Origin of the sequence: [Mycoplasma] falconis, from assembly GCF_006385795.1 — a bacterium.
In the GTDB taxonomy this organism is placed as follows: domain Bacteria; phylum Bacillota_I; class Bacilli_A; order Mycoplasmatales; family Metamycoplasmataceae; genus Metamycoplasma; species Metamycoplasma falconis.
The window spans coordinates 1-49,906 of the sequence record NZ_VFSS01000004.1 but is presented as its reverse complement, the minus strand read 5'-3'; the positions used below and the strand labels follow the sequence as shown (position 1 = coordinate 49,906).

Annotated in this window: 40 protein-coding genes and 1 other RNA gene; 28 read left to right on the top strand and 13 right to left on the bottom strand. The window is 26.4% G+C overall.

The annotated features are described in order from the left end of the window. Positions 1-224 precede the first annotated feature (224 nt). The 3 genes from FJO69_RS07095 to FJO69_RS07090 all read left to right on the top strand — a co-directional run bounded on the left by FJO69_RS07095 (position 225) and on the right by FJO69_RS07090 (position 9,947). On the top strand, positions 225-8,540 hold the full coding sequence (locus tag FJO69_RS07095; RefSeq protein ID WP_140781281.1) for an ABC transporter permease: 8,316 nt from the start codon (positions 225-227) through the stop codon (positions 8,538-8,540). Continuing rightward, positions 8,540-9,487, top strand: coding sequence for an ABC transporter ATP-binding protein (locus FJO69_RS01700; protein WP_140781280.1), 948 nt, complete (start codon positions 8,540-8,542; stop codon positions 9,485-9,487). The genes FJO69_RS07095 and FJO69_RS01700 overlap by 1 nt, the downstream gene beginning before the upstream one ends. 97 nt (positions 9,488-9,584) lie before the next feature. Beyond that, positions 9,585-9,947 carry a hypothetical protein gene (locus FJO69_RS07090; protein WP_140781279.1) on the top strand — a complete coding sequence of 121 codons (363 nt, stop codon included), beginning with the start codon at positions 9,585-9,587 and terminating at the stop codon, positions 9,945-9,947. A 26-nt stretch (positions 9,948-9,973) separates the two neighbouring features. Here FJO69_RS07090 and FJO69_RS07085 read toward each other — a convergent pair whose 3' ends face one another. After that, complete coding sequence (locus tag FJO69_RS07085; RefSeq protein ID WP_140781278.1) at positions 9,974-10,783, bottom strand: LicD family protein; 810 nt, start codon at positions 10,781-10,783, stop codon at positions 9,974-9,976. A 231-nt stretch (positions 10,784-11,014) separates the two neighbouring features. Between FJO69_RS07085 and FJO69_RS07080 the strand changes: the two genes are divergently transcribed. From FJO69_RS07080 to FJO69_RS07070, 8 genes are all read left to right on the top strand, one after another. Then, a complete protein-coding gene (locus FJO69_RS07080) occupies positions 11,015-13,219 on the top strand; it encodes a HinT-interacting membrane complex protein P80 (protein ID WP_140781277.1) in 2,205 nt (734 codons plus the stop codon). Between the two features lie 13 nt (positions 13,220-13,232). Beyond that, positions 13,233-15,017 (top strand): HinT-interacting membrane complex lipoprotein P60, encoded by a 1,785-nt coding sequence (locus FJO69_RS07075; protein WP_140781276.1) that lies wholly within the window; start codon positions 13,233-13,235, stop codon positions 15,015-15,017. 1 nt (position 15,018) lies between these two features. After that, positions 15,019-15,345, top strand: coding sequence for a histidine triad protein HinT (gene hinT / locus FJO69_RS01675; protein ID WP_140781275.1), 327 nt, complete (start codon positions 15,019-15,021; stop codon positions 15,343-15,345). Positions 15,346-15,388: 43 nt separating this feature from the next. Next, the gene (gene recO / locus FJO69_RS01670; protein ID WP_140781274.1) at positions 15,389-16,051 is read left to right on the top strand and encodes a DNA repair protein RecO; all 663 of its coding nucleotides are present in this window, start codon (positions 15,389-15,391) and stop codon (positions 16,049-16,051) included. Positions 16,052-16,225: 174 nt separating this feature from the next. After that, entirely contained in the window at positions 16,226-16,642 is a 417-nt protein-coding gene (gene rpsL / locus FJO69_RS01665) for a 30S ribosomal protein S12 (protein WP_140781273.1), read from the top strand. A 24-nt stretch (positions 16,643-16,666) separates the two neighbouring features. After that, positions 16,667-17,137, top strand: a complete 471-nt coding sequence (gene rpsG, locus FJO69_RS01660) for a 30S ribosomal protein S7 (RefSeq protein WP_140781272.1) — start codon at positions 16,667-16,669, stop codon at positions 17,135-17,137. A gap of 12 nt (positions 17,138-17,149) precedes the next feature. Beyond that, positions 17,150-19,243 carry an elongation factor G gene (fusA, locus tag FJO69_RS01655; protein ID WP_140781271.1) on the top strand — a complete coding sequence of 698 codons (2,094 nt, stop codon included), beginning with the start codon at positions 17,150-17,152 and terminating at the stop codon, positions 19,241-19,243. A gap of 63 nt (positions 19,244-19,306) precedes the next feature. Beyond that, a complete protein-coding gene (locus FJO69_RS07070; RefSeq protein ID WP_140781270.1) occupies positions 19,307-20,236 on the top strand; it encodes an MAGa3780 family membrane protein in 930 nt (309 codons plus the stop codon). Positions 20,237-20,275: 39 nt separating this feature from the next. Here FJO69_RS07070 and rnr read toward each other — a convergent pair whose 3' ends face one another. From rnr to ruvA, 7 genes are read right to left on the bottom strand one after another with little or no spacing between them, the layout of a single operon-like run. Further along, the gene (gene rnr / locus FJO69_RS07065) at positions 20,276-22,417 is read right to left on the bottom strand and encodes a ribonuclease R (protein ID WP_140781269.1); all 2,142 of its coding nucleotides are present in this window, start codon (positions 22,415-22,417) and stop codon (positions 20,276-20,278) included. After that, positions 22,410-22,661: a preprotein translocase subunit SecG gene (gene secG / locus FJO69_RS01640; protein WP_140781268.1), complete on the bottom strand. Its 252-nt coding sequence runs from the start codon at positions 22,659-22,661 to the stop codon at positions 22,410-22,412. The genes rnr and secG overlap by 8 nt, the downstream gene beginning before the upstream one ends. 15 nt (positions 22,662-22,676) lie before the next feature. Further along, on the bottom strand, positions 22,677-24,350 hold the full coding sequence (aspS, locus tag FJO69_RS07060; RefSeq protein ID WP_140781267.1) for an aspartate--tRNA ligase: 1,674 nt from the start codon (positions 24,348-24,350) through the stop codon (positions 22,677-22,679). Between the two features lie 2 nt (positions 24,351-24,352). Next, positions 24,353-25,606 carry a histidine--tRNA ligase gene (gene hisS, locus FJO69_RS01630; RefSeq protein ID WP_140781266.1) on the bottom strand — a complete coding sequence of 418 codons (1,254 nt, stop codon included), beginning with the start codon at positions 25,604-25,606 and terminating at the stop codon, positions 24,353-24,355. 8 nt (positions 25,607-25,614) lie between these two features. Then, positions 25,615-28,290 carry a protein translocase subunit SecDF gene (secDF, locus tag FJO69_RS07055; RefSeq protein ID WP_368853735.1) on the bottom strand — a complete coding sequence of 892 codons (2,676 nt, stop codon included), beginning with the start codon at positions 28,288-28,290 and terminating at the stop codon, positions 25,615-25,617. Between the two features lie 36 nt (positions 28,291-28,326). Then, positions 28,327-29,277, bottom strand: coding sequence for a Holliday junction branch migration DNA helicase RuvB (gene ruvB, locus FJO69_RS01620; protein ID WP_140781264.1), 951 nt, complete (start codon positions 29,275-29,277; stop codon positions 28,327-28,329). After that, positions 29,255-29,875, bottom strand: coding sequence for a Holliday junction branch migration protein RuvA (gene ruvA / locus FJO69_RS07050; protein ID WP_140781263.1), 621 nt, complete (start codon positions 29,873-29,875; stop codon positions 29,255-29,257). The genes ruvB and ruvA overlap by 23 nt, the downstream gene beginning before the upstream one ends. Before the next feature lie 105 nt (positions 29,876-29,980). On the opposite strand from ruvA, the gene FJO69_RS07045 reads away from it, so the two are divergent. The 3 genes from FJO69_RS07045 to FJO69_RS07035 all read left to right on the top strand — a co-directional run bounded on the left by FJO69_RS07045 (position 29,981) and on the right by FJO69_RS07035 (position 32,415). Further along, a complete protein-coding gene (locus FJO69_RS07045) occupies positions 29,981-30,529 on the top strand; it encodes an inorganic diphosphatase (RefSeq protein WP_140781262.1) in 549 nt (182 codons plus the stop codon). Between the two features lie 158 nt (positions 30,530-30,687). Then, a complete protein-coding gene (locus tag FJO69_RS07040) occupies positions 30,688-31,020 on the top strand; it encodes a hypothetical protein (RefSeq protein WP_140781261.1) in 333 nt (110 codons plus the stop codon). Positions 31,021-31,266: 246 nt separating this feature from the next. After that, positions 31,267-32,415, top strand: coding sequence for an MHO_1580 family protein (locus tag FJO69_RS07035; protein WP_140781260.1), 1,149 nt, complete (start codon positions 31,267-31,269; stop codon positions 32,413-32,415). A gap of 68 nt (positions 32,416-32,483) precedes the next feature. Here the strand turns inward: FJO69_RS07035 and nadE are convergent, their stop codons facing one another. Then, positions 32,484-33,251, bottom strand: coding sequence for an NAD(+) synthase (gene nadE / locus FJO69_RS01595; protein ID WP_140781259.1), 768 nt, complete (start codon positions 33,249-33,251; stop codon positions 32,484-32,486). A gap of 109 nt (positions 33,252-33,360) precedes the next feature. On the opposite strand from nadE, the gene efp reads away from it, so the two are divergent. From efp to ligA, 14 genes are all read left to right on the top strand, one after another. Then, the gene (gene efp / locus FJO69_RS07030; protein ID WP_140781258.1) at positions 33,361-33,918 is read left to right on the top strand and encodes an elongation factor P; all 558 of its coding nucleotides are present in this window, start codon (positions 33,361-33,363) and stop codon (positions 33,916-33,918) included. Between the two features lies 1 nt (position 33,919). Continuing rightward, positions 33,920-34,234 (top strand): MMB_0454 family protein, encoded by a 315-nt coding sequence (locus FJO69_RS01585; RefSeq protein WP_140781257.1) that lies wholly within the window; start codon positions 33,920-33,922, stop codon positions 34,232-34,234. Beyond that, entirely contained in the window at positions 34,221-36,101 is a 1,881-nt protein-coding gene (locus FJO69_RS07025) for a thiamine pyrophosphate-binding protein (RefSeq protein WP_140781256.1), read from the top strand. Before FJO69_RS01585 ends, FJO69_RS07025 begins: the two co-directional genes overlap by 14 nt. 83 nt (positions 36,102-36,184) lie before the next feature. Further along, positions 36,185-36,622 (top strand): SsrA-binding protein SmpB, encoded by a 438-nt coding sequence (gene smpB, locus FJO69_RS07020; RefSeq protein WP_140781255.1) that lies wholly within the window; start codon positions 36,185-36,187, stop codon positions 36,620-36,622. Between the two features lies 1 nt (position 36,623). Continuing rightward, positions 36,624-37,008, top strand: a transfer-messenger RNA (tmRNA) gene (gene ssrA / locus FJO69_RS01570). A gap of 77 nt (positions 37,009-37,085) precedes the next feature. Next, entirely contained in the window at positions 37,086-37,262 is a 177-nt protein-coding gene (locus FJO69_RS07015) for a DUF2188 domain-containing protein (RefSeq protein ID WP_140781254.1), read from the top strand. 3 nt (positions 37,263-37,265) lie between these two features. After that, positions 37,266-38,156 carry a bifunctional 5,10-methylenetetrahydrofolate dehydrogenase/5,10-methenyltetrahydrofolate cyclohydrolase gene (locus tag FJO69_RS01560; RefSeq protein WP_140781253.1) on the top strand — a complete coding sequence of 297 codons (891 nt, stop codon included), beginning with the start codon at positions 37,266-37,268 and terminating at the stop codon, positions 38,154-38,156. A gap of 49 nt (positions 38,157-38,205) precedes the next feature. After that, positions 38,206-38,685, top strand: coding sequence for a hypothetical protein (locus FJO69_RS01555; RefSeq protein WP_140781252.1), 480 nt, complete (start codon positions 38,206-38,208; stop codon positions 38,683-38,685). A gap of 196 nt (positions 38,686-38,881) precedes the next feature. Next, positions 38,882-39,541, top strand: coding sequence for a deoxynucleoside kinase (locus FJO69_RS01550; protein WP_140781251.1), 660 nt, complete (start codon positions 38,882-38,884; stop codon positions 39,539-39,541). After that, positions 39,528-40,070 carry a hypoxanthine phosphoribosyltransferase gene (hpt, locus tag FJO69_RS01545; protein WP_140781250.1) on the top strand — a complete coding sequence of 181 codons (543 nt, stop codon included), beginning with the start codon at positions 39,528-39,530 and terminating at the stop codon, positions 40,068-40,070. Before FJO69_RS01550 ends, hpt begins: the two co-directional genes overlap by 14 nt. Before the next feature lie 50 nt (positions 40,071-40,120). Next, on the top strand, positions 40,121-40,918 hold the full coding sequence (locus FJO69_RS01540) for an energy-coupling factor transporter ATPase (RefSeq protein WP_140781249.1): 798 nt from the start codon (positions 40,121-40,123) through the stop codon (positions 40,916-40,918). Further along, on the top strand, positions 40,909-41,925 hold the full coding sequence (locus FJO69_RS07010) for an ATP-binding cassette domain-containing protein (protein WP_140781248.1): 1,017 nt from the start codon (positions 40,909-40,911) through the stop codon (positions 41,923-41,925). The genes FJO69_RS01540 and FJO69_RS07010 overlap by 10 nt, the downstream gene beginning before the upstream one ends. An 11-nt stretch (positions 41,926-41,936) precedes the next feature. After that, positions 41,937-42,884 carry an energy-coupling factor transporter transmembrane component T family protein gene (locus tag FJO69_RS01530; RefSeq protein WP_140781247.1) on the top strand — a complete coding sequence of 316 codons (948 nt, stop codon included), beginning with the start codon at positions 41,937-41,939 and terminating at the stop codon, positions 42,882-42,884. Position 42,885: 1 nt separating this feature from the next. After that, a complete protein-coding gene (gene ligA, locus FJO69_RS01525; protein WP_140781246.1) occupies positions 42,886-44,886 on the top strand; it encodes an NAD-dependent DNA ligase LigA in 2,001 nt (666 codons plus the stop codon). Between the two features lie 38 nt (positions 44,887-44,924). On the opposite strand, the gene FJO69_RS07005 is transcribed toward ligA, so the two are convergent. From FJO69_RS07005 to FJO69_RS07000, 4 genes are all read right to left on the bottom strand, one after another. Beyond that, positions 44,925-47,897 carry a DUF885 family protein gene (locus FJO69_RS07005; RefSeq protein WP_140781245.1) on the bottom strand — a complete coding sequence of 991 codons (2,973 nt, stop codon included), beginning with the start codon at positions 47,895-47,897 and terminating at the stop codon, positions 44,925-44,927. Between the two features lie 129 nt (positions 47,898-48,026). Next, positions 48,027-48,602 carry a Vmc-like lipoprotein signal peptide domain-containing protein gene (locus FJO69_RS01515; RefSeq protein WP_140781244.1) on the bottom strand — a complete coding sequence of 192 codons (576 nt, stop codon included), beginning with the start codon at positions 48,600-48,602 and terminating at the stop codon, positions 48,027-48,029. Between the two features lie 22 nt (positions 48,603-48,624). Beyond that, positions 48,625-49,203: a protein-tyrosine phosphatase family protein gene (locus tag FJO69_RS01510; protein ID WP_140781243.1), complete on the bottom strand. Its 579-nt coding sequence runs from the start codon at positions 49,201-49,203 to the stop codon at positions 48,625-48,627. A gap of 61 nt (positions 49,204-49,264) precedes the next feature. Continuing rightward, a partial coding sequence (locus FJO69_RS07000) for a ComEC/Rec2 family competence protein (RefSeq protein ID WP_211333782.1) occupies positions 49,265-49,906 on the bottom strand: 642 nt, incomplete at its 5' end.

Genomic DNA, 49,906 nt, shown 5'->3' with positions numbered 1-49,906 from the left:
GGCTTATATTTTTTATTTAATTTCAGTTCAATAGGTTTAAAAAATATTTTTTTCCCTTTATTTATTAATAAATTTAAGTTAAATTAAATTTGACTTAATCTTAATTTAGTATAACAGTCGCGGTTATTATTTTGTCTAATCTAAAAACTTAAAATTGTATAATTTATAAATTATTATAAATAATTTAAAAATATTTAAAGGTATCGCCCTAGAAAAGAGAGAATATGAAAAGACTTTTTAAAGAAGTATTTAAATCTCTGGCTAGAAATAAAGTTACAATAGTTTGTTTAACTATTTTGATTTTTTTAACCACTTTTTTATTTACTTTATTAAATGATGTTAAAACAAGTTATTCATCAACTATTAATGCTTATGATAAAGTGTCTAAATTACATGATATTACCGTTGATTTAGATGTTAACTCATACGGTGTTATTCCTAAATCTGGTTATAATCAAATTGGAGAGGATAACGAAAAAATAACTGCTGAACCCGCTACTTTTGAAGATAGTCATAATGGTAGCAATCTTTCATATTCTTTATCTTTACCTAATAAATATCAAGCTTATATACCTTTAAAAGATACTTTTACAAATTATAATGTTGCTGATAAATCTTTAAGAATTAGTACTGAAGATTTTATGAATCTATACTATAAGTCTAATATTCCTAACAGTGGTGTTAGTTTTGAATTGGCTAAGCAAGATGATTGAAATTCAAATAATATTAAAAAGTTTAAATTAACCAAACCTTATGAATTTAAACTATATCAAGAAGTAAACGGTAAGGTAATCCCTGTTAAAAAAGAAATTTTAGTTAAAAAAGGTCAAACTTTAAATCTTTTACATAACCCAACAATTAATAATGTTTTTTCTATTAGTTATGCACCAAGAGGATTAAACGGTCAACAAACTAAGGCTGATGAAATTTATATAATTAATCCACTTTATGTAAATGTTGAAACATTACAAGCTTCATTTTTAACAGCTGATTATAATCAATGAGAAGCAGAACAAAAATTGGCTGTTATTTCTCCTGAAGAAGTGGCTAAACTTTTTGGTTTAGATAAAAATTCAAACGGAAATTGAACTTTTGATGAAGATAATCAAAAATTAGAAGCATCTATTAAATTACAAGATGATTTTAAATCAACTAATAAAACTATAAATGCAAGCGATAAACTTAAATTAGAAATTAATATTGATAAATATTTAGAAGATCATTTATTAAAAGCTTCAACTTTTGTTTATGACAACATTCCAAATGGAGAATATGAAATTCCTTATGAATTCGTTAGAGAAACTTCGGTTGATATAGTTTATAACTGATATCGTTATATTTTAAACTGAAATGAACAATTAGATGAAAACGAATCTAACTGAAAAGGTTCATATTTTAAATTTATTAGTGAATATCAAAAAAATAATCCAGAAGCTTATGATAAATTACTATATTTTACTTACTGAGATAAAACAGTTAAGACTAACTATAAAATTGGTGGTAAATTAGAATATAAAACCGAATCAACTAAACCAATTGAAAAAGAAGATTTAAATAAAGTTTTTAAATCTCCTTGAAACGGTGGAAAAGAAAACAAAAAAATTCCAGTTGAAAAACAAAATTTAGATCATAAAAATTTACATACTATTAAACAAGTCGAATTTAATAAGTATGGAGAAGAAATTGTTTCATCTGAGGAATTTAAAACCATTTCTGATATTAACAGTCTTAAAGAATATCAAAATTTAATTCATCAAAAAACCCAAAATTATGCTCATGAATCTATTTTAAATTCAATTAAAAACGAAGTTGGTGAAGATAATATAGGAGTTAAACAATCTTTAACTGTTGAAACCATTGATGAAGATACATCAAGAAAAAATGTTTTCCATTTTGTTAATACCGGAGATAAGGATCGTCAAATTTACGGTATTACTCAAAACGTTGATAAACTGTATAATGAAACTTTAAATCCAGGAATTTTAAATAGTTCTATTACTCAGGATAATGTTGATAGATTTATTTTAAAACCAGACCCTAATAATAAAAAGATTTTAAAAATACCTTCAGTTTATACTAAAGAACTAATTCAAAATATTTTTAGAGCTTATACTCCAAGTGTTGAATATTTCGATGCCGATATTAGATTTGAAGATTACTATGACTTTTTACCAAATACTAAAATACCTTATTTAAAAAATGGTAAATTGCTATTAATTACAACTGATATTACCGAACCTTGAAGTCCACAAGGCGGAACAATAATTGGAGCTATAACCAGACCGGAAGATGGTAAATATATTCTTTTAAAATACTCTCCTATTGATGGTTTTATTAATAAACCAGTTTGAAATCGAATTGATATTAATAACAACCAGTATTTAAACTTAAATGAGTTATATAACTACATGGTAACTAATGGTTATACAATTAAGGGTAATATTGGTGAAAACGGTTGAGCTTATGTTGATCCTTATTTTAAAAACTCAATTAACTTACCAGTTCAATTTGGATCAATTAGCCCAGATTTAACTTCTGAAATTTACCAAAAAAACTCAATTAAAGGTTTAATTGATCGTGTTGCTGAGGTTATCTCTACAACTGATTTACAAAAAATCTTTAGAAAAGATGATTTAAAAAGATTATTTAACGCAATTAGAACCAGTATTGAAAAAAATAACTTACACATGCTATTAGCAACTTCTAAAATTAATAACAGTGTTTTAGAAAAAACTTTATTAGAAATTATTAAATATTTAATTCATGATGAAGATAAAACTAGTGGAGTTGTTTATTCAAAAACTGATGTAAACAGCTTTTTAAAATCAATGTTAAATAATGTTATTGATTACTTTAAACAAAAATATTTAACTTCTGGTGATACACAAGCTAAAAGAGATGAATATTTAGTTTCAGAACTTTCAAAATTAAATCATTTAATTAACATTAATTCAATTTTAGTGCCGAGTTTAAATTTAGGTTTAATTGATATTCTTTCTTACTTAGAAGATAAAAGTGTTATTTTAGATGTTTTAAAACAAATTATTGATTCAATAGATTTTGTTAAATTTTCAAACATAATTGAAAATTGATTTGAAAAACATCCTTATAAACAATTTACTGCTGTCGATAAAGAATATTGAGCAATGTCTCATGACCGGATTTTAATTAGCTTTTTACAATCTGTTGATAGCTATAAATTAAAAACAGCTTTAGTAAATTTAATTAATACTATTGATTTTGAAAAAGTTTTAAGTCCAGAATCAACTAACAGTATTTATCAAAAATGATTACAAGTTAATAAAACTAATTTATCAGAAAGCCAAAAACAAGAAGTTAAAGATTTATTTAATAAGTTAAATGGTAATGATAACGCCGATAAATATAAAAATATCGGAGCAGGTCTTTACACCATAATTCAAAACTTTGACTTAAATAAATTTATTGAAAATTTAGAATATTTAATTAAACACGAAACATATCCGATAACTGCTAACGGTAGAATTTATAATAACTTTAATACTGAAAGTTTACAAAAATCTGATTATATAGCTTCTGCTTTATCGGCTACTGTTTCTATTATGGGATATGACGATAATTTTGGTAAAGTAAGTCAAATTCAAGATGCAATTATTACTTTATTTAATCTTTCTTCTAAAACTGAAAAAATTAATAAAGATTGAACTTTAGCTTACCCAGCAAAAGATAATCAAAAAATTTCTATTTGAGATTTAACTAGCTTGTCTAATTTAACTGCTTCTTCAAATGATAATAAATACAAATATTCATTTGATAAATACAACATTGAAGATATTGATAAGTTATCATTAAAAATCAAAAACGTTTTAAAGAATAATGATCAACCAAAATTAACCTTAGATGAATACAACTTTTTAACTAATGATTTAATAATTGATGCTCACGAATTAGATGATTTAGCTAATGTTTTAGTTAAAATAGCTAAATACAGAGAAATTATTACCTTGCTAAAACCAAATGGTTTTTATAACAAACAAGACAAATATGATTTCAATGAAACTTTAAATATAAAAGATATCAATTCATATTGAGATTTAGCTTATTATTCTGCTTCTTTTGATGCTAATTCATCTAAACATAAAGACGATATAGAGGTTTTAAAATCTATTCATAATGTTTTAGCTCCTAATGTAGCACAACTATTAGGTGTTAATGGTTCTAATTTAACTCAAAATGTTTTATCTTTATACGCTATTTGAATTAAATTGGCTTATAAATTAAATGAATTAGCAGATGTTGAATCAAAAATTGAAACCGATTTAGTAACTGGCGAAAAGAAAATAGTTTATATAACTCATAAGAAATTAGACTATAAACAAATTAGTGCTATTTTAACTGGTTTCTTAGAAGCTTCTTTAAACCCAGAAATTTTAAATGAAATCGCTAACTTTAAAAAGGTTAGAAATCCAATTCCTAGTTTTGGTGTTTTAGGAGCTGACAAAGATTATCAATCTACTTCATTAAGAATTGCATATGCTAATGCTCAAAGTTACGAAGGAAATAAATTATTTGAAAACTTATTAGCTAAAAAAGAAATTTATAACAATTTCTTTAATTCTTTAACTAATTTAGGTATTAAAGATCAAGAAGTATTGAAACAAATTAAAAATATTTTTGATGATAATAGTTATGAATTAAGTCAAAACTTAGGTTTACTAGCTTCAAGTTCAGAAATGCCAACTAATTACCTAAATGCTACAAAATTATTTGTTAACAATTTTATTGCTAATGGTAAAAATGAAATCACTCCTTTAATAAGTGATGATTATAGCTTTGATTTACTATACAAAAATACATTATCAGCCGGATATCTACAAAGCTCATTACAAATTTTTAATATCCCAGGTATGTTAATTAATCCATTTGTATTAATCAGTTTTCCTCAAATTGTTTTATATTACGCAGTTTCTCCAAATCCTAACGAAGGTAATTTAGTTTATATTGTTAAACAAGTTTTAAATAACTTACGTTTTGCTACTATCGACGACATTAGAAAACAATATTTAGCAGTTTCACAAACATTTATCCCTAAATCTAAAAAGGTAGCTTCAAAAACCGATGAATCAATCGATTTAGACGTAGCGGTAATTAATAATATTTTTAAAAATTTAATTGTTGCTGAGGATGGTTCGGACTTAATAATATTTGATATTAATGTTACTGAATCAGTTAAAAAAGCAGTTTTGAAAACAATCGAACCTATTACTATACCTAATGCAATTTCTTACACCGATGCCGGTTCTTATTTAGCTAAGGTAAATTACGGATATTTTGCTAATAACAATAAAAAAGTTTACGAAGGAGATATTAGTAAGTATCTAAGTGATCCATATTCAATGCAACTATTTATTGAAGAATTACCTAGTGAATATAAAATTGTAATTAATAATCAACAATATTTAATTATTGGTGTTGATTCAAGTGCTGATTACTTATATCCAGTTGTTAACGAAGAGAATTTGCAAGTAGATCCTAAAACCCAAGCAATTATTTTTGTTAACCAAAAAGGTTTCGACAGAATGTACTCAGCTTATCCAACTTTTGCTATTAAAAGTTATGCAGTAGTTAAGGCTCCAGTAGATGCAAAGGGAAAAGAAATTAAAGGTAAAACAAAAGAAGAATTAGTTGCTAAATTTAATAAGATTATTGACGCTGTTGCCCCTTCATCAGCTAAAAAAGTATTTTATGCTAATGAGCAAGATCCTTTAAACCCAGAAAGATACATTAGAGTTGTAACTATTAGACAAATTGTTTCAACTATTAAAAATGCAACGATTTATTTAATAACTGTTTTAACCTTTTTAGTTTCATTTATTGTTTACTTCATTATTAGAAGATATATTGAAGCTAGAAATAAAGTTATTGGTATTTTAAGAGCACAAGGTTATAAATCAAAAGAAATTGCTTTATCATTTTGTGTTTTTGGCTGAATTCCGGCAATCGTAGGTGCTATTGTAGGTTATATTATTGGTTTTGCCTTACAAGGACCAGCAATGAGCATCTTAGCTTCTTATTGAACGCTGGAACGGAATATCATACCATTTAATCCGCTAGCATTAATAATGACAATATTAGTACCTTTAATCTTTGTTTCATTATTAATCTTTATTATCACTTTAATTTCTGTAAGAAGAAAACCAACCGAATTAATGAGTGGTTTAACCGAAGTTAGTGTTGGAAACGTAGCAAGAAGATTTTCATTAATGTTTAGAAGATTACCAGTTAAAGCAAGATTTATTGCTTCTATGGCTTTAAACAATTTCTGAAAAATGTTTTCATTATTTTTAGCCTTTTCAACCACTTCTTTAATTTCAATGTTCTTCTTATCTTCAAATAACGTCTTTAATAAAGCGATAACCAAAACTTATAAAGATCGTTTATATAACTTTAAATTAGATTTAGAAACACCGACAACCGAAGGTGGACCGTACATTACTTATAATAAAAATGATTTAAATAATTATTTATATGTGCCTAACGATTTAGCAGGTAATGCTTCTTCTAACGGAAGCCAATTAGATTATAATAATCCAAACTTTATGCGTCCGGGTAGTTCATTTAATACTGACGTTATTCAAAAACCATTTGATCCAACTGTTATTACTAAATCTTCATTAGATTTATTGATGGACTTATCGGTAGAATTATCTCCATGAGATATTACTTATGCTAATATGCCCGAAACCCAAAAAGCAAGGGTAACTCAAATCTTTAAAAGAGTTTCAAAAGCGATGGAAGGATCTCAACAATTAATTGATATTAAAAAATTAAAGGAAGGCAAAGAGTTTTTAAATCCTGAAATTAATTCATATTACGAATATCAAAGAATTATTGCCGTTCGTGATTTAGATAAATATATTAACGATCATTTAAACGGTTTACCAGAAGATTACAGTAATAGAACAAGTTACTTTATCTTTTCAGGTAAAAACCACGCTGGTTATGAAGATACATTTATGTATGTCGAATGAAATCCAGAAATGAACGATTACATGTATCCAATTAGAGTTACAACCGCTAAGGCAAGAAATGAATATCGTCAATTTTTAATTAATGCTTATCAAAGAATTAGTTTAAACGATTATTACGTTTCATTCGGTGGAGTATTTTGAAATGATGCAACTAATGAAAAATATACTTATGCTCAAGGTCTTTTAAATAATAAAGATATTAGAATTTATGGATATTACAGTGATAGTCAATTAGTAAGATTACACGATAATAAAAATCAAGATCTTTCAAAATTACTAGATAATTATGATTATAAATTTGATAGTGAAGAAGCTATTCCTATCGTTGTTAACGATGTAGCAGCACGTAAATATCATTGAAAAGTTGGCTCAACTTTTAGTGTTGATATTACAAATCATGTTGATCGTTTCGCTTATCAAGCTTTAATGCAAAAAGCACCAAAATTAAAATATGAATTTAAAGTAATTGGTATTTCTGAAACTTATATTAATACTGAATTAGTAACAAGGAAAGACATTTTAGATCATATTTTAGGCTTTGATACGTTAGCTAATCGTTTAAGAAAATCAAGAAAATATGAACTTAAAAATGCTATTTATGCTAATCCTGATAAAGTTGAATTATTAACTAAACAATTTAACCGTAAATACGACGCATTTAATGGTGTTCTATCTATTGATAAAACTCCAGTTCAAACTATTGATACTTTAACCACTTATTCTTCAACCGGTTTTTGAGGAGCTGCTTCTTCATTTGATGTGGCTTCTGCTAGTGAAGAAAGTTTATGAGCTTTCTTTAAACGTATATTTATTTCTGATCCGACTGTAAACTTCATTTCAGTTTACGAACATAATATTGATGCTTATAATGAAGCTCACCCTGAGGCAAAATTAGATTACAAAGAAACACTTAAAAAATTACTAAATGTCAACGACTTACAATTAGAAGAAATAAGAAGTTTAGCTTCATCTAATGAAAAATACAAAAATATTACAAGAGAAGTTTTAACTAAATTCTACGGAACTCAAAGCGGTTCAATATACGGTAAAAATATTATGTATGGAGCTTCATTTGATGTTAATAGTAAAGACATCGAAGTAGGATTTATTGAAGGTATTTCAAAAACTGTTAATACTATTCTTGTAGCCTTTATCTTAATTTCGCTTCTAATCTGTATTATTATCTTAGTTGTAATTACTAATATAATGATTGCTTCAAATCAAAGATCAATAGCAACATTCTCTGTTTTAGGTTATACTAACAAAGAAAAAATCTTTTTATTCTTCTTTAACTTTGTACCAGCAATCATCATGGCTTGTTTATTAATGATTCCAGTAACGATTTCCATTATCGCAATATTTAATGCCTTTATGATGGCGACAAGTCAAATATCATTACCTTTAATTCTTTACATTTCAAATGTTTTATTATCAATGGTTATTTGTTTAACTGTATTTACATTAACATCAATTGCTACTTGAAATAGTTTAAATAAAGTTAAAGCTGTTGATGCTCTGAAAGGAAAATAATGGCTAGACCAAGAAAAAATCAAAAAGCTAATAAAAATTTAGCTGATGAAAAAACAATTGAAGATATTAATTTAATAGAAATTAATAAATTAAAAGCTCCAATTGAAGTTAAAGATGAAGATATCGCAACAAAAGTTTTAGATAACGCCACTTTAAAGAAAATTAAATTAGCTAATAATAAACCAAGAAAAAAAGATGCTAAGATCAACGAAAAAAATAGCGATGGCAATATCGTTGAAGTTCGCGATCTTAAAAAATCTTATTTATCAGGTAATGTGGTTACTGAAGTTTTAAAAGGCATTAACTTTAGTATTAAAAAAGGTGAAATTGCCATTTTATATGGTAAATCGGGTTCAGGTAAATCTACTTTACTAAATATTATTAGTGGTTTAGACCGTCCGACTGAAGGTGATGTTATTGTTAACGATATTTCTTTACCTTATTTAACTGACAATAAACAAACTTGATTTAGAAGAGAAAATATTTCATTTATTTTTCAAAACTATAACTTATTGCAAAATTTAAACAGTTATGATAATGTGGAAACGGGAGCTTATTTACAAACTGACAAATCTAAACATTTAAATATCAAACAATTATTTAAAGATTTTGATTTAGAAGAATGTATGTATAAATATCCTTCACAAATGTCAGGGGGTCAACAACAACGGGTTTCTATTTTAAGAGCAATTGCTAAAAACTCAGAAATCATTGTTGCCGATGAACCAACTGGAGCTCTTGATGAAAAAACCGGTTATATTGTTTTAAAAATTTTACAAACTATTAACCGTGATTATGGAACTACTGTTATCATTGTTTCTCACGATCCAGATGTTGCCGAAGTTGCAGATAAAGTTATTTATTTAGAACTAGGTCATATAAAAGAAATTAAAGAACAAAAACGTAAATGATTAATTGATCCAGTTAAAACAAAAGAACAAAATTAGAAGATAAAATTGCAGAGAAATCTGCAATTTTTATCAATTTAAATTAGGGTTGTAATTTTTAGTATAATTTACATATTAAATATAAAAGGAGCAATAAATGAACTCAGTATTAGGCTTAATTATTTCATTTTTTGTACTAGGTTTCCTAGCGATGATTTACAACTGATTTGTAGCTATTACTTTATTTAAAAAGAACTTAAATAAACACTTTATTTTACCAGCTTTAATTTTATTTGGTTTTCTAGCAGGCATAACCATTTTTATGATTTGATTAGCAAGTATAAACACCGGAGCAGATACTGCTTCTGGAATTGCTTTATTAGCATGTTCAATTATTTTCTTAATTTTAGTATTTGCTTTAACTGCTGTATTTACTGTTATCTATGTTCTAAGATTAAAAGGTTATACTATTAAAAAAGTTAACAAATCAAAAACTGCTACATCTCAAAAATCTAAATAATAAAATGTGGATTCAATTCCACATTTTTATTTTGAACAAAATACATCATTATCATTATTTGCTTGTTCTAATACTTCTTCAATGTCTTTTGATTCGTGATTAATAATATCTACCGGAGAAATATAAATTTGATTAGATAATTCAAATTCTTTATTTTGATAATTATTTCCATATAAATTATTTAAATATTTATCAGCCTCAACAATACATTGAATTTCAATATTATCTTCAATTTTTAAAGTTTCAGTTTCAAAATTGAAATTGCTTAATCATTTATCGGCGACGTTACTTTTTATATATTTGGAAGTAATAATATAACCTTCATATTTTTGCGTATTTAATAAATTAAAAACATCTTTATAGTTTAAATTTGAAACAAATTTTTTAAAAAGTTTAGCAAATCTAATTTTTGTTTTATAAGGACTTAAAGTTGATAAATTCATTTGGGCAAAGTAATTTATTTTACTTTTGTTTCTAGTTTTTAATTTAGTGTATTGTTTAAGATTTTTTAAATTAGTTGAAATTACAAAATTAATGTTTACAAAAGGCTGTGAATTATGAACTTCTAAATAATTGTCCACAAATTTAGCTTGAATACCATAATATTCAGAATTAGAAATTCCGTCTATTAAACGGTTTGGAACTATTTTTTTTAATTGTTTATAGCTGTCATAAGTCATCATAATATCGTGATGGTCAAAAATTTCTTCGTTATTTTTATTGCTATAAGCTTGTAAAAGAGTTTGATTATCAGCACTATATCACAAATTATTTTCTTTACAAATGTTGATTAGTTCTTTTAAAATACGGTTTTTATTATCAAAAATAATATTCATAATGAATATTATAACCTTAAACTGAAATTTAATAGTTATATGTAAATTTAATGTTTGCTTTAATTAGGTCAAAATTTGGTTTTCTTTTTAAATTAAGTTATTTTTTAATATTTTTTTGTTTTTAAATTGTTATATTTTCGCTTTTAATTCTTATGCTTAATATATTTAATATATTAACTTAATTTAAAAATGATAAAATTAATATAATTTATTCGATAGAAAGGTTGAAAAATGTCAGATAAAAAAATCAGAACTACTGAACAAAAAGCTAAAAGAAAAAGAATCTTATGAGGTGCCTTTTGAGGTACAGCTATTACTGCTGCTGTTTCCGCAGGTATTGCAATTCCGATTGTTCAAGCTCAAAAAAAACTACCACAACCTACACCGGTTTTAACTAATGATGATGCAATTATTAGTATTGTTACGCCTAATGGTAAAAATTACAATTTAAATTACGGTGACTTAGACAAAAACCATAATGAATTAAATGGACCTAAATATATTGCTTCTCAAGTAGAGAAATTTTTAACAAAATACTTATACGAGCAAGAATACAAAGGTTCTTTATGATATGAAGCTGTTTATAATGCTGATAAAGCTGAAAACAAACGTAGATCATTTGCCTTAGATAGCATTGACAAAATTAAGTCTGAAAATACAAAAAAAATTAATGATTTAGAAAAGAAAATTCAGGAAGACTACGGCTTAGAAAAAAAATGAGATGAAAAATTTAAAGAAGAATTAGCTTCTAGTCAATATGGTAATGCTAAATCAAAAGAAGAAGCCATTGAATATTTAACTACTAAGCAAATGGAATCTAATGCTTATAGAAGATATCAAACTGAGGTTAATAAAGACTGAACTTACAGCGAACTTAAAAATGGAATTATAGCTAACAGAGATATTTACTACACTTATAATGGCGAAAAAATAGAAGTGGCTAAACAAGGTGAAACTATTACTTTATCTTTTGCCAAAGAAAATGTTAATTACGTTTTACCACTAGAAAATAGTGAAGAATTATTAACTGAAAATAAAGACCAATTAGCTATTCCGATGTTTGTTACTAAATCATTTGTAGCCGACCAAAAAGAAGCTTCAAGATTTATAACTCCATGAATCGAAAGAAAACAAGCAATTATTTCTGACTTTAAATTAGCTTCTAAACCTAATAAAGATGATGTTGTTACGCCATGATCTGTAAGTAAAGATGAAGTTATTAAACTTTTATCATATAACGCTTTTGTATTAGAAGATAAAAACAAAGTCGAAGTAGCACAAGGTATAGATAAAATTGCGACATTTAGTGGTATCAGCCCATTAATTATTGTTGACGAAACAAAACAAGAAGAATGAAATAAAGCTTTAATTAAAGCAAACAATGATGCAAAATTATTGGAATTTGTTTCTTCTGATAAATCTGCAGCTGATCAATATGGTTCAATCGGTTTTCAAAATATATTTAGCCAATTACAAGGTAAGGAAGCCAAAGAATATATTCCATTAATTTCTATTTTATTAGGTGATGCAACTGAAACTACTGGAATTTATAAATATAACGAACAAAACGAATTATTTACAAATTTAAAAGAAGAATTGAATAAATCATTACTAGAAATAATCAAAAATTCAGCCGGCGAAAATTCACAAACTTACAAAGATTTAAAAAATGCATTAGATAGCACTAATTCAAAAGAGCTTAATAAAACTGATTTAAATAGCAATAATATAGCTACTTTAAATGACACAATTAAAAATACAATTAACAGTATGATTGATTCAGATTTTAATAAAGCAATTAGCAAAGTTTATCAAACAGTATTTTCAACCAATAATCCTGACAATAAAATTTCTTCAATTATTAAAGTTAAAGATAACTATTTAAGAGTAACTTCTGATGGTATTTTATTGCAAAACGTTTACTACCTATCAGATGTAAACAAGGTTAATTCATTAATCATTCATGATTTAACAATTCAATCAAAATCAAATTACAACGGAGCATTTAAAAAAGAAGTTTTAAATCTAAATAATATTTTTAATGAAATTTTAACTAAGGATTTCCAAGTAGCTGATTTATTAAGCCAAGACGAATTTATTAACTATATTAAAGAACAATCATTTATTCAACAAGAAACTAATGAAGAACGTAAATTTACTCAAGAGGACATTGAAAAAGCTATTGAGTATGAAAAATTAGTTAAACAAGCCGACAATAGTTCCTTAATTAATAACAAGGCGAAACAAATTGAATCATTTGTTAAAAACGAATTTAATTCTGGTATTTATGCAGACTGAAAAGCAACTTTAGAAGCTGACAATCAATATAAATGAGAATTAGCTCCTCATACAAATCAAAAACCTATTGATTACTTATTCAAAACTATTAACGATTTTATTAACAGTAATTTATCTAAAAAATTAAAATCAAACTAAGAAAGGGGTAAACATGAAAAAGATTAATAAATTTTTATTAACAGCAACTCCAATTTTAGTAGCTACACCAGCCATTACTGTTTCTTGTTATAAACCACAAGACGGAGAAAACCCTGGTTATCAAGCCAAAGTTATTGCTGAACAACTTTCGAAAAATAAAATTGTTACTTTTATTGCCAATACTTATTTAGAATCTTTTTATAAAGATGATTTAGAAGCTAATGCGATAAAAGCTGATAGTAAAGACCCTATTTTAGATTTATTAAATGTTAATAGTGATTTAGCAAAAGATGCTAGTGAAATCTTTCAATATTATGCAGCTAATAAAATTAAAGATAATCCACAATATTTCTCAAACTTAAAATCAGATTTTATTAAAGCAAATGTAAATACAGCTGATTATAATCCAACACCTTTTGCAATTCCAACTGAAGAAGAATTTAAATTTTTACTAAATAATTCTTCTAAGATAACTTCTGATGTTAGATTAGATATTGAAAAATTAATTCTTTCAAGATTATATTTATTAAAAAACCGTGACGAATATTACAACCTAAGCGTTAATGAAAACGGTGAAGATAAATATTTATTATCTCAAGCAGATAAAATGAAAGAAAAAGATACTCCTGCGGCACAAAAAGATTTCTATGAAGCTTTAAACTTAAAAGATAAATTAGTTTATTTAACTAAGTATTTAGTTGAAAAACCTCAAGTTGTTTCTTGAAGCTTTAACGATAGTAGAGATATGAATATAAGATGAGCTCAGGCTTCAATTTCAAGTTTTAAGGAATTTAATGATTTAGCTCAATATAATCCATCATCAAAACCACAATATGATTTAAATTCACCTGCTAAATACCCAAATCAAGTTATACCAACAGGGTTAAGTGAAGGGACAGTTTCTTTAACTTTACCTAATCAATCTTCTGCTTCTGAATTTAGTATTGTTGCTAACCTTAGTGCATACCAAGGCTTATCAGACAATTCAGCAACCTCAGGACAACTACTAGGAAGTATTTACGGAATTAAAAGTAATAAAAATAATGTTTTCGGTTTTGTAGATCCAAATACTAAAATGGTTTATTCACAAGACGCTTTTAAATTCGCTAATTTATTAGCCAAAGAAATTAACTTGCCTTTAATTAAAGCAACCGCTTCATTAAAACAAAAAGTAGCAAATGAATCAACCGAAGAAAAAGTTACTTTTGATGCAAATGACGTAGATTTTGAAGGTTTAATAAGAGATGGAGAAAATTCAACTCAATTTGTAAAAAATAATGTTAATTTAGATAGTCAAAATTATGATTTAGTCTTTAAACAAGAAGGCTTAATTACTTTTAATAACAATATTTTAACTGTTCCGATGGTTTTAACTGTTGCTCAGTTTGAAAATAAAAATATTAAATACGAATTTGAAGCTAAATTAACTTATAATCCTGAAACTAAAGAATTTTCAGCTACTCAAAATAAATATAATTTATCAAAATATCCAACTAGTGTTGATATGGTTAAAAACAATCAAATCGAAGCTAAATACGTTATTAAATTAGCTCCTTTATATCAAACTGTTGATTTTGAAGCGGCCGATAAAACTAAAACTTCAAAAGATGTATTATCGATGAAAAACACCCCTTGAGAAGAAGAAAAAGCATTGCTAGTTTTAGCTAATAATTTAATTATTAAAGATAAAGATAGTTTATTTAGAACGGCACAAAATTACTTTAAAGAATTAGGTTTTAAATTTGAAAATGTCAACTCTTCTGTTGAAGATTATCTAAAAACAATAGGATTAATATAATATGGAAAAAGATATATTTCAAAGAATTATTGATCGTGAAATACCCTCAACTATTATTTATGAAGACGATAAAGCCATCGCTATTGTCGATATTCATCCAGTTAATAAAGGGCACTTTTTAGTAATTCCTAAAAATTACAGCGAAAACTTATTTGATATTGAAGATGAAGATTTAACTTATTTAATTGTTCTAGCTAAAAATTTAGCAATCGAACAAGTAGAAAAATTAAATGCTAAAGGTTTTAAATTAACTATTAATAATGGTGAAACAGCTGGACAAGTTATTTTTAGAACCCACATTCACATTATTCCTTATTATGAAGACTAAACAAAAGTTCTCCTTGGTGAGAACTTTTTATATAATTTAACTTATGTGGCAAGAAATAGATAAAAAAGCAATTATTCTTAAAAAAACACCTTATTACGATTATGATGAGCTTATTACCTGCTTAACTAATGAGGGCATTAAATATTATTTTTGCAAAGGGGTTAGAAAAAGTTCATCTAAAAATCGTTTTGCTTTAAATTTATTAAATCTTGTTAACTTAACCCTGCTTTATAAAGAAGATATAAATAGTAATTTAGTTTTAAAAACTGCTACTTTAATTAAAGAGTTTAATTATCAAAGTTATCTTTCTAATACTTATGAAACTTTAATTAGATTATTTAACAGTTTAAGGTTAAATAATTTAGATGTTATTTTAAGTAGCTATGAAAAAGTTTTACCGTATTTTGAAAAACGTAATTTTGTAGCAATGTCTTATTTATGTTTTCAGGTTTTAAAAGTAATGGGGTTATTACCTCAGCTTGAACATTGTGTGGAATGTAATAATCGCGATAATATTGTTGATTTTAACTTATATAAAGGTGGTTTTTTATGCAGAGAACATTCTAATAAGCAGCCTAATTTATCTTTTTTAAAATCAATTTATTATCTGTCTAAAAGTTTTGACGATTATGATTTAGCGGTTTCTAATGAAGAAGCTAAAACAATTTTAGATTTAATTTTAAATTTTATTTGACAATATATTTAAAAGTTAAAATTAGCTTAATTTAAGTAAGATTTGCGTTTTGCAAATCTTTTTAATTTTCTTAAATAAAAAAATCTAAAAAAACGTGAAACACCGGCACAGTTGTTGTATAATTTAACAGTATTTTAGTTAAGAGCTAAATACCAAACATATTTAATTTATAGAAAGGAAAACGAAATGCCTACAGTTGCACAATTAGTTAAACAAGGCCGTAAAGATAAAACTACAAAATCTAAAGCTCCTGCTTTAGGTAAAATGTATAACTCTTTACACAAAAAAGAAACTCTAATTCCTGCTCCATTTAAACGTGGTGTATGTACTAGGGTTGCAACCATGACCCCTAAAAAACCTAACTCAGCTATTCGTAAATATGCCCGTGTTAGATTATCAAATGGTCAAGAAGTTACTGCTTATATTCCAGGTGAAGGACACAACTTACAAGAACACTCAGTTGTTTTAATTCGTGGAGGTAAAGTTAAAGATTTACCCGGAGTTAGATATACAATCGTTAGAGGTACACAAGATGCTGCTGGTGTTGATGGAAGAAAACAAGGCCGTTCAATCTACGGTACTAAAAAACCAAAAAGTAATTAATTAAAAAGTTAGAAAGGAAATTATATGTCAAGAAAACATAAAGCACCTGTTAGAGATGTCTTAGCAGATCCAGTTTTTAACTCAAAAATTATTACTAAATTAGTTAACACCATCATGTTAGACGGTAAAAAATCTATCGCTGAAAACATCTTATACAATGCCTTTGATATTATTAAAGAAAAAACCGGAAAAGAAGCAATCGAAGTATTTAATACTGCTTTAGAAAACATTAGCCCTCAATTAGAAGTTAGATCAAGAAGAGTTGGTGGATCAAACTACCAAGTTCCTTGTGAAGTTAGTGCTAAAAGAAAACAAACCTTAGCATTAAGATGATTAATTCAATATGCAAGATTAAGAAACGAAAAAACTATGGAAGAAAAGTTAGCACATGAAATTATTGATGCTTCAAACAAAATGGGTGGAGCAATCAAAAAACGTGAAGATACCCACAAAATGGCTGAATCTAACAAAGCATTTGCTCACTTTAGATGATAATAGGAATTATTTATGGCTAGAGAATATGATTTAAATGATTACCGTAATATCGGTATTATGGCGCATATTGATGCTGGTAAAACTACTACAACTGAAAGAGTTTTATACCACACAGGAAAAATTCATAAAATTGGTGAAACCCACGAAGGTGCTTCACAAATGGACTGAATGGTTCAAGAACAAGAAAGAGGTATTACTATTACCTCAGCTGCTACTACAGCTTACTGAAAAGGTAAAAGATTAAACATTATCGATACCCCAGGTCACGTTGACTTTACTATTGAAGTAGAACGTTCATTACGTGTACTTGACGGTGCTGTTGCAGTTTTAGATGCTCAAAGTGGAGTTGAACCTCAAACCGAAACTGTTTGAAGACAAGCAACTAACTACAGAGTCCCAAGAATTGTTTATGTTAACAAAATGGATAAAATGGGAGCAAACTTTAAAGCTTCTGTTGAATCATTAGGAAAATTATTAGCAGCTAACGCTCATGCTATTCAATTAAATATTGGGGAAGAATCACAATTCAACGGAATTATTGACCTTGTTGAAATGAAAGCCTACCAATATGACGGTGGTGTTGAAGAAAATGCTACTGAAATTGAAATTCCTGCTCACTTAAAAGATGAAGCAGTTCTAATGAGAAATTCATTAGCTGAAGCTGTTGCTGATTTTGATGAAACCGTTATGGAAATGATGTTAGCTGAAGAAGAAATTCCAGCTGACGTGTTAAAAAGAGCAATTAGAAAAGCTACATTAACCGCTGACTTCTTCCCAGTAGTTTGTGGTACATCTTTCAAAAACAAAGGTGTTAAATTAATGTTGGATGCTGTTGTTGATTATTTACCATCACCATTAGACATCCCAGCTATGAAAGCTTACAAAGGTGAACAAGAAATTGCTATCCCTGCTTCAGATGATGAATTTTTCTCATCATTAGCATTTAAAGTTATGAACGACCCATTCGTTGGAAACTTAACTTTCTTTAGAGTTTATTCAGGTGTTATCACCAAAGGTTCATATGTATTTAACTCAACTAAGGGTGAAAAAGAAAGATTTAGCCGTATTTTATTAATGCACGCTAACTCAAGAACCGATATTGACGAAGTTAGAGCCGGAGATATTGCAGCTGCTGTTGGTTTAAAAACCACAACAACTGGTGATACTCTAATCGACGAAAAACACAAAGACATCGTTCTAGAAAACATGAATTTCCCTGAACCAGTTATTTCACAAGCTATTGAACCAAAAACTAAAGACGCTTCTGAAAAACTTTCATTAGCTCTTCAAAGATTAGCTGCCGAAGACCCTACATTTAGATACTACACCGATGAAGAAACCGGACAAACTATTATTGCTGGTATGGGTGAATTACACCTAGACATCATCGTAGACCGTCTAAAAAGAGAATTTAAAGTTGAAGTTACAGTTGGAGCACCACAAGTTTCATACCGTGAAACCATTACCAAATCAGCCGAAGTTGAAGGTATCCACAAGAAACAATCAGGTGGTAAAGGTCAATATGGTCACGTATGAATTAAATACGAACCTAACCCAGATGGTGGATTTGAATTCATCGACAAAATTGTTGGTGGAAAAATTCCTAAAGAATACATTAAATCAATAGAAAAAGGATTGAAAGAAAAAATGGCTATTGGTATTTTAGCTGGATATCCTATGATCGATGTTAAAGCAACTTTATTTGATGGTTCATACCATGAAGTCGATTCATCTGAATTAGCATATAAAATTGCTGCTTCTAAATCATTGACAAAAGGTCGTGAAGCATTAGGAACAGTTCTATTAGAACCTATTATGGACGTTGCGGTTGTTGTTCCTGAAGATTTCTTCGGAGACGTTATGGGAGATATTTCAAGACGTCGTGGACAAGTTAGAGACAACGAAACCAGAAATGATGGAGCACACGTTATTAAAGCATATATCCCATTATCAGAAATGTTTGGTTATGCTACTCAACTAAGATCTATGACCACAGGTCGTGGAACATATCAAATGTGATTCGATCACTATGAAAAATTACCACGTAATTTAGCTGATGAAATCATCAAAAAACGTGGTGGTAAAGTTTCAGTAGACGAAGATTAATATTAAATAGCAACTTTGGTTGCTATTTTTTATTATCTTATTTTTTATATATAATATTTAATTATGCAAAATGAAACAGTTAAACCAAAATCTCTTTTTCCTTTTAAAAGTAATGATAAAAAACGCTTAGCGACCTTTTGAGTTGGCGTTACAATTTTAATTATTTTATTTTCTACGTTTGTTGCTTCTTGACCTTCAACTGCCAGTGATATGTATAATAACATTAACAACCTTAAACCTGAAACGATTAAAGATCTAATTAATAAAGGTGTTTTTCCTTCTATTTCAGGTGGTTTGCTTCAAGTTAGATTTACTTTTACTTATATTACAAATATTTTAGCCGGAGTATCGCTTATTACTTATGCTGCAATGCCAAAACATTTATGAACTAAAAGAATGTTATTTTTATCTAATGTTTATATTTCAATAACTTTTATTGTTTTTTGAAGTGTTATTATTCCTTTTGTTTTTACTACTCCTCATTTTTGAAGTTTTTTAAAAGCTAATGCCGCTTGAATAGCTTTAACAATACCGGTTCATTTTTTAAATCCCTTAATTGCGATTATTATGTTTATAATTAACCGTAAAAATTTAGTTGTTTCTCATAGAACAATGTTATATTCATTTTTAATGATGATATCTTATTGATTATTTGCTTTATTACTATTTGTTTCTGGTATTAGAGTAGCTGAATTATTTTTAAATCAAGCTACACCAGAACAACAAAGTAATATTACTGGTATTGATAGTATTTATTTACAAACCCAAGTTATTATTTATCCCTTTTTAAATTTTTCTCATCCAATGGGATATGCCGGCGATAATGTTGCAATTAAAACTATCATTAATATTTTAATTCCAATCTCAGGTAGTTTATTATGTATTGGTTTAGCTTATTTTTGAAAAGGTGTTTGCCATATTAAAATTTATAATAAAAAAGATTTATTAAAACCTGAATTTAAATCTAATAATAAACCTTTATTTGATAAATAAAAATCAGAGCAGAATTAATATAAATTCTAACTCTGATTTTTATGCTAACTTAGCGTTTATATTACCTTTTTCTTTTTCCACTGAGGTAATAATAATTAAATATTTTTTTCCAACTTTTAAGGTTTTAGTCATACCTTTGGCTTCAAAGTTTGATACTTTTTGCATATTATCTTCAATATCATCGTATCTAATTAATACGCTTGTTTGAAATTCTTCGATGTTAAAAAATACTCCAAATTTTTCAACACTAACTAAAGTTGCATTAAAAGTTTTACCAATAAATTTTTCAAAAAATTCTGATTTTCTAACGTCAACAATATCTCTTTCAACAGTAACTGCCGTTTTTTCAGATTCTGAATTTTTAATAGCTATCTCTTCAATTTTATGTTTAATTTCTTCTTTATTATCTTCATCAATTTTTTGTTTTTCAAAAATATATTTTCTAATTAAACGGTGTAATAGTAAGTCTGGATATCTTCTAATTGGACTTGTAAAGTGAGAATAAGCTTTTGAAGCTAATCCAAAATGACCAATATTGTCAGAAGAATAAACAGCTTTTTGCATGGTTCTTAACATTGCCATTTTCATATAGTCATCAAAGCCATTATTTTTAATTTTAGCTATCATTTCGCCAAAAGATTTAGGTTGACCATCAAAAGGTACATTAATATTTTTATAACCGCTAAAATTGATTAAATCTTGTAAATTTAATAATTTTTCGTTTTCCGGTTTATCATGAATTCTATAAATAGAAGGTATTTCTTTTTGGGTCATCATTTCAGCAACAGTTTCATTGGCTCTGACCATGAAATCTTCTATTAGTTTTTCACTTTCTCCCTCTTCGCGAATTTTAATATCAATGACTTGATCACCATCCATTATAATTTTAGGTTCTTTGATTTCAAAATCAACATAACCTTCTTCTAGTTTTTTTTGTCTAATAATTTTAGATAAATCTCTAGACGCATCTAATATTTTAGAAACTTCTTGAGGAACATTATTTTTATTATTAAAGTAATCATTTACCTCATTATAAGTCAAACGGTAATTAGAATTAATTACACTAGCATATATATCACTAGAAACATTATTTCCATCTTTATCAATTTCTAATTCTAAAGTTAAACAAGCTCTATCTACATTGGGATTTAAAGAACAAATACCGTTAGATAATTCAAAAGGAAGCATTGGTATAACTTTATCTGGTAAATATATGCTTGTTCCTCTTTTTAAAGCCTCTTTGTCAATTTCAGAATCCTCTTTAACATAATAAGAAACGTCTGCAATATGAATAAATAATTTTCAATTGCCGTTTTCTAATTGATAACAAGAAATAGCGTCGTCAAAATCCTTAGTGTCTAAACCGTCAATAGTAACCGTCATTAAATCTCGTAGATCTTTTCTTTCTTTTATTTCTCTTGGTGTTACTTCTTGACTAATATTTTTTACTTCTTTTAAAACTTCTTGATTAAAAGAAGTGTTTACTTCATTGGTTGCTATTATCTTTTTAATAACAAATTCTTTATCTTCGACATTGCCGATAATTTTTTTAAAACCAATAGCAATGTTTTTATTATTTGGTTTTAAAATTACACAGCTTATAACATCTTTTTCGGTTAGTTTTTCTAAGGATTTTGCATCAGCTATAAATTCAAAATTACCTTTGTCTTTTTCGTCCATTGGCGTAAAATAAACTTTATTATTAGCCTTTTTAATGGTGCCAACAATGATGTTTCTACTGTGTTGTAAAACTTTTTTAATATTAGCTTTATATAAAATTTCTTTTTTATCGTTATAGTAATAAAAAATATCTGCTAATACCAAATCATTACTTAAACAATTTTTAATTTGAAACGGAGCTACAAAAGCACTTTTTGGTTCGCCTTGATCTTCAAAGTCAATAAAACCCAGTCTTTTGTTAGTTATTGCAATATTCGTTTCTATTTCTTTAACAAAATAAATCGCAATATATTTGTTATCACGATTTATTTCTATCTTATTATCTTTAATTAATTCATTTAATAAAACGGTTAATTCTTTGTTAAAAATAGAAGGAACTTTTAGTTTTTTAGCTAAGTCTAAAAAAGCAACAGGTTCATTGTTTTGAATAAATTCTAATAGTTGTTGTTGATTTACTTTAAATTTAGGTGTTTTAAATTTATTTTTTAAATTACTATCCATTTTGAATTACAACCCTTAAAACAATGGCAAATATAAATAATAAGGCACCTAAAGTAATCATTGATCATTTTAAAACTTTTTTAATGCCTCTTTCTTTTGAAACCTTAAATAAGTCTAGGTCATTACTTCCAACCAAAGCACCACTAAAACTATTAGAATCTGGTGCCATCATAAATGAAATTCCAATTATAGCTAATGAAATTATCATTAAAACAACTATTAAAACTATTGCTCCAACGCTCATAGTTCCTCCTTATTTTTATTTTTTTAACTCTAAACCGTATTCATCTAATTGTTCTTTTGTAACGTCAGAAGGAGCTTTGGTTAATAAATCAACTCCTTTTGCATTTTTAGGAAATGCGATAACATCCCTAATTGATAATGAGTTAGTTAAAATCATTAAAATTCTTTCAATACCAAATGCAACACCATTGTGTGGTGGTAAACCATATTCAAATGATTTTAAAAAGAAACCAAATCTTTCTTGTTGTTGTTTTTCAGATATTTTAAGAATATCAAACATCATTTTTTGAGTTTTTAGATCGTGAATTCTAATTGATCCTGAACCCAATTCAAAACCATTTAAAACTAAGTCGTATGATTTTGCTCTTACTTTATCTAGTTCATTGTTTTCTAAATATTGTAAAGTACTTTCATCAAATTGTGTAAAAGCGTGATGAGCAGGAGCATATGTTTGAGTTTCTCTATCGTATTCAAACATTGGTCAATTTACAATTCATAAAAAGTTTAATTTGTTTGGATCGGCTAAATTATAAAGTTCATTTAATAAGGTTCTAATTGCTCCTAATGATTTTAAAGCATCTTCTTCATAATCGCTAGCTGATACTATTGCTCATGCTTTTTTAATTCCTTGTTTATTAGCTAATTCAGCCAAGGTTTTTCTTATCTTACCTTCTGGACTTTCTAATGCTAAAATATCTAATTTTTGACCATTGTTTTTCTTAAAGGTTTCTTCTACTATCTTGATATTTTCATTTATATCACGATCAAAAATAATGGCTTTAACTGATTTTAAATTATATTCATCAGCCAATTCTTTACTTAAATCATTAATTAAATATTCATACCTTGTATCGGGTTTATCGTTTCCGTATTTTGCCATTGAATCAAAATAATTCATTCTAGCAAAAGGAGTTTGAATTTTAAAGCCTAATTGTTCTAGAACTTCCTTTCAAAGATTTTCACATAAAGCAAAAATTTCTTCTTGAGAACCAAAAGACATTTCAATATCTAATTGAGTAAATTCTGGTTGTCTATCTTTTCTTAAATCTTCATCCCTAAATACTCTTGCTACTTGGAAGTATTTTTCGAAACCTGCCGCCATTAAAAGTTGCTTAAATAATTGTGGAGATTGAGGAAGTGCAAAAAAACGACCTTTTCTTCTAGTTGGAACTAAATAATCACGAGCTCCTTCTGGGGTTGATTTACCTAAAATTGGTGTTTCAACTTCTATATAGCCGTGTTTGTCAAAAAATTGTCTTACTAATAAAAGCAATTTATGTCTTAATTTAAGGTTTTCTAGCATTTTAGGTTGTCTTAAATCTAAAAAACGATATTCTAATCTTAAATCTTCATTAGCATTGTTTTCGGCTTTGGTATTTATATCGAAAGGTAATTGTTTTGAAGAGTTTAATATTTCATAATTATCAACTAAAAGTTCTATTTCCCCAGTTTTCATTTCTGGGTTAGCTTCTAATCTTTTTTGAATAATACCTTCGACTTTAATGCAGCTTTCTTTTGTTAATAAAGGATCACTTACATTTTCTAAAATAATTTGAATAAGACCACTTGAATCTCTTAAATCAATAAAAGTTTGTTTTTTAAATTTTCTTTTATTGGCAATTCAACCATATAGAGCGACTTTTTCGCCTACATTTTCAATATTTAAATTTCCACAGTAATACTTTTTCATAATTATTCCTTTATAGCTTTTTTAAAATCTTCAATGTCGTTATATTCAAATATAAATTCTTTTTCTGATGTTTTAACTTTTAATTCTTTTTCTTTTGTATTTAATTCTTTAAAAATTAAATATTTAGGTTTAAATTTAAATTGATTTTTAAATAAATTTTTAATTGAAATTTGCTTGTTAATTAATTTAACATTAAATTCTTTTCTAATTTCATAAGCAACTTTTAAAATAAAATCCTTATCTTCTTCGTTTTGTCATCCAATTAAAATTGAATTATCTTCCAACAACTCTTCATAATTATCGATGTTAAAAGTAATAATTTCGGATAACCGGTCCACACCGAAAGCAAATCCGATTGATCCGATATCAGGACCGCCAAATTCCTTAATCATACCGTCATATCTTCCACCGGCTAAAATGGTTGATTGAGAACCTAATGCTTCTGAATTTGATACAAATTCAAACACAATATCGTTGTAATAATCTAACCCTCTTACTAAATATGGGTTTATTTGATAATTGATATTAAATTTTTCTAAAAGATTTAAAAGGTCTTGGAAATCTTGTTTTTCTTCACTTGATAAAAAATCTAATAATTTAGGAGCATTTTTAACAAACTCTTTTTGAATTTCTTCTTTATCATCCAAAATTCTTAAAACATTTTTTTCTAATCTTATTTTTGAAATTTCGTTTAATTGATCTTTATAGTTTTCAAAATATTTTTTTAGTTCACTAATGTATTTGTTTCTAGTTTCAAAAGAACCCAAATTATTAATTTGTAAAATATAATCTTTAACTTTAATTGCTTCTAAAAAATCAACAGCTAATTTAATAATTTCCAAATTAGTATATGAGCTTTTATTTTCTATTAATTCTATTCCACCTTGAAGAAATTGTCTATAACGTCCTTTTTGTGGTCTTTCATAACGGAACATAGGCCCAAAATAAGAAAACCTACCTCATTCCATATTGTTAATTCTGTTTTCGCAAAAAGCTCTAATAGCAGATGCTGTTCCCTCTGGTCTTAATGCGATTTTTCTACCGCCCAAATCTTCAAAGGCATACATTTCTTTGCTTACAATATCACTCGTTTCACCGACTGACCTGATAAATAAATTAATATCTTCAATAATCGGTGTTTGAATTTCTTCGCAATTATATTTTTTTGAAACATTAAAAAACATCTCTTTAATATAATTAACTACTTTTAATTCAAGACCATATATATCTTTTGTGCCCTTTAAACGGTTAAACATATAACCTCCTATATAGAAAAATCGTTAATACCAATAAATGTTTGTTCTTCAATTTTTTCTGTTTTTCAGTATTTGTTTTTAATTCTTTTTTCTTTTATTTGATATTTTCTATTTAAAAGTTTCATTCAAATATAAGTTATTAAGAATTGGTTTATAAACGCTGTTGAAATTAAACCAAAACTAAATCCTAAAACAAAAGTAGAATTTAAATCTGTAATTAAATTTAAGTTTGCAATTATAAATACAATAGCAAATAAAAATGTAAATAAATTACGTACAAAAATTTGATTTGCAAATAATTTAAACATTTTGCTTAAATCTTCTTTACTGTAAATAAAGTTTTTAGTTGTTAAATCGTGGCTAAATTCTCCTTTTAATTGAGATGATAACATATAGTCATCAACCACGTTAAACATTGTAATTAAAATAAATACTCCAAAAATAGAATAATTAAATTGAGTGTAAGTAATAAACATTCAAGCAAAAATTGAAATAAATACTAATACATTTTTAATAACTAAAATAATCGCATTTACCAATGAATATCTAATTGTCATATAAATGAAATTAAATATTAATGAAAGTACTATTAATAAAATTACAAATCCTGTATCTTTGACTATTGATTCTGAAGATAATTGATAAGAAACAAATGAAATTTTATCTTGAGTATTTAATATTGATTGAATATCTGATAATAAAGAATTATTAAATATATCGGTTAAATCGTTTTTGCTTATCACGTTAATTAAATAAGTTTGCTCTTGAATATTGTTTAAAATTGGTTCGACACTTAAAGCCACATTCTTTTCTTTAATAAGTTGTGAAATTTTTAAAGCTTGATCTAAATTAATTTTTAAATTGTTGTTTTGAGATCCGATTACTAGCTCGTAATTTTGACTTGCTTGTGAACTTAAATATAAACCATTGACAGATGAACTAAAAGCACCGCTATAAATGCCGATAAAAATTAAAGACATTATTATGAATAAAGCAAAACCAATAAAGTAATATTTAGCTTTTTTAATTAAATCGAATTTTTCATTTAAAACATTTAATTTGGAACTATTTCAAACTAATAGTTTTAATTTATCATCAAAGCTTTCTGTTTTTACAATACTTCTAAATAGTAAAAGCGGAATTATATTTGCAAATATCAACATTGCAAAGATGGAAATAAACATAATTATCCCTATTGTATTGATATATGCAACATTTATAAAAATTGCTATTAATGAAACAATTGTTAAACCTACTAATGCATCTAAATTAGAAATAAGACCATTTTTGTTAGATTTTTTAATCGCTTTATTTGCGTTTCCGCCTTGTAAGGTTTCGCGTTTAAATATTTCTAAATGGTTGTTTAAAATTAAAAAACCTATAAAGAAAGATATTAATAATGTAAATGCTACTATTGGATTAATTGTTATTCCGAATGCAGATATTATGCTTAAAACAACAAACATAAATAAACTAATTAAAATTGTTGCTATTAAACCAAATACTCTAAATCTGACTATCAAGAATACTGCAAATAATGCAAAAATAATTGAAATTGCTACTAGATATAAATTACCAGCTTTTTTAGATTTTTCAAAATATGAATATTCTTCTTTTAAAGAAAATGGGGCATAAGCAAAATTAATTGCATTAGCTAATTCTTTGTCTGTTAAGCCTTGTTTGTTATTGTTTAATAAAGTAAATGAAGAACTTAACTTATCTTTTGATAGTAATCCTCATGGTACTATCGAACTAATTAAATATTTACGAGCGTTAATTTGATGGTATTTTAAAACAGGATTGTCAACTCTTTCTAAATTTTTTTGACCGTTTGAATCGGTTTTATAAATCGCCTTAGGAGCTGATTGATTATTGATATAGGCAAAGTTTACTGGGTTTTCTCCTGAAGCTTTTCATTCTTCTGGGTAATTTGTTTTAGCTTCTTGAATAAATTCTTCTAAATTAATTCAAAAATAAACTTTATTAGCAGGATTGTCTTTTGGATCATATTCTTGATTTTGTTGTTGTAATGAATATGAATACATTAAATAGTATTCGTTAGTCATTTTGACAAATTGATCTCAACCTTTTTGGTCTAATTTTATTTCAACACGATTTGTTAAACCGTTTTTGTTACTTAAACTTGCTGGGTTTGCCTGCAAACTCATATTAAAGTTTTCTGAGCCTTCATTAATAAAATCTTTCAAAGTAAATTTTTTATTACTTTCAGGCATGTCAGCTGCATAATATTTCGGAATGTAAATACCTTTGTAAAATAAAGGATTTCCATCTTTATCAGTAACTGTTAAATAAGTTTTTTTTTCTAGTGAATTTATCAATCTATCCTTATCTAAATCAGTTTTATCTTTAATACTTGAAATGTCAAGAGTTTCCTTGCTATTAACATTTATGGTGTAATTAGAAGACAAAATTTCACTTTCGTTTTCCAAATAAGCTTTTGTATAACTCAAAACATCCTTGTTATTAAAATTTTTATATTTATCGTCATCATTAATATTAATTTTTAAAGCGATATTGCTTTTTAAAATATCGGTGTTTTGTTGTTTGAGTTTAGGTGATAAATAAAAAAGACCGCCAAAGATTACGGTTAATATCATTGCTATTATTACAAATATATTAATTATTCACCTAAATTTATTGCTAATAAACTTTGCCTTTTTCATAATTTTTAAATTATACAAAATAAATATTATAAATATTTAAATAATATCTAGATCACTTAGGTATTTACTTCCCTCTTTTGTAATTCTTCTGCCTCTTGGTCCTTTTTCAATTAAATTATTTACTATTAAAAGAGGTTCAATTTCGTTTAAAATCGTGTATTTATCATCACGTGTAATTGAACTTATAGTTTCTAGAGAAGCAAATTTTTCTTTAAAAATATTTTTTAATGTTTTTAAATATTCTATTTGTGGTTGATACAATCCAAACATATGCACGTCTAAATATTTAAAGGAATTTTTTACAATTTGCACTGTAATTTTATCTTGTTTGTTAAAGATAGAAAAATCGTTAACTCTTTTTAAAAGATTGTTAGCAATTCTTGGTGTTTGTCGTGAATGAATAGCAATATAATTTGCCGCTTCTTCCGTGATACTTATATTATTTCTTTTTGCTGAATTTAAAATTATATTTTTAATTTCTTCGCTATTATAGGGCAACAATTTTCCTATATAGCCAAACCGATCTTTAAGTGGTTTAGAAACTAAATTTAATTTTGTTGTAGCACCAATTAAAGAAAAGTTTTTTAAATTAAGACGCATTATTTTTTTATTGCCTTCTACACCTAAGGCAATGTCAATAACCCGATCTTCTAAAGCTGAATAAAATAATTCTTCAACGTTTTTATTAATACTATGAATTTCGTCAATAAAAATAATGTCATTATCTTTAATTGAAGAAAAAATAGTTAAAATATCACTTTTCTTTTCAATCATTGGTCCTTGTACATAAACAATGCTACCATTTAGTTCGTTTGCAATAATTTTAGCAAGACTAGTTTTACCTAATCCTGGCGGTCCGTAAAATAATAAATGATCTATTGGTCTAGTTTGCTCTTTTGCTGAAGCGATAATTATTTTTAATGTTTTAATTAATTTTTCTTGACCAATAAAATCATCAAAAGTATTAACCCTGAACTCTTGGTTCATTTTGTTGTTTTAAGCTAATAACTTTGATAGCATTTTCAACGCATTGTTCGATATTATCTGATAATGTAATATTTTCCAAAGCGTATTTAATTTGATTATATTTAAAACCTAACATTTTCATAGTTTCTTCAAACTGACTTTTATTTTTAGATGTTTCAATTTTTTCTTTAAATTTTGTTTCATCATCTTCACTTAATTTATTTAAAAACTTTTTGTATTTCTCACTGTATGTAAAAACAATATTGTTAGCGATTTTATTAGATACAAATTGCAACTTGCTTAAATTTTTAACTTCGCTATTTGCTATTCAAGATAATACATTTTCTCAACCGTTATTTAAAATTGATAAAGCAATTTTAGGTCCAATGCCTGATAAAGCGATTAAATCTTCAAATAAAACTAATTCCTTAAAATTGTCAAACCCATAAGTAGTGTTTGTATATTCATTTGAAATATTACATATAAAAATTTTTCTTAATTCGTCTTTTTTAAAACGCGATATATTAGGAACGTAAATTAATTCTCCGATGCCGGCGTGATCTAAAATTAAATAGTTAGTGTTAATATGCATAATTTTGCCAAATAAGTAAACCTTCATTTTTCCTCCTAACCCTAGTTTAAGATTTAATAAAAATCTATTTTCTCTTTTAAGAAAAACTGAGGAAAACTTTTCGAAAAATTAAAAAATGCTAAAATAATTTGTATGAAAAATATTGAAGTAAATATTGAAATTAGTAAAGATTCAAAAATTAAATACGAATACGATCGTAAATCAGGAAAAATTAAAGTAGATAGAATTTTAAGAGGCGATTTTAAATATCCTGCTAACTATGGTTATATCTCAGAAGCTCTTGATTGAGATGGCGACGAATTAGACGTTTTGGTTTATTCAAGTGAAACATTTATGCCTGGCACAAGTTTAGAAGCTAGAGTTATTGGTGCAATGCAAATGATTGATTCGGGTGAAACCGATACCAAATTAATCGCCGTTCATGCCGATGATTATCGTTTAGATCATATTAAATCACTAGCTGATATTGACCAAATGTGATTAGTTTCTGTTCGTAATTTCTTTAGTACTTATAAAGAATTTAAAGGTAAAAACGTTACCGAAGTTAAAGGTTTTAAAGACATCGAATGAGCACAAAAAGAATACGAAGAATGTGTTGAATTAATGGAAAAATACGGCAAAATGGATAAAGATGAATTTGTTGCTAAAATGAAAGTTGAACACCCTGATAAATACGTTTAATTTTTCAAAAACAAGAAAAACTGCAATAATTGCAATTTTTTAAAAAATTTATTAGAAATTTAAAAATCTGTGAAAACACAGATTTTTATTTATTTTAAGAAAATTTTTCTTTTTAAAAAAATTAAAAAATGCAGTATTTTATTATACAAAGGAGGCAAATGAAAAGAATTTTAGCGGAAAATAAATTAGTTGAATTACACATGAACCTCGCTTGTTGAGTTGATGTAAGTAATTTACCTAATGAAATTCCTAATGAATTATTTAATAAAGAAAAATTAACAAAATTAAAAGCTTTATTTGATGCGGTTAAAAAGAAGTTATACGATACCTTTGTAAATTCTTTACCTGAAGAAATACAAAAAATGTATAAACATATTTTTATCGATAAAAATGGCAATAATACATGTTGAAAAGAATTTTATTGTTCTAAATCAACATATTATCGTAATTTAAAAAAGTTATTTTTATGTTTAACTTGATTATGAAAATAAAACTGATTGAAAAATTTATTTATATAAATAAGTTTATTTTAAAGTTTCTAATTAATTTCTTTTAGCAAAAAAGATGATGTGATTTAGGTGTCTAGATAAAACTAGACAAAAAGGGAGTAAAAAATGATAAAAAGGTTTAATGCTTTATTGAATTTAGCAATCATGTGAAGATTTAAACAGTTTATAGATTTAAAAACTTGCATATTCAATAGCTATTTAGCCTTAATTAAACAATGGAAAAAATAAATGATTGTAGATGCAAATATTGTTAATTCCAATCAAATTGTTTATCAAAAAAATTTAGATTTTGATTTTAATTGACATCCACTTTATTATCGAGATAGTTTACAAGGTGTTGGGGTAGGTGGTCATCTTGGTAAAAACAAAGAAGTCAATAATGATAAATTAAAAGATAAACCAATTGAAATTGAAATACATAGAAATCAAAATAATACTGCGACTTTAATATTTAAAATACATAATAGTTTACTAAATACTAATTTTCAAAATATTTTTATTAACGGTTATAAAGCAAAATTTAATATTGATAAAAATGTTAATTCAAATAATTATCAAATTATTAAGATAAATAAATTTTTAAATAAAAACCTTGAAAAAGATATTATTTTTAACGAAATTAAATCAATAAAAATAGAATCATATAATAAGTTTAGAAATACACATTTTTATCAGTTTGGTTTTAGGTTAGATTTAAATAATAAAATTTCTGAATCAGGTTCTTTAACTAAAGTTTTTGAAGGTCCGATTAAATTTGGTTATGTAGATAACTTGTATTTTAAAATATCTGGCAAAATACCGAATATTGATGAAATTAAAAACAAAGTTTTAATTAAAAGATTTATAAATAGCTTATTAACTTTTAACAAACCAGAATTAGGAAAACCTTGAAATAAAATAGCTACGAGTGAATATCGAATGTTTTATTCTTCGCCTTTTAAAACATCTAAAATTGAAGATTTAAAAGGTTTGAAACCGATTGTGGAATCTGTTGAAATAGATAATAATTTTAAAAATAAAAATTTAAATTTAGAATCAAGAAAAATTGCAACAGGAACTGATTTAATTAAATATGAATATTCACATAAAAATAAATATGTTTATGACACAAATTTAAGTGAATTTATATTAAGTGACAAATCAATTTTAGATACCGGTTATTATTTACCTTTAAACTATAAAGGCCAAGTTTCTGGAAATTTTTTAATAAAACTTAATAATGTTTTTAATAGTAAAAAAATTCCTTTCTCTTTTAATATTGAAAAACCATTTTTTAATATTAATAATGGTTTAATTAAATTGCAAATTAAAACTTTAAAATTAGAAGAAAAAATAAATTACGAACAATTTAATAACTGAACTAAATTTAATAAATAAATTTAAATAATCAATTAAAAATAAGTAAGTTTTTAAAAAATAAAGGTAGAAATCAATCGTTTCTACCTTTATTTTAGTTTGGGACCCACAGGAATTCTATCTCTTTTATGATCTGTTAATTTATGTGCTTTTTCAATTTTTGATTGTACTTCTTTTGAGACTGAATTTTTATCGATTAATCATTTTTCAAATTGGTCATATGAAAAACCTAATTCGTCTTCGTCATATTGCTCTTCTTCTAAATTAGCAGAAGGTTTTTTATCGATTATACTTTTCGGTATATTTAAAATGTTCGCCATTGCATAAACGTCTGATTTTTTAATGTTTGCAAATGGTAAAAGATCACATCCACCATCGCCATACTTAGTAAAATATCCTAAATAAAATTCATCGTAATTATCGGTTCCTAAAACTAAACAATTTTTATCTTGACTTAGTGCGTATATTGAGGTCATAAACAATCTTGATTTTGTGTTTATTTTAGCAATTCTTTTTTCTAATTTTAAATTATTAATAATAAGTTTATATTCGTTGGTTAAATCAATAATTTCTATCTTATTTTTTAAAACCTTTTGTAATTGATTTATATGATCTTCGGTATAAGTGTCTTGTTTAGTTTTAAAGTAATAAAAATGAGCTTTTTCTTGAAATTCTTCATCGCAAATTTTAGCTAAAGTAGCACTATCTATCCCGCCTGAAATACCTAAAGCAATTCCATTAGCTTTAGCAGAATTTACTTTTTGTCTTAATCAATTTCTAATTTTTTTAATTAAAATTTGGTAAATTTTTAATTCTTTATTAGTTAAGATAGTTTTCTTGAAATCGTTATTATTCATAAGCTTAATTTTATTAAATATTTAGAAAATATAGCCATTTTTTATTATCATTTTATTTATTATTATTTATTTTATTAATTAAATTTATATTTTAAAAAACGGAGGAATCATGATAAATGTTAATGATTTAAAACCAGGAGTTACATTCCAATTAGACGGACAAATTTATGTTGTTTTAGAAGCACAACATTCAAAACAAGGACGTGGACAAGCTAACGTTAAAGCTAAAGTTAAAGATTTAAGAACTGGATCAACCACTATTAAATCATTTACTGGTGGAGATAAAGTTGAAAAAGCAATGATCGACAAAGTTAATATGGACTACTTATACAATACTGGCGAAGCCGTAGTTTTAATGGACCAAGAAACTTTTGAACAAATTGAAATCCCAGTTTCACATCTAGAATGAGAAATGAATTTCCTAAAAGAAGGCCAAAAAGTAGTTGTAAGAAAATTCGAAAGCGAAGTTTTAGATTTAGAACTACCTTCAAACGTAGCTTTAGTAGTAACCGAATCACCAGACGCAGTTAAGGGAAATACTGCCCAAGCAGCTCAAAAGAAAGTTACTTTAGAAACTGGTTATATAGTAGAAACTCCATTATTTATTAAAGAAGGAGAAGTTATTTTAATTTCAACAGAAACAGGTAAATACGTAGGTCGTGCTTAATATGGAACCAATTTTTGTTAATACTAATACAGAAACTCCTTATTATGTTGAAATTGATGCTATTAAAAAATCTATTCAACAAATTTTTGAAGATAGTAGCGATTTAGTATCAACTAGTGAGATTAATATTAAACCTAATAAAACTAAATCAAATTTTAGATTTAGTTTATCTTATAAAGCTAAAAACTCAAATAGTTTTTTGTTTGAAACTAAAAAATTAATTTTTTTAATCGAACAAAAAGTTTATTCATTAATCGATAATAAACCAATCAACATTAACTTAATTTTTGAAGGTTTTGTAAATGAAAAGAAATAAAAATTTCGATCAATTAGCAATTGACAATTTAAAAATTAATACCTTAGCAGCAATAGAACAATCTAATTTAGGCGAACCTGCCAAAATTATGACAGCTGCTAAAATTTTTCACGAGCTTTTTTTCTATCATTATAACTTTGATGTTAAAAATCCCTTAAGTCCTAAAAGAGACAGAATCATTGTTTCATCAAACCTTTTAAATCCTTTATATCTAGCGACTTTAAGATTTATGGGTTTAATTTCGGATGAAGAATTTAGATCTTATGGTACTAAAAATGCAAAATTAGATGTTATTTTAAATAAGAACTTAAATTTAGGTATTGAAGTTTCCGGTTCTAGTAAAGGTCAAAATTTAGCTCAAGCGGTTGGCTTTGCTTTAGCTGAAAATTATTTAAGCAATAAATTTTCAGAATTAAAAAACTATACTTATTTAATTTGTAATCGTTCTGATTTATCAGAAGGTATCGCTAGCGAAGCATTGGCTTTCGCAGGGGAACAACAGCTTAAAAGATTGATTATTTTAGCAGATAGTGGTAGTTATTTTAGCGATTATCAATCCTTGTCAACTAGAAGATTAAAACCGGCTCAATATTTTGATTCTCTTAATTTAGGTTATATTTTTGTTAAAGACGGAAGACCTAAATCAATTTATAAAGCTATTAACAAGGCTAAAAGATTTAATAAACCTGTTGTAATTGAAATCGATTCAATTTTAGGTGAAAAAGTTTTAAATTTTGATCTTAAAAAAGATGGAAAGCTTCTAAACGAAGAAGATTTAGAAAGTTTAAAAGAAAGTTTATTATTTAAAAAAACTGACAATTTTGCAATATATAAAGAAGTTGCAGAAATTTATCAAAACAGATTTGCTAAACTAAGTGATCAATTTTCACATTGAACTCCATCAGACGAATTAATTAAATTTTTAAACAATAATTTGAAAGAAAATTTAAATGATTTAACAATTCAAAAAGATAGTAATTTAGGTGAAATAACCGAACAAATTTTGGATAATTTAGCCCAAAAATATGAAAATCTTTTTTTAGGTGCTAATAACCATCATGATTTTCAAAATATCAAATCATTAGATGGAGCTTATGCTTTAAATAATAAAGAAGGTCGAAGCGTTTTATTTGGTCCTAGAAATGAATGTTCGGCAAGTATTATTAGCGGTATTTCAGCTTATTTAAATAGCAAACCAGTTTTAATAAGTTCATTAGCTTATGCCGATAAATTAATTGATTCAATTGAATTAGCTATTAAAAATAAAGTAAATATTTTATATATCTTTAAAGATGATAATTTATTGAATTCAACTAATATTATTAACAATGTTGGACCTGCTACAATAGCTAAATTAAGAACTATTGACGGTCTTAAATTGTTTAGATCAGCCGATAAAAACGAACTTAAAGGGGCATTTGAATTTTATTTAAATAATAACAACGGACCGGTCGCTATTTGTTTTGATAAAAATTCAAATTTTGAATTAAATAATACTTCTAAAAATGAAATTAAATTTGGTGCTTATTATCTTAAAAAAGAAAACTTCGATTGAGTTTTAATTTCTTCTGGTCATGATTTAAAATTAGCTTTAGAAGTTGGTAAACTTTTAGGTTTGAGTGTTATTTCAGCTTCAAATAGAGACAATTTAAGAGAACTTAAATATACAAAAAATTATGCAATTTCCTTTGAAAGTGTTTCTTCTTTTAGCTGAAATAAGTATGCTAAATATTGCATTGGTTTAGATAATATAGACGAATTAAAATCAGGCAAAGACATTGCGGAAAAAACAGCATTAGATAAAAAGAATTTAATTAATAAAATTAGCAAAATAATTACTAAATCTAAACAAAATAAAACTAAATAATTTATAAAAATCTGCCCTATAATGAAGCAGATTTTTGTTTGCTTTTTTTAAGGTTAAAAAAGCAAATCATATAAAATTAAATTATGTCAAAATTAATAGCAATCAATAAATTTGCTAAATCTGATTATGAAATAAAAGATTCTTGAGAATGTGGCATTTCTCTTTTAGGTTGAGAGGTTAAAAGTTTAAGAGCTAAAAATGTTAAAATGGAAACAGCTTTTTGTTCTATTAGCAACAAACTTGAAATGTGATTAAACAATCTAAATATCGCTCAATATATGTTAGTGAAGTGTGATCCTTATCGTTCAAGAAAATTACTATTACATAAAAAAGAAATTTTAGCAATTAAAAACAAGGCAGAACGTTTAAATATGATTATTTTACCTTTAAAAATTTATTGAGAAGGCAATCATATTAAAGTAGAAATAGCTTTGGCTAAAAGATTGAAAAAATTTGACAAACGCCAAAAAATTATCCAAGAAGAGCAAAACAAAAACATTGCTAAAAGTTTGAAGTATTAGTGGGGGTGTAATGGCTTCGACAGACATCCTAATCATTGATTTGCAGTGGTTTGATAAACCTTAATATCACTAGGCTTTTTAAGCGCAAACGAAAACAAAAAAGTTGAAACAGCTTACATGAACAATGTAAACTCATTCAACACACAATACCTATTTGCTTAATTTATAAAATAGGCAGACCTACAAATTAGCTCGGTTTGTAATTCGTCTGATTGGAGAGCTTGGCAAAATAAAGTTAGCATATATTTTGCGACATTTATGCTAAAGTTAGCAGAGAAGTTTTTTAGTTTACTATCTTCACTAACTGCTTATAAAACTGAATAAACTTGTAGACGATCAATGCCTAAGATGTGTGGACCGGGGTTCAATTCCCCGCATCTCCACCATTTTTTTATTTTTGTTTTAAAAAACTGCTTATTTTTAATATTATTATTAATATAAATATTTTAACTAGGAGGCAATTATGGCTGTTCGTTATGTTGTAAACCATGATGAGGGTTGAGCTGTTAAAAACCCAAAAGGTAAAAAAGCTTTAAGAATTTTTAAAACCCAAAAAGAAGCAATGGAATATGCATGATCTTTAAGTGATACAACATCAGTTTTAGTACAATCTAAAAAAGGTGCATTTAGAAAAGCTTAATACATGATTTTATTAGATGGTAAAGCATTATCAACACAAATTAAAGAAACAATTTTAAATGATTTTAAAAATTTACCAGTTGATATTGTTAAACCAACATTAGGTATTCTTCAAGTCGGTAATCTAGAAGAATCTAACATTTATATTAAACATAAAATTAACAATGCATCGGTTTTGGGTATCAAAACGATGTTTTTAAAATTAAAAGAAAATGCAGATCAAGAAGAAATAATTGCCGCAATTAAAAAACTATCTAATGAAACAAACGGTTTTATTATTCAACTTCCGATGATGACAAATAAAATAAAAAATGTCAACGAATTATTAAATTTAATTCCAACTGATAAAGATATTGATGCTTTAAACGATTTTAATGCAAATAGTGATTTTAAAAATCCGCCTTATTTTATGTCTGCTACCCCATTAGGTATTTTAATTTTATTAAAAGCTTATGGTATTAATTTTAATCATAAAACAATTGGTGTCATAGGACAAAGCAAAATAGTGGGTAAACCTTTAACCAATTATTTTAAATCCTTAAACTGCAACGTTAATGCTTACGATAAATTTACTTCTAAAGATAATATGAATCAAAACGATATTATTATTGTAGCAACAGGTCAAAGAGACTGTATTACAGTAGATCAAGTTAAAAATGATGTTGTCGTGGTTGATGTCGGCATTCATCGTATTGACAATAAAATTTACGGGGATTTAAATTTTGATGAATTTATTAAAAAAGCATCTTATATTACCCCGGTACCAGGTGGGGTTGGTCCGATGACAGTAATTGCCTTAAATTTAAATTTAATTAAAACTTGGGCTAATAAAAATAATTTATGAACTTATTTACCCAATATTAAACGTATAGTCGACGTATTAGAAAGAAAATAAGCCAAATTTGAAATATAATATTAATATATAAGTTAAATAAGGAAGAATAATGGAAAACTTACAAAGACAATATAAAAGAGCCAGAGGGGCAATGATAACAAATATTTTGGCAATAATATTTGGCGTATTAACCTTAATTGTGTTGTCTCTTTTACAATTATTTGTTTACAAATCTGTTGCCAATCAACCAAAAAATACAGAATCAACAGAAGCCAATGAACAAAATACTAAAATTTTAGTTGCTTCGATAACTGTTTTTATCTTAAATTTAGCATTTTTTGGAGGAGCTTTTGCAGTATTTATTACCAACTTAGTGTTTACTGCTTTAGCTGCTAGTTCAAAATTAGATGAAAAAGCAAGAACTTTTAAAGTTTTACTATGAGTAGGTTTTGGATTAACATTTGTTATGTATATAATTGGTCCAGTTATTGCTTTAATCGGAGCCGTACAACTAAAACTACACATTAAAGAATTGATGAAAAAAACTCCAAGTGAACCTCAAGAAGAAGTTATAACAACAGAAAAATAATGTTGACAAAAAGGCGTTAAACAAAGACGCTTTTTATTTTTTCTTAGTTTCTTCATAAAACAAGAACAAATTCTAAATTATTTTTTTAAAGGTAATTTAAACCTAAAAATTGACCAATTTTTTATTTTTTAAAAGTTAAAAATAAGCTTTATTAATTGATAAAATAATCTTAAATAAAATCAACAAGGGAGTAATTATGATTATTGGTATTAGCGGTATGATAGCTGCCGGTAAAAGTTCGCTATCTGAAAAATTACATAAGCACTATAAAACTTCTTTAATGCTACATGAGTTTGAAGAAGATGACGAAGTATTTAATACTTTTTTAAAATGACTATATGAAAAGAAACCTAATTTAACAATTGGTTTCCAATCTTATATTGTCGAAAACCACTCTACAAAATTTACTGAAATAGTTAAAAAATATACTGAAAACAACTACAAATATGAAAATGACCATATTTTTCTAGATCGTTTCTCAATAGAACATTATATTTTTGCTAAGTTAATTTTGGCTGAAAAAGGACAAAGGTATTTAGATGCTTATGACGCCTTATTTGAAAGATTAATAAGCGAAGAAGAATTACCCGATTTGGCGATCTTTTTAGATATTAACTTTGATACTTTTAAAAAACGTATTTTAAAAAGAGGACGTGAAAGTGAAGTTAATAACTGGGAACAAAACTATGAATATTTTAAAAATCTACATACTAATTATTTAAAGATTTTTAAAGAAATAGCACAACGTTTTAATTTAAATTATGTTATCTTAGATACCAATAATTTAACTCAAAAAGAAGTATTAGAAGAAGCTATTAAAATTATTGATGAGGCAGCTAAACATGAAAATAGATAGTTGTATCGATCGAATTTTATTTACTCAGGATCAATTAGAAAATCGAATAAAAGAACTAAGTCAATGAGTTAATGAAACTTATAAAAATTCTGATAATTTAATTTTAGTTGGTCTTTTAAAAGGTTCATTTCCCTTCCTAGCTCAACTAATTAAAAACGTTGAAGTTGATTTTGTAATTGATTTTATGATAGCTAGTTCTTACGGCGGAGGTGAATCTTCTTCCGGTAATGTTAAAATAGTTTTAGATTTAGCTAACAACATTGAAGATAAAGATGTTTTAATTGTTGAAGATATTGTTGATACAGCTAAAACTATGAATACTGTTTATAACATGTTGGCAAGAAGAAATCCTAAATCATTAAAAGTTTTAACACTTTTAGATAAGCCTGATAATCGTAAAATTGATTTTAAACCAGATATGTTTGGTTTTAAAATCAATAAAGAAGATTTTGTTGTTGGTTTTGGCTTTGATATTGATGAAAAAAAGAGAAATTTACCATACATTGGAACATTTAAAAAGCGGGTATAAAAATATACCGGCTTTTATTATTTTCATAAATATAAATTATAATTATATTTATGATTGAAATTAAGAAGTTAAGTTATAAATATCCAGGAGCAAAAAAACTAGCATTAGATGATATTAATTTATTTATCGAAGAAGGTAAATACGTTGCGATTTTAGGACACAATGGTTCAGGAAAATCTACTTTCTCTAAGCTTCTTTCAGCAATTTATAAACCTACTTCTGGAAAAATAATTATTGATGGTTTAGAAGTAAATAGTGAAAATTTAAATGAAATAAGAAGTAAGATTGGTATTGTTTTTCAAAACCCTGACAACCAATTTATCGGTTCAACCGTTGAAGACGACATTGCTTTTGGATTAGAAAATAAAATGATGACATACGAAGAAATGTATGACATTATCAGACATTTTGCCAAAGAAGTAAGTATGCTAGATTTTTTAGATCATGAACCACAAAATCTTTCTGGTGGTCAAAAACAAAGAGTGGCAATTGCTTCTACGCTAGCCCTTGATCCTAAAATAATTATTTTTGATGAAATAACTTCAATGTTAGATCCTAAGGGTAGAAGTGATATTTATAAAATAATTCACGATCTACATAAAAAAACTTCAAAAACTTTGATTTCAATTACTCACGATATGGATGAAGCTTTATTAGCAGACGAATTAATTGTTTTTTCTGGTGGTAAAGTTATAGCCCAAGGTAAACCGATTGATATCTTAAAAGACAAAGAAATCATTGAAATAGCTAAAATTGATTCTCCATTTATTTACAAATTAAGCGAAATGATTGATGGTATAGAACCCACTTATAACGAGGAGGAGTTAATAAAACAATTATGCAAATAAAAGTTAACGACATAAGTAAAGAATATAATAAAAAATTTCCTACTTATATTAAGGTTTTAGATCATATTTCGGTTGATATTAAAGAAGGGGAATCTATTTCTATTATCGGACCTACAGGTTCAGGTAAAACAACTTTTATAGAACATTTAAATGCTTTAATAACTCCGAGTGAAGGAAGTATTTTTTTTGAAGGAGTCCCTTTAAAAATAAAAGAAAAAAAGCCTAAAAAACCTAATGCTAAGAAGTTTGAAAATGAAAATGAATATCAATTGGCCTTACAAGATTATGAAAATAATTTAAAAAAATGAAAGGCAAAAAATAAAAGTGATCGTTTTGAAATTATTCAAACTGACATCAACATTACCAATACAATTAAAAAAATTAAAAATGCTAAATCATTAAGAAAACAAGTAGGCGTGGTTTTTCAATTTGCTGAATATCAATTATTTGAATCTACAATTGAAAAGGATATTATTTTTGGACCAGTTTCGATGGGAGTTAAAAAAGATAAAGCAAAAGAATTGGCTGAAAAATATATTCAAATGGTTGGACTGCCACTGGATTATTTAAAGAGAAGCCCCTTTGATCTTTCGGGAGGTCAAAAAAGAAGAGTTGCATTGGCCGGCATATTAGCAATGGAACCAAAATTTTTAGTTTTAGATGAGCCAACGGCAGGTTTAGATCCGCAAGGTGTTGAAGAAATGCTGCATCTATTTTATAAACTTTATCAAGATGGTAAAACCATTATTATTGTTACTCACGATTTAGACAACGCTTTAAAATGAACAAACCGTACTTTATTTATTAAAGATGGTACCATTATTCAAGACGGTAATACATACGATATTTTGAATAACGAAGAATTATTAAAAAACAACAATCTAATTCCTACAAAGTTGCTTTCTTTTGTTAATCGCTTAAAAGAAAAAGGAATTGATGTCGGCAAAGTAACCAGTTTAGAAGAACTAGGAAAGAAATTAAACCAAATTTATCATAATAAAAAATAAGGAGGTGAATAATGAAACAAGCCATTATTGGTAAGTATTTAAACATTGATACATTTATCCATCGACTTGACCCTAGATTAAAGTTTTTGGCTAATGTTATTTTTATTGTTTTACTATTTGTAACTAATTATTTCATCACCTTAGGAATATTAGTTCTTTCTATTATGGTGATGTACGTAATAGCTACTAAATCGATAAAATCTGTATTTTTAAAATTAAAAATTCCATTTTATATTGCTTTATTTATTTTTATTGTCAATATGTTTACAGTAAAAGGGGCTGTGCCTAACATCGAAGGAGATAATTTTATTCCAATATCTTCGACCCTTAATATTGATGCTTACGTTATTCATCGCGATCAAACTTTTATTAATACCATATACTGAGCCCCTTTTGGTCCAGATAAAGTTTTCCAAATTACTCAATTTACGATTGTGCGTACTTTTTCAATTTTATTAAGAATTTACGGCGTTATTTTAACTACCACAATCTTGATGGTGTCAACTAAACCAATTTTATTAACGAGAGCTATAAATGATTTATTATTGCCACTTAAATTAATTAAAATCCCAACCGAAATTATTACAATGATTATTTCTATTGCTTTAAGATTTATTCCGACTTTATTAGAAGAATCAAGCAGAATTATGAAAGCCCAGTCAAGTCGTGGAGTCGATTTTAAAAACGGAAATTTAAAAGATAAATCAAAAGCTTTTATTGTTTTAATTATTCCTTTATTTGTTTCTTCTTTTAATAAAGCTAATGATTTATCTGATGCTATGACTTCAAGAGGCTATCAACCTTATGCCAAAAGAAGTTTTTATCGTCAATTAAATCCTAGTTGAAGAGATTTAATTGCTGTATTATTTATCGGTTTATTAGTTGCGATGGTAACTGTTTGTCAAATTGATGCTGTACCACTTCCTTATTGATTTGTTTTAACATACCAAAGGGTTTAAGATGTCTGAAAAAGAAATTAAAATTAAAGAAGAAATTTTGCAAATACAAAAACAAATTAGCGAGTGAGATCATCATTATTATGATTTAGATAATCCGTTGGTTAGCGATGAAATTTACGATATAACTTTTAATAAATTAAAAAATTTAGAACAAACTTATAGTTATTTATTTAGCTATGAAGAACTTAAAAATTCTCCTACTCAAAAAATTAATGCTAATTCTTTAGAAATTTTTTCTAAGGTAAAACATGATAAACCAATGCTTTCTTTAAATAAGGCTTATACCATTGAAGAAATTGAAAAGTTTATTGACAACATTAAAAAAATAACTTTAAATTATAGTTTTTGAATTGAACCTAAAATCGATGGTTTATCTGTTTCAATTAAATATAAAAATGGTTTATTATATCAAGCCACAACAAGAGGCGATGGCTCAGTTGGGGAAGATGTAACACAAAATGTTTTACAAATAGCTTCTATACCTAAACAAATTGATTATTTTAAAGATTTAGAAGTAAGAGGAGAAATATATCTTTCTATATCTAACTTCAAAAAATTAAACGAAAGTCTTTTGGCTTTAAATAAACCGGCTATGGCTAATCCAAGAAATGCTGCCGCCGGAACTTTAAGACAACTAGATGCCAACATTGTTAAAGAAAGAAATTTATCTGCATTTTTATATTACGTAGTTGATCCATTGCAACACAATATTGAAACGATGCAACAACAATTTGATTTTTTAAATAAGTTAGGTTTTCAAACAACTTTAGAATCCGAACATATAACTTCAATCGAAGCAATAAAAGAATATATTAATACTTTTAAAGACATTAAACAAAAACTAGATTATGAAACTGATGGTATTGTTATTAAGCTTAACGAAGTTAAATATTACGATGAATTAGGTTATACGGCTAAGTTTCCTCACTCAGCAATCGCCTTTAAATATGAACCAGATACAGCGATAACTACCTTAAAAGATATTTTCATCACTATTGGTAGAACTGGTTTAGTAACTTATAATGCTTCTTTAGAACCGGTAGAACTATCTGGTTCACTAGTTTCTTTTGCCACATTAAATAATTTTCAATATATTACTGATTTACAAATTAATAAAAACGATTTAGTTTATATTAAAAAAGCGGGAGAAATTATTCCGTGTGTTATTGGTTTAGCTTCAAAAATATCAGATTTAAAACCATTTGAAAAAATTAAACTGTGTCCTTATTGCAAATCAAATTTACAAGATAACGAAACCGGTTTAGAACAATATTGTTTAAACGAAAATTGCCCTGAAATTAAAAGACGTAAATTAGTTCATTTTGTTTCTAAAGACGCCATGGATATTAACACTTTAGGCGATAAAAATATCGAATTATTAATTAATAATAATTTATTAACGAGTGTTATTGATTTATATAAATTAAAAGATAAAAAAGAACAATTAAGCAATCTTGAAAGAATGGGTGAAAAATCAGTTAATAAAATAATTGATAATATCGAAAAATCTAAATTTAATTCTCTGGATCGTTTAATTTTTGCTTTATCTATAAAATTAATTGGAGCAAAAGTTGCTAAATTTGTGGCTTCAAAAGTTTTAAATTTAAAAAGTTTTTTAACTTATGATTTTATGGCATTGACTGAATATCATGAAATTGGAGAAAAAATCGCCACTTCTTTACAAAACTGAGTTAATCAAGAAGAAAATCAAAAGCTAATTAATGATTTAATAGAAATTGGCTTAGATTTAAAATATCAAACAGAAGAAATAAATAATAAACTAAATAATAATTCGCTTGTTATAACCGGAATATTAAGCAAACCGCGTAGTTATTTTGAAAAGTTAATAATAGCTAACGGTGGAATAACTTTAAATTCAATTTCTAAAAAAACTAATTATTTATTAGTTGGTCAAGACGCTGGGTCTAAATTAGATAAAGCTAAAAAATTAAACGTTAAAATAATCAATGAAAACGAATTTTATGAATTAATTAAAGATTAAAAGAAAAAGCAGAATTTGAATTTCTGCTTTTTTAATTATTATTTAATGTCGTAAGCTTTTTCAGTTAATTTAATAACTGTGTCAGTTGGAATAGCTCCGTTTCTTAGTAGAAGATCAAATAATTCAACTACATTGCCAAAAGGAATTTCAACTCCATTTTCTTTAAAAGTTGAACTTTCGAAGAATTCTTTTTTAGTCATTTGTTTAGCGTTAATTGCTAGATTTAAAGCATCAACAAATTTTTCACGTCCACTTAAATAAGCTAAGGCTTGAGCTGGGTAAACGTTATATCTTCTAGTTTCTACTACAATTTGATCAATTGACATTGCTGAGTTATCTAACATAAATTGTCTTGCTTGAGCTAATGAAGCTCCGCCAGGTAAATCTTCTTTACCTTGTACTGGGTAGTTAATTGAAGTATCGATTGCTAAACGTAAATTACGGAATTGAGATTCGTTAATAGCTCCTAAGTATTGCAACATGTTTGCAATTTTAACTGCTTTTTTAGCATGAGCTTTTTCGTTAGTTTCACTATTAATTGAAGTAGCTAGCTGTCAGTAAATTCCGTTGTGTAAATCTTTAATTTGATTTACCATTTCATCAGTAATCTTGCTTTCATCAGTGGTTGTAAAGAAGCTGGTAATGCCTTTAGCTAAATCAAATGATTTAGGAATAGCCATATAGTCATTTGAACTTAAATCAGGTGTACCATATAGTCCGAATGGAACTGCTAATAGTTCACTAAATAAAGCTCAACCTTCTTGATATGAAGTAAATGACATACCTAAGTTTAATTTAATTCCATCAACGTCTGCTGCATATTGTTTAGCATAATCAATTTGACCGTGGTGTCCCATAACAGTTTCGTGAGTTGTTAATGAAGATAGACTTCATTTAGGAATGGTGTAGTATGGGTCTGGGTTGTAACTAAATGTACCTGTTGAAGGACTGTAAGCTCCAGCGCCTTGTTCTGCTCTAACTTTAAATGGATAAGCTGTAAAATCAAAATTGTTTAGTTGTTTTCCAAAGTAAGGTAATAGATTTGGAGTAGCTACATCTTTAAATTGTAAATAAGCTTTAATTGAGCTTAAAGCACCATACCAATATTCTTGATAATTAATGCTATTGTAAGCTTCGTCTTTTTTACTTTCTTCAGCAAATCTACCATAACCATTTTTTTGTAAGTTTTGTTTGTATGAGGCTAGGTTTTCGTTTGAATTTAATAAATTCATAAAGTCTTGGGTGTAGACGCTTGATCCTTCACGTCCAAAGAAAAACATTTCTGAATTCAATCATTTAACAAAATTATTAAAATCAACGTTTCCTTTTTCATCTCTAATAGTAATTGTTAATTCTTCTGGTTGTCCTGCACCGCTTCCATCTTCGTCGTATTTAATGGTTGTTGTTCAGATTCTATTTTTACCAGCAATTTCATCTGCTAATAAATTAGCGATTGTAATGTATTTTTCTTTTGATTGTTTTACTAAATCATAACCCTTATCATATAGTTCTTGAGGAGTATAGTCAAAGGTTGTTGACATTTTTACTAATTGTTCATATAACTTTTGACCGCTATATTTGTCATTGCCTTTAATAAAACCGTAACCAATATCATTTTTTTCTAATTCTTGTTGAGTTAAACCAACACCGTATAATTTAACGATTTGGTTATCAGCAGTTACTTCTAAAATGTTTTCCACTTCTGGGTTTGATTCAATATTAGTTTTTGTTAAAGTTAAATCGCCTTCTCCACCAGCAGCATTTCACATTTTGGTTGCATAAAAGTTGTAAAAAGCATTAATACGTTGTTTTGGATTCGCTTCGCTCAATGATACACTTTCATCAACGCCTATTAATTCTTTAACGGTAATAGAATCTTTTTCTGATTTAACAAATTCTACTAATTTGCTACCATAAACATTATTTAAAATGCTTCTAATATTCATTTTAATAATTTGTAATGATGGCACAAAATTATTTTCAATAGCTGTTTCGTAATTTTTAATTCATTTTAAAGGAACATCCTTTAAGTTTGAAATTTGCCCTGCATAAATATCAATGTTTTTATCATTTAAGATTGTCATTGTGCTATTAAATGCTTCTAATGGGAATTGTGTTCCTGAATTTAAACCTCATGAGTTTAAAATTCTTGTTCCTGCTTCTCAATCTTGTTTTAATAATTTAGCGTTGTATAATAAACTTTCTTTTCACACAAAGCTATCATTATTTAAATTATCGTTATTAATAATTTCTAATTTAGCTATTAAATTGTCTACTGATTCTAAAATTTTTTGAGCGTCTTCATCTGAAACCGCTAATGCATAAATATTGTCTGGGTAACCTTTTTTAGCTAAATCTTTATCAAATTCATCTTTTACATTTTTGATATATTGAGCTACGTATTTAAGTTCGCTTTCAGATTTTTTACCTGGTTTACTTAATAAAACATCGTCTAAATTTAAAGCTTTTATTTCTTTTTCAATTTTTGATATTTCAGGTCTGTAATAGTTGTTTATTTCGTCTTCTAATGTTTTTTTAGCTTTTTGTTCTTGTTCTGTTAGATCTTTTTTGCTAGCCAATTTTCTATACATTGTCACTTTTTGACTGTAAGCTGTTCTTAAATCTTTTCTTGTGTTAAATAATTCGTTTCATTGATTTGCTTTTTCTCTTACTTCAACAGCTTCTGGATCTACTTTAAAACCTTCTAAAGTATGTTTTTCTACTTGATTTGTTTTAAGGTTTTTTACATATAAATCCAATGTTCCTTCGGCATCATCGGCTTGGGTTTTAACAACTTCATATTTTGTTAATGCCGATCCGACAACAGCAAAATCTGAAGCTTTCATTTCTGAAGCTAATTTTTCTTTTGCAGCTTCTTGGTCGTATCTAATTTCTACAGTCTTGTTATCTAAGGCAGTGAAACCTAAAACTAAACCTAATCCAAGTGCTCCTATCATTGCTCCGGCAGCACCGCCGACAAAAGCAGCACCTTTATTGATCTTTTTAGCCATTTTTTCTCCTTTAATCTTCTATTTTAATTGATTCAATATTTATAAATTATAACAATAATATACACCTTGGTTTATATTTTTTTGTGCTGTTTTTTAAGTTAAATTAACAAAAAAATAAGCTGTAGCTTATTAAATTTGATCTAAATATATCGCTTCTATTGTTTCGATTGTCATTTGTCCCTTTGAATTGATAATATCAGGACATCTAACTTCGTAAACTATACATGGAACTTTTTTGTCATTAAATTCTTCAAAAAGTTTTATTGAAACCGGATGCCCATATATAAAAGGCAACAGTGGATAAGAAATTTCAAAATATTTTTTAAATTCTTCCTCGTTTGCTAAACCTGATATTAAATTATCTTCAGAATAGCCGTTTGCTAACAATTTATTTCTTAATTTTTTAATAATTTCTAACTGGTGATAAGCGCTTAATTTTCTTCCGTAATCAGTTAATTTAAAAGAAAACAAGTTTTTTATGTTATCCAGTTGTGAAGAATCTAAAAGTCCATATGTTTTTTTAGATAAGTCACTAAAATCTTCTTGATCTTTTATTTCTGTTTTTTTGGGTTGAAAACCCAAAGTTGCTCGAGGTTTTTTGTCATTATTTTTTTCTATTTCTTGATTTTTATTATTGCATGAAGAAGAAATTATTGCTGTTGAAGCAATTAAAGCAAAAGGTAAAATTGTTTTAAATTTAATCATAAGTTTTATTATAAAACAAATTCTATAAAGTATCTACCGGAATAGTTTCTTTTGCTTCAATAGCGTAATTTTGATCTGGACATAAAACTGTATAAATTAAGGCTGGTAAATTTTTATCTTTACTACTTGCAATTAATTTAATGTAAACAGGGTGCCCTCAAAATTCAAGTTTTTCAGGTATTACTAAATTAAATAATTTTTTAAAATTTGAATCTTTTAAAATTTTCTGAGTTTGTTCTGTTTCTAGCTGATATTTTTCAATTAAATCTTCATTTAAATTATTAGAAACAATTTTATATTTACTTAATAAATTATTAACTTCTAAAATTAATTGATTTAAATTTTCTTTTCTACCTTCATTAGTTAATGTAAATTTAAAACTCTCTTTAATATTTTCTAGTTGTTGAACATCCAACAAAGTAACAGTTATATCACCATAACGATTAGGTTTTTTAGGATCCTCAGGTTTTTTATAATTATTATCATCTTGTTTCGTTTGATTATTAGGTTGATTGGGTTCAACAGGTTTATAACAAGAAATAGTTATTAGAGGTACAAAAATCGGCAAAGTTAAAGTTAATAATTTAAATGTTTTTTTCATAATATAAATTATATTACGTCGTTTTAAATATATTTTTAGTATTAAAGTTAAAAGCGTCATTTTACATTTTAATTTTTTCTTTCTTTATTAATTTGAAAAAATAAATTTCATAAATTAAATAAACGCAAACAATTGGTAGAAAATAAGGCAACTTAAAATTAATATTAATAATTGAAACGCTAATAAAGTTTATAAATAAGTTAAAAGAATAAAATAAATAATAAGTTATCCAATTACTTCAACAAAAAATAATAGAAAGCGCATAAATTAAGCAAATTATTGGCATAAATATTAATTGATAAATAAAACCTAAAATATTAATTTTATTTTCAAAATTATTTACTATTAAAGTTGAAATAAAATAAGCTAAAAACAAAGTAAAAATAAATTTTAAAAAACCATTTTTTCAAGTTTTTGTTATTTCAATAGATAAAAGAATTACAAACGTAATAGCAAAAGACAATATAAAACTAAAATTGTAAAAAATATAAGGATTTATTAAAACAAATATAAAAGCAGTTATTAATAATGAGTCGATATTTTTTAATTTCTTTTTAAAGGAATCATTAACACTGATTAATAAGATAAAAACAAAAGCTCTAGTTGCACTTATTAAAAAGTTAATTAATATTAAATAGCTTAAAAGTAAATTTAAAATTATGAAATTGGCTATAAATTTATTGATTTTTAATTTAGCAAATAT